This is a genomic window from Saccharicrinis sp. GN24d3, from assembly GCF_052400645.1.
In the GTDB taxonomy this organism is placed as follows: domain Bacteria; phylum Bacteroidota; class Bacteroidia; order Bacteroidales; family Marinilabiliaceae; genus Saccharicrinis.
Window position 1 is genome coordinate 57,672 of the sequence record NZ_JBQTGI010000011.1, and the last position, 57,671, is coordinate 115,342.

Here is a 57,671-nt window from a genome sequence, read left to right on the forward strand (position 1 = left end):
TCCATGAACAATTCATACGAATATTAGAAACAGTTGTTTCATTATTACGTATTTTATTTCAACAGGAATTCTAATGGAATATGTAATCTTTTGGCCCAACTTCTTTCGTCATGCGCATCTCCGGCAAACACTTTTGTTATCCAGTTGTCCGGGGTGAAGCCTTTTTTCATCATAACGGTATCTACCATCATCTGATAAGGTTTATAAAGGCTGTCCAGAGTTTCTGTCCCATAGTCGAAGTAAATTTTATGATTATCGGCCGAGGGTAGGTTATTTTCCAGATAATCCCTAAATGCAGCAGGAATCTCCATGTTGCTTTCGAATGTTCCCGGCCAATGTGTCGACAGGCAAGCCGCACCGCCAAATATTTCAGGATACTCGCAAATGGCATACATCGAAATTAAACCGCCCATACTTGAACCGGCAATAAAAGTATGCTGCATATCCCCATAGGTACTGTAGGTGTCATCGATATAGGGTTTTAGTTCCTGCGTGATAAACCTTAAATAATTATCTGATTCAGGTGACTTCTTTAATCGGTTCTTACCTAAATTATTTTTAATGTTATCCGATAGGAGTTGATATGCTTTGTTCGGAAAGTACTCTATGGTCCTGAGCTCATTAATATTCCATATGGCTACGACAATTGTAGGCCGTATTATTTTTTCTTTTATTAACCTGTCCATTGTTTCGCCAACCATCCATGCTTGTTTGTTCCAGCTGTTTGTGCTGTCAAAAAGCATTTGTCCATCATGCATGTATAATACATTGTATTTTGTATCTGCAGAATATGATGCCGGAATCCATATATCGATATTCCTGGCAGGTACATATTTTGAGGAGAACGATTCCACATGAATAATTTTAGTTTTTTTTCCGAATGGGGCACTGCATGCCCAAAGGCATATCATTATTAATAATAATATAGTATACTTCATGATTGTATGTGTGTTTAATTAACCAGTGAACCAAGTTTTACTACCTTTGCAATCCACCTGTCTCTTTGTTCGAGACAGGAAGCTCTGACCGTGGCGAACTCCACGATCTTGACGGGTTTTATTCCAAACATACTGTCTTTGTCCGGATGGCATTGGAAGATAAGTACATTTTTTATCTATTTAAAATTTTTGTCTATAGAAAATGTGTCAAACCAGGTAGGTGCCGGACAGGAACTTTCATGGATGTTTATAATTCCGAATCAAGTACGGGAATGCCTCCCGAAATTCTTGAGGACAGGTCGTTCGGCAGTATTGCGGAAGGCTATTCTCCCTTGCATACTTTATGATTTATAAAGTGGATGATCGTTTCATGGGTTTTAGTTATGATAAATCATATCCATAAAATTAAAGAATAAATGTTGAATTGGACTCATAAGAATCGGGATTTAAGAAGTTATTGAGAATAAATCCGGTGTGTTTCGATTGATCTGGCAACCCTTATCCCGAACAAGCCTTCTTCAAATTTATAGGTAATGCCATTGTTGCCTATTAACTTTTCTTTGAAAAAGAATGATCGGATGTTGGCAAATTCCATGTAGGCATTGTTTTCCAGTTCTATAGTTGTGTATAAAGGTGAAGAATTAAAATCCAGGCTGTACTCGTATGTTTCGATCCGCGGGTTGGAGGAAAAATAGAAATTAAGCACAAAAAACAAGCTTACTATACCGGGAGCAAAATCGAAGCGTACCAAATATTTATAGTACCAGCTTTTTATTATCCTGGCAATCGAAATTCCTAAAACTATCGCCACCCCATATATTATAAAGATCATATGGGTTTCAATGAGTGTGTTTAAAACTATCACATTAAAAACCATGATATTGACAAGGAATCCAAGGAAAATATTTCTTACCTTCGACCGGATGGTGGGTCTGGTCTTTACCAGCATATGCCGTACGTCCACACTGTTGACCCTGCGTACAATGAAACGAAACCATAGCGGGGATGAAGGCAACAGGATTAAGATACTCAATATAATCGCTTTAGTCCCGTACTCTCTAATGGTTAGGAAAGGCAGGACAATGACAAAAAGTATAATAACTCCGGTAATTAAAATATCAAATATCACATTAATGGCTTCTGTTGCTTTGTATACGTCCGATTTTAGGAAGGCCTCATATTTCATACGAGCCCTTTCCTGCGCACGTTCCCTGGCTTTCTCTCTTTCTTGTTGTTCCCACTGTTGTTGATAGGCGGCTTGTTTTTCTGCTTTCTCTTTGGCTCTTTTAATTCGGTTAACACTGTTGCCGGTAATATTAATAAGATATTCGTAGGCTTCGTTAATTAAAATGAAACGTTCGTTGGCATCACTGGCCTTATTGATATCCGGATGATATAATTTAGCCTTTGACCGGTAAGCTTTTTTTATCTGCTCCAACGTGGCATCTGGTGTAACCCCTAATATATGGTAGTAGTTGTTCATAGAGTTGGTTTTCTGCACGAATATCATCATCAGTCTGAATACTAAACTACAGAAATGTTTTTAAAGTATACGGAATAGGAAGCAATTAAGTTTTTGTATATCTTTGCATGGATTTTCAAGACAGTTCGTTTACGCCATCCTGTCTGTAAACAAAACCAGGGTATGATAAAGAATATTTTCTTTTGCACATTCCTGTGCGCATATCTTTCGTTTATATTTTAGATGGTTTGTCTTGGTATTAAGTCTTAATGACCGAAGGGAAATCCCGATGCCTTCAATTTTATAATCTTCGGGAATACTTATTTTAAGATGAACAAAGCTGTAGTATTATTATCGGGCGGAATGGATTCTGCTGTAGCATTATATTTGGCCAAGAGTATAGGTTATGACGAGGTTCATGCCCTTTCGTTTGATTATGGCCAACGTCACGAAACGGAATTGAACCATGCCAAGGCTATTGCCGAAAAGGCTGGTGTGGCGGCACATAAAATTGTGACTTTAAACTTGGGTGATTTTGGAGGTTCTTCGCTGACCGATAAAAATATAGAAGTGGAAGATGGGGATGTAACCCGTACAGATATTCCGGTGACCTACGTTCCTGCGCGAAATATGGTGTTCTTATCCATTGCAGCATCTTATGCGGAGAGCATTGATGCACAAAATATTTATATTGGTGTAAGCCAGGTAGATTATTCGGGTTATGTGGATTGCCGTCAGGAGTTTATCGATGCCATGGAAATAGCCATCAATAAAGGGACAGTGATGGGGGCCGAAGAAGGAAAGCCCATTACAATACATGCTCCTTTTGTCAATAAAACCAAGGCAGAAGAGATAAAGTTGGGGATGGAGCTGGGCGTGGACTTTGGCTTGACCTGGTCGTGTTACAGAGGCGGAGAAAAACCTTGCGGAACCTGCGATAGCTGTCTGTTAAGGGCAAAGGCGTTTGAGGAAGCAGGGTATGAAGATGCGGCACTAAGATAAGGTATACGGCAGACAGAGAAGAAAGAATTGAAAAATATTACAGAGGGAATAGCGATGATAGTACAAGAGAAAGTTAACAGAGGCATAGATGCAGATATAAATAATGCCAAACTGGTTTTGGTGGGAGAGGGTGTGTTTCCCATAACGAAAGACGCCGAAGGAAAGGCTGTTGATGAGTTGCCAAACACAGGTTTAGCTATCTCGGGTACGATCCAGGGAGAAGGAAAACTGGCCGGTACACCGTCTTTGTTTGTTCGTTTGGCCAGCTGTAACCTACGTTGTATCTGGCAAATGGAGGATGGTAGTTTTTGTAAGTGCGATACTTCGTACGCTTCGTTCCATCCTGACGATAAAAAAGCGTGGAGCATAGAAGCGGTGATTGAAACCATAAAGCAGAATATTGGTGAGATGAAACATGTGGTTATTACAGGTGGTGAACCCATGTTGCAAAAAAAAGGTGTAGCTGCACTTTGTCGAGTGATCAAGGAAAAACTGCACTTACACATCACCTTGGAAACCAATGGGACTATCTTTGATAAAGATGTGGCTAAATATGTTGATTTGTTCAGTATTTCTCCAAAATTAAGTAACTCGGTTCCATCTAAAGAAAAACTGCATTCGTACGGAGAAGAGGAGTCAGGAGCATCCAGATACCATCACGAGGTTCGTCTTAATGTAGATGTATTGCAAAGTTATATCTATTTTGCCAATTCAACCGAAAAGGATTTGCAGCTAAAGTTTGTAGTGGGTAGAAACGATGATGCAAAAGAAATTAAACGGGACTATCTGGATGAGTTGGTGGCATATAATCAAGAGGATATCATGTTGATGCCACTGGGCGCGAAGACAGAACAGATAGCTAAGTCCAACCCGATTGTTCTTCACCAGTGCATACAGAACGGCTGGAAATATACGCCTCGGATTCACATCGATATTTTTGGAAGTAAGATAGGAGTGTGATCAGTAGGCAGAACTGGTAAACAGTAATTGGTGATCGGTGATCAGAATTTGTTACAGGTACTAAAGCCACCGGTCATTTGTCACTGGTCATTCAAGTTAAAACCTGATAAAGGCCAAAGGTGAAAATCGTTTGCAACGCCCATCGAGGTTCGGAAATTAAATGTTTATTCGGAATTTTTAAAGGTTACTATTGACTAATCGCTATTGCCTATGACCAATAATATGGAAGGAAAAGTACTTGGCAAACAAATTAACCATCCCAGGGAATATGCCCCTGAAATATTGGTGGCGGTGCCTCGTAAACTAAATCGAGAACAATATCAAATTAGTGATAGCCACCTACCATTTGTAGGAGTAGATGCCTGGCATGCCTACGAATTGGGTTTTTTAACCGAAAAGGGGTTGCCGGTAACAGGTGTTCTTAAAATTGTTTATGCATGCGAGAGTGAATTTCTGGTTGAGAGCAAATCGCTCAAACTTTATCTGAACTCCTTCAATATGGGTAAATATGGCGGAAATAAGGAAGAGGGAATTGCGATGGTTCTGGAAACGGTTAAAAAAGACTTGTCTTCGCTTTTGAAAACGGAGGTAGAAGCCTCGTTTCATCATAGGTATAATGAAGGTATATCTGATTTTGGAGAGTTTAGCCTATTGGAAGAATTGCCTGGAGCGGATAATGCAACGTTTGACAGATTTAAGGAAGATGCAAGACTTTTGGTTTCTGCGCCAACAAGTGAAACACATGAATTAAAAGTATCCTCCAACCTCTTGCGAAGTAATTGTAAAATAACCCATCAGCCGGATTGGGGCAGTGCTTTTATCCACATTAAAAGCAAGCACCGTGTAGATTTAATGTCCTTGTTGAAATATTTGGTTTCCATAAGAGACGAGAATCATTTTCATGAAGAAATCTGTGAGATGCTTTATAAACGGTTGATGGACAAATTTGAGCCGGAAGCTCTTATGGTGTCTTGTCTTTATACACGCAGAGGGGGAATTGACATTTGTCCGGTACGTGCCAATAAAAAAGAATATTTACCCAAGAATATCATTCAATCAAATGTGTTAACTTCACCTGCATTTAGGCAATAAATCTCAGTCAATGGTCATTTGACATTAGTCAGTAGTTAATTCATTACTAATAGCCATAGACCAATGACTAATAAACCAATACAATGAACATAGCAATTATAGGTGCTGGCGGTGTGGGCGGATACTTTGGTGCCCGATTGGCCCAGGCCGGAAACAAGGTAACTTTTGTAGCCCGAGGGAAGCATGGCAAAACCATGGGCGGGAAAGGCCTTCAACTATTAAGTCCGAATGGCGATTATCTGGTTGAGCATGCACATGTAGTAGATACTCCATTAAAGTTACATACGCCAAAATTGGTTTTGATCGGCACAAAAGCGTGGCAGGTGAAAGAGGTGGCCGAACAGTTGAAAGAAGTTATCTCTGATGATACCGTGGTGATTCCTTTGCAGAATGGGGTGATGGCAGCCAAAGAATTATCTGAGTCGTTACCCACGCAAAATGTAATGGCCGGACTGTGTAATATTTTCAGTAAGATAAAAGAACCCGGTGTTATTGAGCATATGAGCGCCGAACCTTATTTGATTTTTGGAGAGCTGGACAATTCCTTGTCTGACAGGGCTCGGCTTATTAAAAAAGTATTTGATGCGGCCGGAATAAAAAACAAATTATCGGAATATATACAGGGAGATACCTGGAAAAAATTCTTATTGATCTGTTTGGGCGGACTTGGGGCATTGACAAGAGCCAATTATGGTGTTTTGTGCAATACGCCGGAACTCAAAGGGTTGATGGAGAATATGATAGATGAAATGTATGCTGTAGCGATTGCCGAGGGGATCAAACTGCCCGAAGAAGTCAAAGAAAAAACCTTAAAGGCTACCATGTCTTTTGCGCCCACGGCCAATTCATCGATGGCACGCGATATTTGGGCAGGTCGCCCTTCGGAATTGGATTATCAAAACGGAAGTGTAGTAAAACTGGCTCAAAAGCATGGAATTGACGTACCGGTGAATTACATGATTTATCACTGTCTATTACCACAGGAAAAAGAAGCACGTAATTGCTAGTCGGTTTTCGGCAATCAGTTTTCAGTAAAATATGGTTTAGGTTCTTCCCTTATACCTAAGGCTGGGGGAAGTGCTCCACGGGAGTTGGAGGGATGGGGGAAAAAAAGAACACAGACCATTTGGCGGACAGGGGCATAATATACACAAGGTTTTCTTGCAGAGGGAATGGCTTCAATAATAATATGTTAGCTGATATGTGATATGAATTATTTAGAATTACTGGTTGATTTTCACCTGAACAATTATAGACAAGGTCCCGGCAGCAAAGAGGCCACTTTGAAAGCTTTGTCGTTTATCCCCAAAAACGACAAAGAAAAGATTAAGATAGCCGATATTGGTTGTGGTTCAGGACAGCAGACCATTGACTTGGCAAAAAATACCAATTCCCAAATTGCAGCTGTTGATCTATTTCCCCGGTTTCTGGATAAACTAAATTATATATCCAAAGAACTTGGACTCTCAAATAGGATTAAGACCGTATGCGAGTCAATGGAGAACTTATCGTTTAAAAAGGAAAGTCTGGATATGATTTGGTCGGAAGGGGCCATTTATAATATGGGGTTTAAGAATGGACTGCAGCAGTGGCGTAAGTTTTTGAAAAAGGGTGGATTTATGGCAGTTTCCGAGATATGCTGGATCAGGCCCAATCGGCCAAAGAAACTATGCGATTTCTGGAATAAGGCCTATTCCGGGATGGATTCTTTCAGTAATAAAATTAAAGTGGTGGAAGAATGTGGCTTTGCTCCACTTGGCGCTTTTGTTCTTCCCCAAGAATGCTGGGTAAACAACTACTATGAGCCTTCGCTAAAACAGATTCCGGATTTTCTTCAACGTCACAACAATTCCGATGAGGCGAAAGCCACTGTAAAGGAGCATATGGAAGAGATGGAGATGTACGTTAAGTACAGGGATTATTACAGTTATGGTTTTTTTATCGGCACAAAAATATAATGGATTCAGGTTGGTACATAGGTATTGATGGTTGCAGGGGTGGCTGGCTTTTTTCTGTATTGGATGATAACAGGGAGCTGAATATTAAACTGTTCAGGAATCTTACCGATGGTATTGATTTGTTGCGGCAATCAGAGGCGGTTTCCATTGATATGCCGATGGGAATTGTTTCTGAAAAAGGCGAGGAGCGCGTTTGTGATGCCTTAGCCAGAAAAGAATTAGGTCACCCTTTTAGTTCTTCGGTTTTTAATGTGCCATGCCGCCAGGCAGTTTACGCAGGAAGCTATCCGGAAGCTAATGCTTTGAATAGAGAGATTCAGGGTAAAGGAATCTCCATTCAAGCCTGGAATATCGTGCCCAAAATAAAAGAGCTGGATATGTTTTTAGATGAACACCCAATATTAAAGGAAAAACTGCATGAAAGCCATCCCGAACTTTGTTTCAAAAATTTGAAAGGAGCAGCTTTAAGCTATAAAAAGAAAACAGTAGAAGGGGTACGGGAACGGTTAGTGCTATTAAAAACTTTATACCCGAATATTGAAAAGCACTTTCATGTTTTTAGAAATCAGTTCTTTAAAAAAGATGTCGTCGATGACGATGTGTTAGACAGTATGGTATTGGTTTTTAATGCTATGGAAATTGCAAAAGGCAACTATAACCAATTTCCAGATTGTGAACGAAAAAACAATTGTGGAATTCGGATGGTGGTGTTTATTGGTAATATGGATCTCACGATACGAAATAAGTAGCGGATTTAACCCCTGAAATTCGTGATAATAATCTCTGCTTCTGACGGCGAATAAGGTTTGCAACCAAATTTGCTAAACAAAAATAGACTCAACTTTGTCGGGATTCGCCTGCCACAAACCGTGGGTTTACACTCGAAGCTTTCGTGCAGGCGCTTAGCCGATGCAGGGAAACCGGTATTTGCATACATCTTTCTGAAAGTGATGAATAATCCGGGTTAAATGGTGCCGTATTCCTCGGCAATCAGTTATTTTTTTATATTCATAGGCAATTAATGGAAATGTTAGCTTATATTTGTGCGCATTTTCAGAAGACAGCCATTAATAAGGGAGTGTCTTTCTAGATGGTCTTTGCAAGAAAATACCAAATACTTCGCCTGCCTTACCGTAGGCAGGTTATTCTCATTTTTGAAACAGTCTTATTTACATCACGGACTTCTTAGCTCAAAAATCGAAAGCCTTGTCTTTGACACCTTCTTATTAAAGACAAAAAATAGCAAGCGTAAAGTTAAGTATTACAATTTGAGTACAATGGATTGATAATGTGGCTTATTCATTAGCACTGCCTTTCAATGGCGTGTGGGGTATGTTTTCTCCCTGTAATAAAGCACAGGGCTAATGGAATAATATAGTTGTCGATAAATTATTAGCCATAACTCATTCAACTTTTGAACCCGATTTTACGTCGATATTTTAACAGATACTAAATAATATATATGACATTTAAATCATTAGGATTAACTCCTGCTTTATTAAAGGCAGTTGAAAAGAAAAATTATACGGAACCTTCAGTAATTCAGGAAAAAGCCATTCCCCCTATTTTGGAAGGAAGAGATGTGCTGGCTTCCGCGCAGACAGGAACCGGGAAAACCGCCGGTTTTACCTTACCTATGTTGCAAATTTTATCACAAGAGCCTCCTTTAAGGCGAAGACCGATACGCGCTCTTGTATTAACTCCAACGAGAGAGTTGGCTGCCCAGGTATTCGAGAACGTAAAAGAATATAGCGAGTTTTTAAACTTAAGATCTGCCGTTGTATTCGGCGGGGTTAACATCAAACCGCAAATAGCCAAGCTCAGAAACGGGGTAGATATATTGGTGGCTACGCCCGGCAGATTGCTTGATTTGCAAACACAAAGGGTGATATCTTTAGCGAAAATTGAAATTTTTGTGTTGGATGAGGCCGACAGAATGTTGGATATGGGTTTTGCCCGCGATGTGAATAAAATACTTAGCCTAATGCCGGAGAGGAGACAAAACCTGTTGTTCTCGGCTACTTTTTCTAAAGAAATTCGAAAACTGGCCGACCGATTTTTAAGCCATCCGGTTACCGTAAAAGCTGCTCCTGAAAATACAACTGTAGAAAAGATTATTCAAAAAGCGTTTCATGTGGCTAAAGTGGATAAAACAGCGGTCCTGGTCAGGTTGATTCAAGATGGGGATTGGAAACAGGTACTAATTTTTACCAGGACAAAAAGTGGCGCCAACAGACTGGGTAAAAAGTTAAATAAAAGAGGGGTGTTGTCTGCAGAGATTCACGGCGATAAAAGCCAGAATGCCAGGGTTAAAGCCTTGGATGCCTTCAAAAAAGGAACGGTAAGAGCCTTGGTAGCCACCGATGTGGCCGCCAGAGGATTGGATATACCTTTGTTGCCCCATGTGGTTAATTTTGAATTGCCTAATGTCCCCGAAGATTATGTGCACAGAATAGGTCGTACGGGCAGGGCAGGGGCCAATGGTGAAGCGGTTTCGTTGGTAGGACATGAAGAGCTGGATTATTTAAAAAGCATCGAAAAATTGTTAGACCATTCTATCCCACTCGAAATCATCGAAGGTTTTGAACCGGGAGAACCACCGGTGGAAGAGGCAAAACCAGCCAAGAAACCGTTTAGGAGGAATAATCATTCATCCAACAGAAAAAACAAACGAAGAGTACCAATAAAGAATAGATCCAGTAATCAAGACTCCAATTAATAATATGTAAGTGTAGGGTAAACGTTACAATTTGCTATTTAGTTTGAGCAAATGGATTGGCATGAATGTTGATTGCTCAACAAAGAACAAATAGCAATGATTCAAAAATAATTTATAAGTGTTTATTTGAACTTAATTGTCATTTATTACAAATACAGCAATATTAATTATTAAATACCTATTTTATTATGAAGAAGATTTTATTGGTATGTGCATTTATTGGATTGGTAAGTGCGGCATCTGCGCAAGATAGAATTGCTGTCGGTTTAAAGACTGGCTTCAATAGTACGAAGATCAATTTGTCGAGCATTCCATCCGGGACTGAAATCAAGAATGAAGCTAAAAATGGTTTCTTATTTGGAGCTTACGGCCGTTTAAAACTTGTGGGAAAATTATCTTTTCAACCGGAACTTTATTATGCAAAAAAGCAAACGCAGTATAAGTTTACCGAGACCGGAAACACGGTTGTAGTCAATAACGATATTAAGTCATGGGATATTCCTTTGTTAGCAAATTTACAATTGCTTGATTTAAAAGTGGCCAGTATTTATGGCGTTGCCGGTCCTGTCGCATCATTCATTTCAAAAGATGACCTTAAAAGTATGAAAGATGCTAACTGGTCGTTCCAGGCAGGTTTGGGTGCCCAGGTTTGGAGAATTTCGGCCGACGTACGATATGAGTGGGGGATAAAAGACATCTCAAAATTAGAATTCGGTCAAAAGACAGATGTGCTAACTTTTACCATTGGCTATAAATTATTTGGCATTTAGGAATTAAAATTCCCCCAAAAATTGTCAAGGTCGGTTCTTTTTGAATCGGCCTTTTTTGTTTTTTATGGGTTGTTACTATAATCCGAGATCTGTCATTGCTGCGTATAAGTGAAATATATATTGTTCATCTAATGGGCGTTCAGTTGAGTTCTAAAGACAATTTTTGGAAAAAAGATGAACATTTTTACAGAGTTTGTTGGCGGTAACAGCATGTTTGGATAATCAATTGTTTGTGAGATTGGAAAAAATACACGTGTTTTTAAGCAAATCCACGCGTGATCTTTTAACGCCTCACTTGCACATACCACAACCAAGTCGGACTGGCTTGTTTAGGTTAATTGATGGCTGACAATTTAAACTTCTCCAGTACATTATATTCAACCCCATTTGGTGCAGAAACACTTTCATAGAGGATGACCTCGGAAACAGATTGTGTTGTGCTGATATTTGCCTGTTCGAGCAGCTGACGGTATTTGGTAAGTAGATCTTTGTTTTTTAACCGGGCGACCGTAATGTGCGGGGTATAAGCCATATGTTGTGGTTTCAACGAGGGCATCAACTGAAGTATGGTCCTGTTTATATCGTCCTTTAGTTTGTTTAAAGTTTCGGAATTTTCCACTCCTAACCAAAGTACCCCGCTGCTCCTTCTTTTCTGAAAAGTTCCCGCTCCTTTAATAATAAAGTTAAACGGCGCATGGCTTCGAACGATATTCTTCAAGGCAGCTGATATTTTTTTCAGATCTTGCTGTTGGGCCTGACCAATAAAAACCAGGGTTAAGTGAAAATTGTGCTCCTTTACCCATTTGTTGTGCTCCTCGGAAATATGTTGTCTTATTGTGGCAAGTTTTGTTGGAGCCTTGACTTTAATCCCGATAAATATTCGCATAACTTTGATAAATCAGTTTCCACATATTCACTATATCGGTATAATTGGGTTCCTGAGTTAATGAATTTTTTAATTTTCCTGTGCCGGATTTAACCCTTTCTTCTTATTTTTAAGGGATGTATCTGTCTCGGTTTTTTCCTGTGTACCTGATCCTCTTAATTTGATGAGCTTATTCAGCAAATCAAACCAAAATGGTGCGCCAACCGATAATGCGATAGCTGTCAGCAAACAACCCAAGATATAGGTAAACCAACTTGGGCTATCCATGTCGAGGCTGGGAAATTTAATATCTATGATTGAATCTACGGTCTTTGTTTCATTCAGTAATTCTTCTATTTGAGTTGTTAACGCATCAACCTTTTCGAGTCCTTTATCCGGTATTGAATCCAGGGAGCCATAGCTGGCAACATAACCACTTGCCGCTTCTACCATAGCAATCCGCGACTTTTCGTCTTTGCCCAATCTTTTTGCGATTTCAATGGTGTTTACATTCATGGAATAAGCGATGGCCAAACCAACAATAAATGTGGTTAGCTGTGCTTTCTTTTTGTACCAACCCGATACCCGTTCCATGGTTTCGCTGTACCATTCTTCGGCACCCGCTTTAAATTCTTCGGTTTTGTTTTCTGCACCTTCTATCAATCCTATCAGATACTGATGGGTGGGACTATTCGGGTTCAATTTACTTTTTACGACCGACAGATCCATCTGACTGTCGTAAACCTTGTCGAGCATGTTTAACAGGGTTTTCGCAAATGTCTTGGGCTTGAGGTACGAAGGCAGTTTGCTTTTACCTGTAAACATACTTTTTTTGCCCAGGTATTTAAACTCCGGTCTTTCCAGGAAAATGTTGCTTAATATTTCATCAGTATCACTTTTATTATCCTGATCGTCCAGCATTCGTTTTATACCGGTACGCAATACTTTCCCTCTCAGGTTCAGCCAGGAATTGATAAGCTCGGTTAAAGTGGTGGCTATGAGGCTGTACACGGCATAAATAAAAACAAGCCCGATGGCGATGTCGATAGCTGGATTGTTAAGCATCTGGTGGAATTTTACCGGTTATAAAAATAAGTAAAGGGGGTATTCAGATACAAATATCCAATAAGTATGATTCAAAGTCAATAAAAAAAGTACGTTTTCTTTAGTTATTTTACAATTCCTGGCTCAGCCTTTTAAACACCTCCTGCATTTCAGGGCTTAAACCATCCGCCGTATAAATTGAAACACCACTTGCCCCTTTTTCTTTAGCTAGCAAGATAGCTTTTTCCAATTCTTCGGGAGATTTAAAGGCTGGCATAAATAACCCCGCGTTAATTGGAAAATCGACATCTTTAACACCTTGTTCCGTTGCGAAGCCTATCCAATTGATATTTTCGCGGTAAAAGTTTTGGTATAACATGGGGTAAGCCGCATCCAGGTTCCAATCGTTCCAGGCTTGACGTACCATTTGACGCGACATTTCGGGGAAAGGGAAAACCGCCGCAGTCATTTTGTGTCCTTCTCCATGGGCTATTTCAACCAATTCGTTTACCAGGGTTGTGATAGCGTTGAGCCTGTATTGGCGCCATTCGGTGCTCAGCTCGGGATGTTCCAAATCCAACGGGTCTTTGTCGAATATTTTTTTAAATCCTTCGCGTGCTATAGGATGGTAACCAAAATCGTATTCCGGCATTTCATGATCCTGTACCAGGTCATATTTAGGTTGTAGGTCAGCACCTAAGATAACATCAACATATCTGACATAATCCAGGTGGATAGATGCCAATCCTTTTACCTTAGTCAGTTTACGTACATTGTTTTTGATATGTTCACGTGCCTCGGGGTGGTGCGGACTAAGCCATTGGTAATAATCAACGTAGGCTCTGTATTCCAGGGAGTTTTTTCCAAGTCGGTTAACGGCATACCATTCGGGATGTTTATTAGCAATAGTATCGCCAGGACGGTTTAAGGTCCACATCCAGCCATGTATTTTTAGTCCTCTTTCATCAGCCAAGGGAATGATTTGTTCCAGTACCTCAGGATTTCCATTTATTAATACTTCCGAAAGGCCAATGGACTTGTAATAGTCGAGCTTTTCTTCCCATTTGTCCTGCTTAAACTCTTTGCCGGCTGATACCCAGGTGGCAAACACAAATTTATCATCTCCCGCTTTTGTTTCAATCGTAGTTTTTTGTGTTACATTGTTGCAAGAACATAATACTACGATAGTAATAATGGCAATTAAACTTTTCATGGTGATCATTTGATATGTTTCTATTAATATTATTATTATTATTTGCTCATTTTTAGCCAACCATCCTGGTTAATCATAAATACCATGTTGGTTTTAGGATGATGGATGAAAAAACTAAATCCGTTTTTGGTTTTCTCGAAAACTGCTTTAGTGGTTATTTCGTCACTTAGAACTACGGTTAACTGTTCTTTATATTCGGTTTCCGCTTCCAATAAATATTTTAATGAACCAAAACGCGTCAGACGGAAAAGGGCGTATGCGGCCTGTTTAAATATCAGGTCTTTGTCCGCACGAAACGCAACATTTTCAATGCTGGGCTGCCCGGTAAATTGCAAAAAGCCCCATTTTTCGGGTTCGTGCATATTAATAACACCCTGCGGGCTCCATACCCAATTGTATTCGGGAAGATATTTCCCGTCCATTTTTTTTCGATCGTATCTTCCATTAATTATGTCAAAATCCCATTCCACCCTCGAAAAATTAATGCGCCATTGTTCTCCGTTGGCAGGTTTGTCCTTTAAAGAACCTTTTAATTTCATGATCGGCTTATGCGGAATAGCCATCTCAACTGCCCAGAAAGAATCTGTGTCATTGGGAAGGTTTAATGTACCCTCAAGGTGCACCGCACATTTAAGGTGGTCAAGGTTCCAGCTGTTATCGGGTTTCCCGCCAACGCGGTAGGGTTTGTCCAGTTTCAGATCCCAAATCGTATTTAAGGCGTTTACTTCTATCTCGCCATAATTGTAGGTGGTATTAGACGGATCCAGGAATATTTCAAAATCGTTGTTGTAAAAGATAACAGTATCTCTTTGTTTCAGGGTTCCCCATATATGTGGCTCTTCCAGCAAGGCATAAACGTACAAAAACGCATCGTCCCAAAGCATTTTTACTTGGGTATTGTACTTAGGTTGTTTTATGCCCTCAATATCCATGAATGATTTGGTAAAAGGAACCGTATGCCATTGCTCTTCGTCTGCCATTCCATCGATAATTATGGGTTCTGTAGTTTTGGGAACGATGTAGTGTAATGGAACAAAAATTTCGGACTTCAGGTCTATCTCTTTCTGTTTATTGGTTTGGGTATTGCTAACACAAGATAGGAATACCAAAGATAATACAATGTACGTTAGAAATCTCATATGAATTAATTTTACTTGTGTTGCCAAAGTTAAAATTATTGATCAATGGTTTCCTATTCGTATCGTAATACCGTAATCATTCACCAGAATGAGATAACAATCAGATGACAAATAAAAAAAAAGGTTGTCCATCTATCCGATCGACAACCTTTAATATTGATAACATTCTGATGTTGCTCGCCATGCCAATCAGCAGTTGGACCCCTGATTCACATTAGAAAATTTAATTTCTTGATATGCCATTGTGTTTTTTTACATAAACATTGGCGCTTGCCTTGTTTTGTTTATGTTGGATGATGGCCCTTTCTTTGTTGGTTACCACTCCATCTGCTTTTGCAACCTGCTTTGTCCTGTTAATATGTTTTTGTTGTTTTTCTAATTGTATTACTTCACCCTTGGTAAGCGCACCGTTTTTAACACCATGTACAATACGCTTTTGCTGATTAATTTGACGTTTGGTTGTAACAGGTGTTTTCTTTTGTGCTTCTGCATATCCTACTGCCGTCAATAAAATTAGTCCTAATATAAATATCGCCTTTTTCATGTTTTCTAATTTTAAAATTGTTGTTTTTAATTTCCCGGGTTTTTAATTGCTTTCGGTTCTTTGATGTTTGCGGACTAAAAAGGTTTAATAGAAAAAAAATAATTATTTGAATATTGTTGTAAGGGGAAGTAATTTAGATAGATATGGGTGTTTATTTATAAGCCGAAATGCATTTGTTTAAAACTTAAACTAATTCATATTGTTAGGTTCAGTAAGTAATAACTTAAGCTGGTATCCAAGAAAAATGGAATTAAACGCCTTATTCAAAAAACTATTTGAACCTAAACTTTTACAGGAAATAGGTGGACTTGGTAAAATTTCGATTCCTAAAAATACAATCATTCTGACCGAGAATATGTATATCAAAGAGATTCCTTTGGTATTGGACGGAGATATTAAGGTTAGAAAAACAGATGAAAATGGGAAGGAGCTTGTTTTATATCATATAGAGAAAGGAGAAAGCTGTGTTCTTTCGATCACTTCTTGCCTGAACAAGAAAAAAAGCACTGTAGAGGCTATTGCACAGAAAGATACCAGAATTGTAAAGATACCAGTTGAGAAAGTAGAACGTTGGATGGACGAGTATAAATCGTGGAAGCACTTTGTTTTTAAGATGTACTACGATCGTTTAGACAGTATTTTAACATTGGTGAATAGTATTATGTTTAAGCAAACCGACAACAGGTTGTACGATAAACTTCGTGAATTACAGGCTAAGAACGGTAATCTACTGCGCTTTACACACCAGGAATTAGCCAGTGAAATTGGAACAGCCAGAGAGGTTATATCCAGGCTTTTAAAACTAATGGAAAAGGATGGTTTGATAGAGTTGGATCGGGGGGAAATAAAATTATTACAGAGTCTGTAACCTAGGTCACATATTTTTTATACCAACGTGTCGTATATTTGTTTAGATTAAAATAAGTATTTGACTATGATAAAAAATATGGGTGCAGCGGATAAGACAATCCGCATTATTTTGGGTATTATAATTATTGGAGGTGGATTTTATTACAAGAGTTGGTGGGGATTGGTTGGTCTTATCCCTTTATTGACTGCTTTTATTAGCTGGTGTCCTTTATATGCGCCGTTTGGAATAAGTACTTGCCGTAAAAAATAGGTTTACCATAATGGTCCAAAATCTACCTTAGCCTCAATTCTATGGATACCAAGTATGGCATAGATATTCTATAAATCATTAAAATTGTTCATTATGGAAAAGTTAATATTCTTGAGTATGCTGTGTCTGGTGTTGGTTGCATGTTCCAACTCCGACGATGAGGAAGTAGATGTACCTGTATCAGTAGAAGAAACTGCAGAGTATAAAGCAGCAGAAGCATATTATAATTCTACCTTAAAATCTGTTATTACTGCTAGTTGCACTTCATGTCACGCAGGTTATCACAGAAATAGTAATACCAGCAATTATGGAACATTTACAAATGCCATGAACAGGGCCACAGGTATGTATAGCCAAGTCAACTCTGGAGGTATGCCAAAAGGAGGCGACAAATTGCCTCAGGACGATATTGACAAGTTCGAAGATTTCAAGGATTTAGTGGGTTTAATACCAAGTGAATAATTTTGATTTATTAGAATCAGAAGTAGTAAATGGCCATTTTTTTACATTAAAAAGTTGTGCGTTGAATGGGGTATTGTTTCCTAAATTTCCCCATTAAAAAGGGTATCATCATCCGGATCTTTATCATGAGGTCCCACGCCAGGCGGGTTGAACAGCCCCCAGCGATCGATGATGTAATTCCATTTATCGAAACTTGCTACCCAGTCAATAAAAAGCAATCGGTATTCTTCGATCAACTCGCGCACCATCTCAAAATATTCAACATCTTCGAAGCCAAACATAATGAGAGAATGCTTCTGCACCATCAAATCTTTGGCCGCTTTTCGAATAATAGATGCAGCTTCCATTTTCAAGTCGTAAAGCGTAGAAGCCTCTGCACCAGCTACTTTTGTTGTTAGTAATGAGGCGTCGGACAGCATTATTTCTTTGATACTCTGTAAGTGATCTTCATCTTCCGGAATTAATTCTGAAATTTGATGGACTACTTCAAAAGTCTCTTCGCCTTTTTTGAAGATGGGTAGTCTTCTATAGTCAACAAAATCATTATCACCTTCTTCCAACATAGATTAGTCTGATTTTAGGGTTAAATTATACGATATTTAAATAAGATAATATTATAAATTTAATCAAGAATAAACAAACCGATTTAACATTATTGCCGATTACCCAGCGGAATGTACAGGTATTCCGGCTATTCTTAACGAGAAAGAGTGTTTTGTCAAAGTCGGGGTCTTAAAAACAGGAGATTACATCATTGATGGGTAGGTTGTTATAGAACGAAATACCAAAGATGATTTTGTTGTTTCCTGGTTGCAGGGCCGACTGTATAAGCAATGCTATGAACTTAGAAAAAGTACATATATTCCCACTCTGATCATTGAGGGAAATTCTTTTAATACCAGGCACGACATTTCGCGGGAAGCCATAAGGGGAGCCCTACTTTCTATCTCAATAGCCTGGCAAATTCCTGTTAACTAAACATCCAGTTCCAAATATACCGTGCAAATGCTGTTGATGATAGCACAGCCAAAATTAAAGGAGCAGCAGGTTGTCTTTAGGCAAACCTATAAACCAAAAACATTATGTAAGCAACTCAGTAAAGCGCCTCGTTTTGAAGTGGTTGAATTGCGTAACAGGATTTATATTATTATGGTGGGTATATGCAAGGCCTGCCAATGGCCGGGGCAGACTGGGAGAAGAACTATGACAGCACGTTGGCCGTTTTCAGCAGGTATTGTTAGCTGATGAAAAGTTCCTGTTGAAAGTTCAGGAGATTGGTAAGGAGCGGGTTAGGTGGATTAAAAAGTTTGTGGAGAGTGGCATAAAAGGCGCAGGTTAAAATTGCGTAACAAACGAAATAGGTCAATCCTCCAGCAAAGTATAGGTAAACTTTGAGCCCCATTGCCTTGATGCCTTGGTACAAACGTCCATGAACTCCTGAAAATCTTTTGGCGCTGCAATAACCTGGCAACCTGCTGACCATTTGAATACTTTAACACTGGGTTGGTATGCAGAAGCCCTGTGGATATTGATGCCAAACATTCCGGTACTTTCTTGCACATCATGATCCAACATGTTATCTCGGTTTGGATCGCGATAAACCGTTACAGGGGCAGCTTGTCTTAATGCTCTATATTTACCCGCATGCAGTCCAATGGTGTATGCCTGTCGGTATTGACCGGCTTTGAGGATCGCAGTACCTGCCAGCATCATGGGCTTGTCAAGCCAATATTGTCCAGGGTCGGTAGTTGCTGGATATAGTTTAAAAGTCCATTTACCGCGGAAATGGTAGAAGTAACCCACAAAATCATCAAAAGCATTGGCGATTCTGCTTGTCGTTCTTATGCCTATCAGATTCAAATTATATGGTTTACGATCGTTTTTAAAAACACTGTAATTGTTGTTTTCCATCCTTTTGATGATGTCGTTTAACTGATAACCGTGGCTTGATACCTCCATAATTAAATGTATTAATGAATATTGTTTTAACGTATGTTACATAAATAGATCGTTACTTTAGCAACTAGGAAAATTAGATATTAATATCCGATTTAATTCTCTCTTTGTCAATATGTTTTTAAATAAAAATATGAACTCTATTAAAAAGGTATTATATCCTTATGGGTGTAAAGGTCATATCTGACATCATTCTAATTGTTTACGTTATGGTTTACGCAAGTGGAGCAGGAAGTTATTTGTTCATCTTTGATATCTTAACAGGAAAATAAAAGACGGGCTTACTTGGGAATGAAACAAAGCATCTGGAGCAAATTTTAAGGCAATAGACTTCCCCAATTCTGGGTAATGGGTACTACAGGAAGCACCTTGTGTTATTAAAAATGATGTTGATTAGTAATTTTATTAAGTAAATAAATGGATATCCTCTATATACCGCAAATAGCATGAAGTTTTTGAATCCGTGTAGACTTCAAAATTAGTTTTTTTTGTTAATCTTTTTACCTAATTTTTTATTGACAAGAGCTGGTGTTCTTTGTAACTTTATGCATGTTTTTACAATGAATGGAGGTATTAATTTAGAGGAAGTTGCTATGAAAAGGGAAGAAATTATCAAGTTTGCCAATGAGAACAAAATCTGTTTCATGGCAATAAATGAAAAGGGAATGGCTCATGTAAGAATTATGAAGCTATGGTTTGCTGACAAATCAGGGTTTTATTTTGAAACTCTTTCTCCTTTGGATATTAGCAGACAGATTCATTCAAATCCCAAAGTAGAAGTTTGCTTTTATAATAACCCAAAAGATTTAAAGGAAGGACGTGAATTGCGTATTGCCGGCGATATTGAATTTGTAACTGATGCGGCTATTTTAAACAAAGCTCGAAAAGAACGTCAATATTTAGGTGATTTAGGAGAGCAGCCAGTTGAATCTTATATCGAAGTTTTTAAATTATCTCATGGTGAAGCTCATTTTTGGCGTTTTAAAGCCAATGTTCTTGAGGAAAGCGTGCTTGATCACATGATGTTTTAGAAACATGGTGGGAAAAAGCTTATAGGGTAAAAAAGAGCTCAACAAATATTGTTGAGCTCTTTTTTTTAGGTATGCCGTGCATGGTAAATAACTAGATGCTGAAAGTTCATTATGGGGGTTTGTAGTAGCCAACCATTAGCTGACGGCAAGGGTGCTTACTGCGAGGTATAATCCGAAGGAAGCCGGCGGCAAATTTCCGACTCGAGGTACACGAACATCAACTCAACCGCTGGGTTCTGTTTGCTAAACACAACAAAAATGACTTATCAATGATCTTATTTTTTGTTGGCCTTATTGATCAAATATAGTTGACATGTAGCCGTACTTTGTTGTAACTTACAGTTATTTCGGATAAAAAAGTATTTTATTCCTTTGGTAGATCACACAAATTTTAAATAGTTATGTATACTCATGCAGAAAATTTGCCGGAGAGCACAAGTCGGGTTGTTAATGACAGTCAGTCTGGGCAGTTTAAAACAAACGAATCTTCTTTTACATTTGCTGATAACAGGCAAGAATCTGTTATGCAAGGGAAACTTAATAGAATGTTTAATAATAGCCAACAAACCCAACGAGCCCTTCAATTAAGGGATGTCTTAAACAATAACTCCCAATACCCAATACAAAAAGAAGAAAGATTAGAAGAGGAAGAACTAATGCAACCCAAAGAGATACAACGAGCGGGAAAACTAGAGGAAGAGAAACTATTACAATCAAAAGCTATTCAGCGACAGCCAGAACCTGAGGAGGAGGAATTACTACAGGGCAAATTCAACACTATCCCCAAAGTAGAAGAAGAGGAAGCATTGCACGAAAGAGCCATGCCCATACAGAAAAGAGAGAACAACACCGGCTTGCCCGATACTTTAAAAGCTGGAATCGAAAATCTTTCGGGTTATTCAATGGAAAATGTTAAAGTACATTACAATTCCGCTAAACCGGCAATTATTCAAGCCCATGCCTATGCACAAGGTACTGATATCCACCTGGCGTCAGGACAAGAAAAACACCTTCCTCACGAAGCCTGGCATGTGGTTCAGCAAAAACAGGGTAGGGTGAAGCCGACCATGCAGATGAAGGGAAACATACAGGTAAATGATGATAAAGAATTGGAGAAAGAGGCGGATGTAATGGGAAGTAAAGCACTGAATATTACAATGCCTATCGTTCAAAGAAAACAAGCAAGTCATCATGTTTCATCTTCAACAATTCAAAGTCAGGATATCGATATTATAAAAGATGACGTCTTTTATACACCCGAAATTTTGATGCAACGGGTTAGGATTGCAGGCGTACGTTATAAAACAGTTGGTGTTATTCCAGGCTCAAATTACCGCTTGGTGCGACTGCCCAACACTACCCAAAGGTTAATTAATAATATGGGTGCGGGAACAGTATTGGCAGGAGGCTTGAGTGTGGCCGATGCTGATCAGTTGATACGGGTTATGCGTAATTTCAGTACCAGTGGTGTAATTAACATAAATGCACTTGTAAACCATGTGAGTGGTGCTGTAAACGGCGGTGCGGCAATGGCCATAACCTTAGCTGGAATAATGGTAACCGGTAATTTAGGGTGTGTACATGCCAATGTAATTCCGCACACACGTTTTAGCGTATATCATGCGTTAGGTAGCGCTAACTATTATATGTATGATCCTCGGGGACGCAAACTATTGGGTACGACAATGAATTTGGCCGAGGCGGGTCAGTTGACAACCGTTTTTGCCGATTTGCATACCCAGGGTGTAAGTGGATTGGATTCCCTGGTTAAATCTGTTGACAAAGCACGTGAGCTGACCATCCCAATCAATGTCACGCTTGAGCGTATGCGGATGATTCACGATAATATTCGCGATGTAATTCGGGTGCGCATTGCTGCTGATCATGCTACAATTTGCGGCATGCCCGGAGGAGGAGCGCTAGATCCCGTTTTTGCCAATGCCTTTGTTAGTATCGAAATTCCCGGGAGTGATCCGCACAAACATGGACAGGTAGTAGCTTTTATTAATTACCGAACCATGGCGGGAGGTACACATAGGGTGGTCTACAAACCAGGTGACCTATCCATGGATCAGGTGCTGTTCAACGACCAAAATTCAGTTGCCTCGACCTTGGGTCACGGGGTTGAATCGTACCGGATAGAAAATATGCCTGCAGACGCCCTGGCTGGTGCCCAACCTCATTTGGCCCACTATGGCTATATGGAATTTGTACAAACAGGTGCGCCAAGAACCGCGGCACAATTAAGGTCTGTTTTTAAAAGTCTAGGCGCAAACCTGGCCGTGGCTTATGTGTTCGGGCTGCGTGATGTTCACGGGGAGAATTTCGTGTTGAAGAACGATTCTATCCAGCTCATTGATATGGAGGCTTCAACAAACACCTTTGACGATTTTGGTGCCATGGAGTTGACGACAGCGGCCAAACAGTTGCCCGATGAACTCTACAAGCGCATTGCAAAGGGCATGAGGGATTTGACAGCGGTTCAAGTTGCAGGTCTGGTTCCCGATCAAGCCACCCTAATACAACAGGTTCGTGTGGGTTTTAAAAATAGATTGCGCTCCATGAGCCCGAACAGACACAGGGATGCGGCATTGACCGGATTGATCAATCAATCTACAAATACTGAAACACGGTTTGTTCCTATTCCCACCGAGATCTTACAGCAACTGTCAGGATTATTTTATGGACAACTTGCGGTTGTTGGTGGGCCAAGTGAAGCATTGTTCCAGGCTGCAACAAATGATCGGGCGAATCAAGTGGCACATACATCGGGCAATCCTCCCGGACTTGCAGATGAGTTTCGAACCATGTTGCGGGCTAATGGAGCAAGAACGGCACTACACAGAGGTGATGTGCCTTTTTGGACACGGCAGGGGAACGATATTTACGGTGAAGATGGCGCATTAGAGGTATCTCCATCAGTACATCCAAGGTTGAATACTTCTGGCCAGAACGAGATAGATGCCAACAACCGCCGAGCAAGTGGAAACAGACACACGGCTTATGATGAACTCGATAATGATTTGATTCCGCTACTGGGTGACCCTACAGCTGCCATTATTGCTGCGCATGCAGCGTTATAAATTATTTTGATGAGTGGTCAGGGTGTAGAATACATATTATACGACAGTAAAACAAGGATGTATCAGGTTACTGTTCAATAGCAGTGGGCGTTTTGCCAATAGGTATCAGTGGAACTTCAATATATGGAGTATGAGTTTAATTTCAAGTTTCAATTCATAAAAATAATGAGAATGACTCGGAAAGTTTTTATCACATTTTTCTTTTTACCTATTGCCATTTTTGCATCTTCGACCAATAGAAAGATGACGCCTCCACCAGGAAATTTACCTTTAAAAGTGGATGTAAATCTGCGTATTAATAAAGTATATAACATTAATACGGTTGATGAGACCTATCAAATTGATGGTTACCTTGTATATTTATGGAAAGATGAAAGGTGGAAACGATCGGATGGCCATAATAACATTAGGATTTATGAAAACGACAGAGCAAATGAAGTTTTAGATACAGGGCTCTGGATGCCGATTCTTGAGTTTATTAATATTCAGGGAGAAAAGGAATGCCCCAACAGGAGAATTGTTATACAGACCGATGGTGAAATTAAATATAAGGAAAGGTTCTTTGGGACCTTTAGCTCAAATATGAATTTTATAAACTTTCCTTTTGATTCGCAGACTTTTCAGATACAGATTGAAGCTTTTTCGTATGATAAAGAGCAGCTTGTGTTTAATTTCATTAAGTTGTTGAAACCCCAAAATATGAATGATTTTTTGGGTGAGAAATGGACCTATAAAGATAATACCGCATACATCGAGGATATAATATATGATGAAATTTCGAGTTCAACCATTTATTCGAGAGCCGTTTTTAAAGTGGATACAACAAGAAAACCAGGATATTATATGTGGCAGGTATTGCTGCCTTTGTCAATCATCATAATGGCTTCGTTCGTCATATTCTGGATTAAGGATTTTGGTACCCAAATGGGAGTCGGTTTCACGCTTATGCTGACCGTGGTGGCATTTAATTTTTATTCTGCCTCCATACTGCCCAAATTACCCTATAATACGTTTTTGGAGACGATTATCATTGTTGGGTATGTATTTATATTTGTTGGGATTATTCTAGCGATAGTGAATTATCGCATATACGGTCATAAACCAGAGTCTGATACAAACAAGTGGATAAGATTATTCAGAATTGGCTTGCCCATGACCTTTTTTACAACCATATTGATCTTGTTCCTTAAGTTTAATGTAATTTAATACAATGATATGGTCAGGATTTTTTATGTTTAAAATACCGATAGGTAATAAATACCCCCGTAGCAATTCCAATGAATAAGGTATAAAGCATTAATAATGTATCACTATCCTTTGCACTACCTGCTCCATATCCAGTAAGGAACGGATCGAAATACAACCAAAGGGCTAAAAAAATTATGGTGAAAATAGTTAAAACGGAAGGTAAATTTCTAATGATTTTTCTGGTTTTAATACTGCCAAGTTTATATCTATCCGAATTATTGGACAAGAAAAATATACCTATGGTTAGTATGGCGAAGATTATGGCGAAGTATTTAAGAAAAAGCGCATAAATTTTCCACCTGGCATACAGCGAATAACAATTGGATTTATGTTCGAGTAGTCCCAGATATAACGTTGCCGAATCTTCCTTAAATATGGTTGTATCGTTCCAGATGCTGCTATCTGTGATCATATAATCTCGGATTGTGTCTTTAATTTCGGTATTGATTATTTTGAGAATCTTATCTATGGAATCATTCGAAAGACTGTCTTTAACTGATTCATATTTAAAGACACAAGTGCTATCGCCGGATTTATATCTTAGATAGCTTTCGCGAGCCCATCTCGCATCTTTACTGAGGGTAGTAAAATGGAATCCTGAGCTTGTGTTTTTGATGATGGTTATTAGTTTTTTTAGACCTTTGATACTGGGTTCATTGGGATTTTTAACATAAGTTGTGTCGATCTTGATTAAGGAAGCTGCCAAAGCGTTCCACAATTCGGGATAAATACAGTTGTCGTCGTGGCTAAGGTCACTTATGGCCACTCCTCCCAGTTCTTGGCCCGATGCCCAATTGTACTTCAGGTACAGACTTCTGAAATCATCGTACCATAATTGATTATTCGTTTTTATATTCTTTCCAATTATATTTAAATACGATCCAACCTGTATGGGGTCAAACCCTTGGATGATGGAGCTGTTGTTGCTGTATAAATATACGTTAAGAATGTCGGAATAACTTAGGGTTCTGTATTTGGCCTTATTCACCAAGCTGCCGGAAAAATTTTTGACCCGCCATAGTGTGCCACTGTAACTAACAGTCATTATAAGTTTGGAGCTTGCAATGCCCTGTGCGAGGTAGAAATCCATCGTTCTTTTAATGGAGGGAAACCCTGGTTCCTTATCTTTGAAAAGGGGACTTGATGGTTGTGCAATAGTAGCGTTGGATGGTATCAAATCGTCCGTTAATATCATATAGTAATCCACCATCGAATCCAGTTTTGCCAAATCGTATTTGCGTATTTGATTTAAACTGTCTTGATCTTTCCAAGCGGGAACAGAAATGCCGAGTTGTATTTTCGGGTTTATAGATTTTAGCTTTTTATATAGATTTCCGATAAATTGAACAAATAATTGTGAATCGGAGATCTGGGTAAAATAGATATTGATACCATTTAAATCATTGTCTCTGATAATTTGACTTACCTCATTAAAAAACGTCTCTTGTGCATCAGCACTTTTTAAAAAAGCATTTATATCTGCTACGCTTTTATCGTAAACGGTTAGCACAACGTTGCAACCATTATTGTGGGCATATTTTATAACACCATTCTCTTTTTTAAATTCGTCAATGTCATTGGGTTTGCTGTTTTTACCGGTTTCCGTCAATTCGTATCCAAATAAATTAATGGCCGATAAATAGTTATATTTATAATAATTCCTAAATTTAAATTCATCCTCTTGCTGTGAGCTGGTGCTGTGCCACCCAATAATTTTCATTTTAGGGATCAGGCTTCTTTTAAAATAACGAAGCGTATCATTTATTTTTGCACTTTCAACTTTTGCCAGATTAGAGGCCTTAGAATACTTCACTTTCTGGATTTCTTTCATAGTGGTATCTATCTTGGCCGAAATCGCTTGCCCTTCCATGTTATTGATATTGGCATTTTCTTGCAGGATGGCTGACATTAATATATTTAAAGAGTCGATTGCCGAAGTGTATGCAACTTTGTTGGTATCCATTTTTAGATACGCATCTTCGATTGTTTTTTTTAATGATTGACTGGTGGAATCATTGCTTTTAATGGCACTATCAAGCTGTATATGGTTAGAATTGGTGAAGGATTCAATAATGGCTAGCTGTTCTGTGATCTGTTCAACCGTTTTCGGGTTTATTTTAAGTTTTTTATTGTCAATTAAGCTTTTGACATATTCATGAAATTCCTTGTTCAATTTTTTTTCTCTATTCTCCTTAAATTTAAGAGGCTGTAGGATTTTTTTTAAACCTTTAGTGGATGAGGTATCCTGATAACGGTCTATATGGATAGTGGACGGTTTTATGGTTACCGCCGTATCGTGCTGTGCAATGGCTGTATTTGTCGTTTGTGCAAACATTTCATTTTGAAAAAATAAAGCAACAAAAAGCAACATAGCAACCAACAATTTTGTCAGATATAGTTTACATATTTTTGTCAGATTACCCATTTCCATTTTTTTAATGATTAATTATTTGCGGTATTAGTTCCAATCCACATATATTGGTTTCTTCATCCATGAGAGCTTGATTAAAGAAATGTTCCAGGGTATTGAATCCATTAACACATCAACCCCTTTTTTTTCAACCTTAAGCGTTATTTTGTCTTCATGAAATTTTATAATTCCATCCCGTTGTATAAATGTTTCTTGTATTCCTTCCGGAGTTGAGTTTTTAACTTTCTCCCAATTATGTATTAAACCGCCTAACAGGCTTTTGGTACTTTCCTGTTCTTCTTCGGTCAGCGAATCAACCGGTACCAAATGTTCTTGTGATGGTATTCCAGCCAGTAACTTGTTTAGAACCAGGGTGTATTCAGGGAAGTTAACTTGGTTGCAGGACAGGTGTTGAAGAATATAGACGGCCCTGTTCTTGCATTCCCAATTGATGAAAGCACCATTTTTCACTAAGGCAAGCATTTCGAAAAGTCGGGTTAAAAAGGGCCAGAATAAAATTAGTCCTGCATTGTGTACTAGCACCTCAATGCCTGGTTCGTCATCATTGATCATTGTGTCCATGTTTCGGTTAAAATTATGTTCCCGCTCAATAGGCAGCAATTGTCTCAGCGCCTCGGGGAAAGGTGTTGAATCTGCTTTTTCCGCATGAATAAGTCGGTCTACATTGGTCAATGTATCCATCCAGTTAACATGGGAAAATTCTTGTTTTAGATGTCTCAAAAAATCACGATGAAACTGCCTGTTAATTTTTGTGGCGTGCGGACCGTAATATCCGGTCGAAAATTCATACACCATCTTTCGCCATTGCGGCGGGTTTAACTGGTGGAGATAGAAATAAGGCGCAAGCATCAAATACGCCTGTATCTGATTGGTAATCTCCTCATTTGGTTTCCATCGCTTGTCTAGGATCTCCTTGTCATCGGAAAAATAAATTTCCCTTTCAATATCATTGGTCTTGCTGTTAGTATCAATATTCAATGTTCTTTTTTTGGCTCGTTCCCAATTTTCCCGCCATCTTGCAGACACAGAAAATGCTTGATCAAATTCTTTTACTATAGTTTCCGGGATTTTGCCTATCAACATTTCCAAGGTGTTTTCGTCGTTACCCAACCGCTGAAATAGGGTTTCAAATACATCGTTATTGCTTTCGTAAGATTTGTTCAATCCCGAAATAATTTCAGAAAAAGATATGCTATTGGCCCACCAGGGGAAGAATCCGTGATGTGCATAAAATAGGAGTGATGAATAGTATCCGTCAATAATGTTTTGCGGGTTCGTTGGATGGATGGCAGGTTTTAAATCGAAACCCGCGCTGTTTTCGATAGGTCCATTCCACCATTTTTCCAGTTCATCGCGAAGTATGTTTTTGGGGGTTGGATTCGTTTCGGACGGGATCATTTCCCTTAATTCGTGATCCCATAAGTCCTGCCATGTCTCAACGGAAATTTCAAAGGTGTTATCAGCTTCGGTTTTTAATCTGCCAATTACCGAAAAGATAAAATCCTTGGGTAATGCTCCCCCCTTGGTTGCAGCCAGTGCGGTAATCAATATGGGGATGCGAAATTCGGGAGTATCTAATTTTTGATGCTTTTCCGGCTCAAGGTTCTGTGCCCATACGGTGCGTATCTTGTTGAAGATTTGACATTCTTTTTGAAAGAAGCGATTTAAATACTCCTCTAAATTAGCAATGGTTTGTTCGGAAATTAATTTATCCAATCGGGCTTTCAGATTTTCGGGATCATGGTGGTTGCGCAATAAACCTGCTAAGAAACCGTCTTTCTGCTGAAGTAAACTATTAAATAATATCAGAACATCTTGCCTGCTTAGGTCAAGATGTTTATCCGGCAACATACCATGGTTCAGATAATAGGTTATGATCTTTCGCTTTGAGATGGCCACAAACTCCTGTAACGGATAAATGTCTTCGTATGGATCGTTTGATGGCGTTGATAATCGGTTATCTGAAAATACCTTTTGAATGTTTGCTATGGCCGGATATTCGGATTCGTCTTTAATAAAAGAAAGCATCGAAGAATAGGACATACGATGATCCGAATCAATAAAATCGCGGAACATATTTGATTTCATTATGGCCGACTTGTCAACACCGGCGCTATAAACCATGAATAGAACAAACTCTTCCAGGGTAAGTTTAGCCATATCATTTTGACACAGGTAGTGTATCGAATTTACGATAACATGAATGTATGCAGACTGGCTTCCCTTAAAAAAAGGATCATCCTTTGCCTGGAGTACGTTGTCGGTAAACGATTTTAATAAATTTAATAGTGTGTGCCCGGTTTCCGGGTAAAACATATTTAAAAGAAAATCGGCTCCTGCCTTATTCAAGCCATGTATCATCAACTTCCTTTGTTTTCTATCGTTGATGATTCTCAGAACATTTTCCTTGATCCAATGCTGCGCAGCGATTTTAGTATTTTTACCACTGCTATTTAACATGGTAATGATTTGATCAAGTGTGAATGCTTGATCCTTATTTTCAGGCTGAATCCGCAGTTTTTCTTTTCGGGATTCCGGAGCTTTTTCTTTTATGAAGGCGGAAATGGTTTCCTTTAAAGCACATTTTTCTGCAATTGCTATAAATTTCTGCCAGTGTGCCCCCAGGTAGGGTTTCATATTTCCAAGTATAAAATCTGAGAAACTCTTGCGCAAAAAACTTTGCCCGGTATCATTTAACACATATTTTAAAATAAAAAAGTGAAGGGTTCGTACAAACAAATTGTCGTTCAATTGATGGATGTTACCCTGCTTTTTTGCCCTTACAATGCATTCCCTATATTCAAAAATCCATGGGTGGTTTTCGAAGGCAAGCGTCCGTAAAATCAAATCATAGGTCTCGGTTTTTAAATGGTAAGCAATTCGCTTTAATACCGTATCATAGTTGCTATACTTTTTGAGGATATCCCGAAACCTCTTTTCCTGAAACGTTTTTGTGACCAAATCATCGATTGTAACTTTTTTGTCCAATCCGAATGGGAGATACCCTTTCAGAAGGAATGTCTCAAGATATTCAATTAGATATAGTTGCGATTTAACCGGTAACTCTTCCGAAGTATTTCCCTTGTTTGTTTTTAGTCTGATTGCCAGGGCTTCCTCCAGTGATTTCCCTATCCTTTCACCAAGGTTGCCGGGTATTTCGTTTTCCGCGATTTTGCCAATGTCTATTTCCAGTTTGGCAAATTCAATTATCATCTCTTCGGGAACGATTCGGGTAACGGATTTCTGGATTTCAGTTATAATATGTGTTTCGAAAATGTCTTCAATCAAATTATTACACTTGTCGGCAGACCATGTGGACCCATATTCAAAGTTGAACAAGGCTTTATGAATCATATTTTGACCAGCTGCCATATCAATTAATTTCGAGGTTTATAATGGTTTCATACAACCTCAAGGATGCCGAATAAATCTTTTTGGAAGACTTTTCGGTATTTTGAGATGCCAACCTGAGGTTTTGCCAGTTATGGTATTTCCCTTCGAATACCTCCATCTGATGTTTATCCAACCAATAAATCTGATTACTGATATGTGTGGGGATACGTTCAAGTAAAAGATCGCTGAAGTACGATTTAAATTGGTCGTCTTGAAATCTTGCGGGCCAGTCGGGCAACATAACGGAAATTTTCATGTTAAAAAAATCCTCGTCAATAATTTTACCGTTCGGTAGCTTTCTTTGGAAAACCAGGCGTCTCTGACCGGATTTCTTATTTGTATTTTGTGGGTAGCTTGCCAGGCGTATCTTCTCCATCTCCTTATAGCGCAATCTGCCATTTTCATTTTCCGGCGTGTTGAACAGCTGAACGATGCTTCTGTTGGCATGGTATACTTTTTCAAACAGGGCATTCAGAATATTCAGATTGTTTCTGTTTTGATCATCAGGAATGCGAACCCCACTTTCCAGTTCCCATTTTCCATCCTTAAATTTATAGGCCCAATTTTTTAGGATTCCGGTAATAGATATCAAATCTTCCTGATCTATTTTCTGGGAGGCAAGTACCCTATCTTGATATTTAATAATCCACCTACTACCGCTAAACGAATAAAACGACCTGTCTCTTGCCAGACATATTTGAGAAGTATATTTTTTCGTGCTATTATAGATTTCTTCCAACGCCTTATTCAGGGATTCTAAATGCTTCACTTTCCTGACCTCCCTCGGGGTTCTTGCGTCTTCGTATTTGATAAACCAACTTCCATTTATATAGGAATAACGAGATCCGCTTTCGAGCTCATCTTCAAGCTGAATTAATTTGGGATGGTTTTTTAAAACCGGGTAAAATGTCCAGTCTTTGGTTTTAATAGACCATGTCTTATTTTCGTAACAATAATTTTCTAATGTAAAGTTGTGATGGATAAATACTTCATTTCTTTCGTCTTCTGTACGATACCAGGATTCTTCCTCTACTGTTTGAAATAATTGTTGGCCCTCTTCATCTATAAACTTAAATCCAAATTTGCTATCCTTTAAAATATTGTTCAGCAAGATATGGTCTACCAGATAGATTCCTTCCGACTTTTTGTTGAGAGAAATAAAATAGCTTATAATCTCATTGATGAGCTGAATGGCGGATTGCCTGGTTGGCGCAGTAAACACACTTACCCATTTGTCTTTCTCTGGTTGAAATAAAACGTTAACACTTTCTTTGTCGGATTGATGGTTTGATATTAGAAAATTCTCAAAATTAACGGTTCGTTTATATAAATCGTTTAAGGGTAGTTTCTTGAAAAAATACGCAGGGATGGAGTCAGGTCCTGTAATAAGGTCAGTAATATTGAGTTGCGATTTGGTTAAAGGTCCAAAGTCATTTTTTAAATCAGATGTATTGAGAATGGTGTTGAATTCCGGGAGCTGACTGGCTGATTGAGTTAACTTTTTTAATTCCGGAACTAAAGTAGTATTGCCTCTGTATGGAATACCCGTCTTGGCCATCAGAATATCCTCAAGACCTGAATGTTTCCAGGTGTAAGTATCATTTTCCTCCCGGTTAAAAAACTCTCCTCTTGTTCTGAAATAGGAGAGGGATTTCAGGTTTTTTAAATAAAACGACTTTTTATCAAGTAGTGTTTCGTTGAATATATCATCATTAGGTAGCATATTTAAAAGACTTGCAACTTTCCAGGGGATATCGTTGAATTCTTCCCCGAATCGGGCCAGAAGGTGATTGTAAATTCGGTTTTTTCGGTCGTAAAATGTTTCCTTGGCCTCCAAGTTCAGTTTTTGTTCTGTTACATCTCCACGATACAGTCCCTTATCCTGTATTTGTGGGACAGAATGAAGCCATTGTGTAAAATATGTAATTTGCTGATTTTTATTGAAATTAATGTTAAAGAACGTATTCAGGTTTCCAAGTTGTGATAGATGATTGGCCAAATGCTGTTCAAACAACATGAGGTAGGTTTTTAACTGTAAGGCTTTAGCTTTTCTATCTTCGGTTTCGTTTTTTGATAGTCCTTCATTTCCAATACCATAAATTGTAGGAAAGTGATTTTGAATGGAGTGGTACTGCGTTGGGTTTTGGAATTGCCCCCTTAATTTCTTTAAAAACAACGTTTTTATCGATTTGCCAATGGGATATCCCCGATATTGTTTGGCCCACTTACCCATGAAGGAATTGTTTATTTTTTGTTTGTTTAAAACATGGAGCTTCTTGTTGTTTACATAAACCGTCATGTTTTTATAAATGTTATTGAACCTGTGGTCAAATCCATCATCGCTATTATCTTTGATAAGCACATGAAAGTATTTTCCCTTATCAACCTCCATCTTAAGTCCGTCCGTTCCATCTGCTTTAAAAGGTTCAACCTCGCATTTTTGAATGCCATCTGCCTTGGCAAATATTTTTTGGATCTCATCAATATGTATAATCTTTAACCTGTCCGTTAATGTACCTGGCTTAATGAATCCTCTGGAGGGTACCGGTCCGGAGAAAGCCTCTTCTAAACCAAAACCTGCTTCCGTTATTTCATGTAAGCTGTTAAAGCGCACCGGACTATAAATAAACTCAAGCATTCTGAGAAACAGGTTGGCAATCGTTGTTTCCACCTCTACCTGAGCGTTCAGATATACACTAAATTCGATATCGATAAGATGAGGTTCAAGCAGTATGGCTTGTTCGTATTTTTCACCTAAATTTCTGTTTTCGCACAGGAAACGATTAACATCCGATAAAAATGCTTCTTTTTCTTTTGGATTTGAGTTGATTAGCTCTTGGAAGGAAAGTGTTGGCATCATTTCAATTTGATTAATACCTATGACCTGTTCTTCGTATCCAACATTTTTTTTGCAGTCAAACCAAACGTTTCTAATTTCTTCGAAACGATTGATAATCATTTTTCGGGTATCCTCAATGGTTACGGGATAAGAACTTAGAATTGAAGAGGGGCTGTAGAAAGCATTTTTTTGAAGATCAATTTTTACATCTTCACCTTCTAGTTCATCATCACATGCAGCTGCATCGTATTCCACTTTTTCATGGTCACTAATGGTTAAAAGGTCTTTTATAGGTAAGGAGGTGCGAAAAGCTAAATCTGTTATGGCATAGCATAACTGTTCCAAAATCGTCACACCTGGATCATGCGAATTATAATCTGTCCAAATGTCACCACTCAGTTTCTGAATATATTCCAGGCCTTCTTCACGTAGTTTAGAAAAATCCAAACTTATATGATCCATTTCCTTACCTGTAAAGCTTGCCGATTTTTTCATGTGTCTCCATTATTATAAAAGCTGAAAAGTCTCTTTATTTTGTCTAAGGCCGGTATTCTGGCAGGCAGTTTGCCTTAATGATTTGCCATGGGCATACCTTTTTCACCGACTATTTAATGATCATTTATAAAATTGGAATTCCACAGCACCGATACTCTGAAATGTAATTTTTTGTTTTGCCCGTAATTGCTTCTTGTCTTTATTTGAAGGTTATATTTATCCTTGTTTCGTTGCTCTAAAAAGCCCCATAAATATTTCCACCATTTTGCAATATCCAATAGTTTTTTGGTGTCATCCGCTTTTTTCTCTTCTATCCTGGATGGTCGTGATTCCCATCGAATGTCGATCTTATTCCACCATTTACCGTAATAGGCTGCTGTCTTGGTAATCTTGGGTCTGGAATTTCCCCGGGTACATACCGCGATGGCGTGAATTAGGGATTCGGTTTCGGAATCGCCTTTGGCATAAGCTGTAATTTCGAAGGCGTGACAGCCGTTTAATCCTTTTTCCGTATCGAAAACATTGTGCCACTCACCATCGGCTTCCACCCAATTTTCCATATGGGTACCCATTCTCCCTTCGGAGGCAATTATTCCGTTTACATCAAGTTGTTGACGTGGCAATTTTTTGCCAATTCCAACTTTCCCATCATTTTTTTGGATAAAAATAGCCGGGGAGCCTGTGTTTTCTTTAATCTGGGTATCATCTTTTTCATCTTCCTCCCGGGATGGCGTTATTTGCTGGATGGACATACCGCCGTTTTTATCCTTAGTAATAGAAAGAACCCAGGTGGCCTCATTGTTATCGCTATCTTCAAAAAAACTTAAAAGCTTTCTCTCACCTTTTTTCATGACGTTTTCGGAAGGATAGATCATCAGACCGTCTTCATTAATATCCAGCTTATCATCTGCAATGTTAAAAGTAGAATCTATTAGTTTTTCAAAAGATTTCTCTCCGGGAAGATTGCCTTTTTTGAAAAATGTCTTGAGCTGTTTTCTATCCGTAATGTTCTTTTGGTTTCTCATAACTCTTTGTTAGTTATATTTTCCGTCGCTGTCACTAATCACAAAATCAGTTTCAATTGAAAGATCGCCAACCCCCGACACTGTTGGAGGTATAGGTATATCATCCTCGATAATATCAATCTGATGGGTCGGGGCAGAGGTTAAAATGGAATATGCCGAGATGGCCCTGAGATTTTCTGTATTCCGACCGTTACTGACTGCCGTATCAATCAGTTTATATGTCCCTTGTACTTCAATAAGTTGAATGATGGATAGTTGTGTTACGAAACTTACGTACGGTCTGCTTTCAATAAAATTTAGCAATTCCGTTTTTGAGATATACTCATCAAATCCTTTTTCCACGAAGGCGTCATCCAGGTCAGGAGACAGGTATTTGATCAATTCATTGTTGAGTAAGTTTCGCAAAGCGCCTCTTTTTTGGTAATCGTTGAACTTTACGCTGCACTTTACTTTCAGTTGTTCAAATACCGGGTTGGAAACTTCTACCTTTTGATAAGGCGAAACCATTTTCGAGATATATTCTTTGACCTCCCTCAATGTCTGATAATCCACTTTAACATTCCTTTTTTGATGGTGACCGTTTAACCTGTTTTTAGGTATTAAAACAATTTGCATGGTGCTACCTTTAACCAATTCTTTGGGGTGGCTGTTTCTGCCGTAAACCCTGACTTTTTCGATGTTTTTAAATTTGTCCAGGATAATCCGTTCCACATCCCAGTTCGAAACCGCTCTGTTTTTATGTCTTAATTGTTCACTAACCCGGTCGTAAAAAGATGCTTCGTTCTCGAATTGATTATTTAATTCCAATGCATAAGGCCCGTTAATTTTCTCGACTCCTTTTACTTCAGGTAAACTGATTTTCTCAATTTTCAGGTTGGAGGTAATATTCCGGTTTTGGTTGAAATGAGATTGATCCGCGATTAAGGGAACGGCCTGGGTGAAAATTTTTATAATTCTCGAATTTATATCTTCGTCTCCGTTGTACGCCGCTCGTATCCAGAATTTACCAGTCGGCATCAAGGTGTTATCGAACTGGATAGAGAGGGGTATTTCAAGTTTTACGATACCCGACTTAATCAGGCCGGCTGTGGTATCTTCCAGTAAAAGACCTTCAAAAGAAATCCAATCGTTGTTAGAAAGATATTCCCAATGAATCCTAGGCGGTTTAATGGTGGTATGGGCATAAACGCCATGAATCAGCTCGAAACCAAGGCTTACGATTTCGCCCGGATTAATTTGGGTTAGCCCAATAAAAAGATTGCCTTTATAAGCTATCTGGGGCAACAAATAGCTTTGTGTTTTCACCGGGCCTGGAAATACTTGATTATGACCGAATGGATAAAGATGAATCAACTTCATATCGCTGGTTTCTTCATCTTTTTTTCTCATCATTATTTCCTTCGACGAATTGGAATAGTTTAAGGTTAGCCGTTCAATTACCGGTGTAAAAGGTTGATTTGGAAGCGGTCTTTGGATATTTTTTGATTTGCTGTTCAATAACGCACTTTGCGCATATATATTCGCAAAAACTTGATGGCCGAACGCAATTTCAGGATCTTTTAATATCATGAAAAGTTGATTTGGAGATTTTTCGGTACCGAAGGATTTCCTAAAACTTAGATAATCCATGTTCAGCGGTATTATTTTTTTATTGCTCAAGTAATGGTTGCTTGTCTCAAAAAGTTCTGGGATCAGTTGCTTTTTGGAAGTGTCGGCCTTGTTCTTGTCATCAGTGATTACGACTTTAAAGGAGTTGTTTTCTATTTTGTGCGGATAGGCCTTATAATAATCGTTAAATCCATGTCTGGATCCCGGTAATCCTGCCCAGTGGATCGTAATTTCAAGATGCGTCAGGTTATTTTGAAAGATGAATGGATTTTGAATTTTAAGATAATTACCGACCACAGGGGCAGGGCCAAAAGGCATAAACGGAATTGTGTGGTCGAGGTCACCCAGGGAATTAGATAAATTAAACTTGCCTACCTCTGAAACATGGGCCTCAACGGTCACATAATCCAGAATGATATGTCTTAGAATTTTATAAGGGTGGTATTGGGTGTTGTTGTTTACATGAATTTTAATACACGGCCATTCCGATTCGAAATCTCCCCCGTGGATCGATTTATCCATGGAAACAAGCATGTCGGCATGTTCATCTAATGCCATCGCAATGATCAAGGAGGTATCTGAAAAATTAAATTTCGTATTCACCAGTTTAATTTTCTTCCAACCCTCCAAGCCCGTTATACTTATAATAAAAGCATCTTTAAAGAAATTGCTTATCACCCTGTTTTTTAGTTTATCATAGTCGGTAGAAACGCTTCCTTTTTTATATTTCTCCTGTTCTAGTATTTCCTGATTGATCAAACCCCCGAACATGATTTCAGTTTTTTTGAAAGAAGCAGGGGTGATTTTAAAGGTCAAACGAATGTTCTGTTTCCCTTTTTCGAGAATTAAAGCAGGTGAACTGACAATAATTCCAATGTGGCTCCATCGTTGTGTTGTCCAGGCCAGGTCATTTTGAACTTGTGCTTGCCCAAGCGTAGCCGGATATTCCGTGCGTTTTACTATGTTTGCGTTTACTGGGTTGCCGGCGTCGGTTAAAATATCCTCTTCAAATAAATTATTGAGCGAGAAGTTTTCATGTTCGGAACTGTTGCTAAAAGGGTAATAATCACTTTTGTACAGTGTTCGTAATTCGGCAATTTTTGCTTTGTTGATTTGCATTTCGGTGGAGGTGACAAAGTTGTGTTTTTGATCCTCTCCAAATAAAAACTCACAATTTTCACCGGTATTAATAGTCACTTGTTGAACACCATCAATAAGCTGCAATTCAATTATTGCAGTACCGGTATTTAGCTTTCTTTTCTGTTGATGGAGTAGGTCGAGATAATAAAAATCCAGATGTTTTTGGGTGAGTTGGTTAATGTCGTTTTGAAGGTGTTTGAATAATTTAAAAAAGGAAATCAGTAATGCAATATGAGGGTGATGGTTCTGATAATTGGATAGTTCTTCTTCATAGCTCTTGGTGGCTAATTCTTTAATGAGCACGATAGCGCCAAAAATGTTGTTGTAGAACTCTCTCCATCCTTCCAGGTCATTTTTATGATTTAAAATTTTAATCTTCTCATCCACGTACTTTTTTTGCTCCTCTATTTCCTCCAGCAATAATCCTTCATAATTTGATTGCTTTAATTGATCAATCCAATTAGAAATGAAACCTATGATCATACTTGCTTTGTCAATTACCAGGCTAACCATATCCTTGCTTAAGTCCTCTTTTTCTTTATCAATTTTGATCTTATTTAAGTCCGTCCCCGCAATATTGGCAATGACGAACGCCGAATCTTTTAATAAAAACGATTCCCAATTATCGATAGCCTTGCTTTGGAGATTGTAAAAGTTGACATTTCTTGCAAAAGAAAGGGTGTGCTGAACCAAATCCAACATGGATCTTTCATCCGGAGCTATATAATTAGCGCTAAGGGCTTTATTTTTCCTGGTTTCCTGGCTGCTACCTTTATTCATGGTTCAATACAATATTTGATGTTGTTATAGATTGGTTCCCTCCTTGGAAAAGAACGGATATACTATATTGTTTCTGGTATTTGTGATAATGACTGTATAAAAGATATGAATGAGTATTACACCATTTTCCCCGTTATCTTCCCGGATTTCAATTTTCTCCACCTTTACTCTGGGTTCGTTATAGAGTATGGCATCATAAATGGCATCTTTCATTATGCTAAGATGGGTTGGGTCGTTGGATTCGAAAACATGGTTTCTGATGTCGCACCCAAAAGTTGGAAACATAATACGCTCGCCGGGGATGGTGCCGATAATAATTCTTAAGCTCTGCTCAATATCTTCATCATCCTCTACGGTTTCCAACGTACCCATTTCATAATTGAAAGCAGGCGGGAAAGCCCAGCCTCTTCCTAAAAACGAATCGTTTTTCTCATTCATCATTTAACCTCCTATCATTACGGTTGGGCATCCCAATACAATGCTTCCTCCATGTGCGGTGGTATCACCCATTCTGGCCGCAGGTTTGCCCCCAATCATAACGGTAGCAGATCCTTTTACGATAGAATCAGGTGGCCCCACACATACAAGGCTGTCTCCCAATACGGCAGCGGGCATTTTCCCAATTAAAACGGTAGGTACGCCAGGTCCTACTATTGGCCCTCCCACATGCGGAATTGGCGGCAGTCCCGGTGTTTGCATCGGACAAGTGTGCATATCTGTTAATCTGGCTGCTAAAGGCATATTCTTTTGTTTTAGTTAATCATTACCATAGAACCCTTTACGGTTGTTTGTCCCGAAGCGGAAAGCTCTGCCGAGGCATTACCCTTGGCTGTAACACCTACTTTTGCGGTCAGTTCAACATTGGAGCCGTCCACCTTAATATCAGCATTTCCTTTTATTTTTACCCCTCCGGTTGCCGAAATATCAATATCCCCTTTTGCACTTAGCTTAATGTCTTTGGGACTATCCAGTACGATACCCGAATCATCCATTATTAATGAGTTACTGTTCATGTCCTTGATACGAATGCTTTTTTCTTTGTCACTCAATGTAAACGTATTGCCTTCCGGGGTTTCCACAACAAGAATTTTATCCTCGTCATCGAAGGTGATGTTAATACCGGATTTAGAGTAAATGGACTTAAACTGGTTTTTTTCATCAGGGGTTGTCTTGGGTTTGTTTTTGGCGTTGTATAACGATCCCGTTATCACGGGGTATCTGGGATCGTTGTTGATGAAGGTTAACAACACTTCGTCATCTATTTCAGGGAAGAAAAAGAATCCCGCATCGGCAGTGGCATAAGGAAACACCAACCTTGCCCAGATACCGTCTTCCTGTCCTGTTCCCGAAAAAGCCGGCAGATTGACCAGTACGCGGTAATTTCCATCCGGGTCCTCATGAATTTTTTTCACCTTAGCAATTTGCGTACCCTTTGCAGACGGAATTAACCCGGAAGCAGATGCCTCTTCAACATCGGGCAACGCAGCGTGCCAATGTGTTGGCCTTCCCACTTGTAATATGGTTATCCAGCTTCCGTCTTCCACAATATGGTTTGTTTTTGATACATATGCCTTACCGTTAAATCGGGCGCTAAATCCGGACAGTTCAATCATATCGCCTGCCATAATATCAGCGTTACCCTGTATTATAATTTTTCCCTGGACTTTACTTAATACGGCCTTGTTTGCAAGTGATTCGCCCCATGTTTTTAATTCATATTCAGTTAGTTTGGCCGAGGAATAATGATTGGACTCTTTGTAATCTATTGCTTTTGCCAATTTGGTCGCGTTCAGGTTTCCCTGTCCAAGACTATCCGATATGGTAACGGATTCCGATATTTCTTTTTGTTCCTTATCGTCCCAGGCGGTGAGCTGGTATTTATCCGGGATGTTTTCGCAATCCAAATTTAGGTCAATTTCAATAACAATTTGTGAGGCGTTAATCTCAAATTTTGGTGAAGTTTTGAAATCATTCTTTTTAATGATCAGTTTCCCTTTATCTGTCAAAACTGACATATTATTCATTTCGGCGCGGACAACCATAAAATCCCAATCACTGCAATTATATTGCATGGATACAGGTAATGGTGCTTTGGTCGCATCAATATCGGTTTGAAGCCCATACCTGGCAGCAATACTTGATAGGGCATCAGAATCTTTTTTGTTTTGGAAAGTAGCGTTAAATCGGCCTTTGGTCATCTTAACTGCTAAATCTTTGCAAGTAACTATTAAATGGGACCTGCTTTTTTTCACCGAGAGGTTTTGAGAAACAATTATCCCCTTAAACACCTTATTTTTTTTGTTATCATATCCCAAGGAGATCTCTATCTCATTTCCGGGGATAAAGTCGTTCCCTTCACTGTTCGTAAAGGGAGCATTGTCGACACCAATAGCGCCACCATCTTCCATGATTATGGTAGCCACAGCTATTCTGTTGACCTCCATCTGAACCGTGATTTCATTGATCTCGACAGTATCTTTGATTTTTTTGCCTTTGACGAGAATATCAAAGCTTATAACACCATCCGATTGTTGCAATGTTTTTGCCATATTTTATTATATAACTGGAGGAAAAGAGATTTTAATACCCGGTTTTAAAGCCCTGAAGTTGGTCAGGTTGTTATGTTGGGCTACTTTAATATAATAGCTGCTGTCGCCATAAATTCTATGACACATTAAGGGCAGATTGTCACCGTCTAACACCGTTCTTACATGGGTAAGATCAGAAGAACTTTTTCTTTCTTCAATCGCCTTTTTTTTGGCGCTTACCGACGCAACCAATGTGGCAGTTGCTTCTGCTCTCAAGGGGGATCCGTCCATATCGAGCATGGTGTAATTAACCTTCCAGGATTTTAATCTTCCCTGAAACAAGGATTGCGTTCCCCAATAAACCCTTAAGTAATTGGGCTCGTGGATGTCTCCGTTGTACTGATAAATTAATTCTTTTACTTCTTTAATTTGATCATCCACCTTATCTTTGGATATCATTCCCGTTCCATCAAAGAACATTAAGATTTCGAACAACCCCGACCCGCTGCCTTTAAATTTGGCCGATTGAGCACTGGATCCAATGGTAGTGTCCGCGTTGGAGTATTGTTGCTCATTTGTCACCTTATACGTTTCGGGATTTACGAGCAAGTCATATTCCCCCACCCGGCTCGAATAATCAGGATCTTTAAAAGCCACTATCTTCATTTTAGTCAATTCGCCCATATCGCAATTACCTGATTGTTTTGGATACTATTTTTTGTTCTATTTTTTCGATACACTCCATTTCAATTTCTTTTTTCATTTGTTCCAGATATTCAGTGAGTTGCTCTTCTGTAATGATAGAATCGCCTGTTGTGGAATTTTCGTTTGTCACGATTCCTTTTACTACCAGTTCTTTTATTATCAATGTCATAGCTAATCCTTTCTGAAAAGTTGATATTTCAACGTCAGCGATTCAATCGCCAATTGGTTGCTGGTACTGTTTAAAGCTGATAGTTCCCACGAAATGGGAAAGGCCTTAACAATAGTCCACGAGGCTAATATTCCGCCGTTTGCACCCAAAAGTGCCAGTTTAATATCCATCGGATCAAACTTAAAATCTTCAATGGCGTCCCTGCACCATTGTTCCAATCTTGAGTTTTTCAACAAGCACCGCTTTAGTACCAGGTTATCGTATTTAGCGTGGGTAGGGAGGTGGTGCACAAAATTGTTGTCGCCACCTTCCTTTTTTTCCACTGTGTTAACCGTTACTTTTAAACCGGATACCTCCTGAAAACTGCTGTCCATATCATCAAATCCGGCAAATTTTACCGAAAAGTAGAATGCGACCGGCGGAGTATAATTGGATTTAAAAAAACTATCGTTCCCCATCATTATTAACCGTTGGCAATTGTTAAGCCTTCATGCATAATCTCGATGCTCTCAATGGCTACTTCATTGGCTTCCGACTTAAGATCGGTTGAGCTTATTTTGGTGGGCCATGCATTATTCAATGTCCAGGTCATGGTGGGATTGGCCTCTTCGTCCAGAAGCTTGATAACAACGTTTTGTCGTTCGATAACATTCATTTTTATTTGTTCGTACCATTCCCAAAAACTATTGTCATTTACAAATACCCCTTTTTTCATAGTGACCTTGTTGTTTTTCACCATTCCGGGCATATTGATTTTTGAAAAAACCTTGCTGTTGCCATGTCTGTATTCCAGTGGCTCAGCTTCTATTTCTAATCCGCTTACTTCCTGAAAAGGAATGTTTGTGGCACTTCCCCAATCTACTACAAAAAAGAATTTTGGTAGTGGCCAGTTACTGTCTTGTGCTTCACCTGCCATAATATTTAATTTTAAAATTTATACGAATGAATGGTTGATTTTATGATTTTTGCATTTGTTGTTCAAATGTGACCACAATGAACTCAGCTGGTCTTACAATCGCTAATTTAACGGTTACCAGCATTTTGCCTTCCAGGATATCCAAGCTTGTCATAGTAGTGCCAAGTCCCACTTCCACATTAAAGGCATCGTCCGGCGAAGATCCTGCTAATGCGCCCTGTTTCCACTTTTCGGTCAGGAAGTTAACAATCATGCTTTTGACCGTTACCCAGGTATTTGCATCGTTAGGTTCAAAAACGTATGAACGAAGGGCCATTTTTATGGATTGCTCCAGCATAATCATGGTGCGCCTGACGTTAATATATCTCCAGTCCAAACTGTTTCCGTCCAGTGTTCTTGCACCCCATATTAAGGTACCTACTCCCGGGAAAGTTCTGATAGCATTGATGGATTTACCCGATGTGGCATCCACATTTAAATTCTCCTGATCATCGTGTGTAATATTTAAGGTTGGCTTAATCACACTGTTCATTCCAACATTGGCAGGTGCTTTCCATACGCCCCGGTTATTATCAACCATAGTATAAATGCCTGCAATAGCTGCTGATGGTGGTAGAATATTCATGACACCTCTGATTTCGTCTAAGAGGTTGGCATACGTTGGGCTTGTTGCCATCAAGCCTAAATGAAAATTACGTTTTTTATTGTCTTTGTAATTCGAGAGTAATTTTCTGGTTTCTTTTAGCCTCTCATTCTTTAACGCATCACTCAGTTTACTAATGATTTCGTTTTTTTTGTTGTCAAACTTCTTAAATTCAGCATCATATGCTTTTTTCTGGTCGTCAAAAGCTTTTTTGGCCTTTTTGTATTCCTCTAATTTCGTTTTGTATTCCTCTTTTTGTTCCGGCGTTGCAGCATCATTCAGATTTTCAAGAGGTTCTGGTTCGTTGGGAACACTTGAATCATCTGGTTTCTTCAATTCTGCCGGGTAATCCTGGATGAGTGCATCCTCCAATTCCGCAGGTTTATCTTCTATTAGCTTTTTGATAATTTCATCTTCATCTGATGTGAAATGATCAATTAAAGTATGCGCTTCTTCTTCAGATTCAGGAAGTAACTCCCCAAGGTTAGTTGTAAGATTATCAAATGTAATTTCCCCTTTTTGTACAATGTTGGTATTTAACCATGGGTAATAAGCGGCTGCATAGTTGAGAAATTCGGTGCCAATTTTTTCCCTGAACTTCTTAACCACATCTACATTATCGTTATTGATTCTCTGTCCATCACCATCGTGGATGTCAAGTATGGCGATCCTGCTCTGCATTTTGGCGCAATGGGCCAGCACTTGTTTATAGACCTCATAAGCATCGTCGCCTAAAGCCACGGCATCCGGAATGACAATCATAGTAGGTTCCTGCTCCTTAAGCAGTGTTTTCAGACCGCCTTCGATTATCTTTCCCTCCTTGTTTTTACTCGTACCTAACAATTCATCTTTTTTAATTTCCTTTTTCCCATCTTCTCCAAATGTGCCTACAGATACAATGTAGCATGTGCCTCCACCGTTAGAAAAGAAAAACTTGATACTGTTAAATAAAAACAATTGATTATGGTCTTCGTACTCAATAGCTCTTTCTACGTTGTTAATTGAAATTACATGTTTGTTTTTTGAATCCTCACCTACCGCAACCAGCTTAAACATTGGGCTTATTGATCCACCAAATAGTTCAAGATAATCGGCAAACGAAGTAATTCTTGTTGGAATATTTACCAGGGATTTGCCATTTCTCGTCGCCTTTTCGGTATATCCAATAAAAGCGGGAATTGCTGTTGCTACTTCCACAACAGATCCCGGGAAAGCATTGACTTCTTCAATGTAAACGCCAGGAGTCATTAATTTTTGTGCCATAACTATTTTTTATTAATTATTAAATATATATGTGAGAGAAGTAGGTCGTTTCCGGATTTTCTGTATCCTGAAATATTAGATCAGGAGAAGCATTGGGCAATTTTTTTAGTACCAACTTGCCAGGCTTCTGAGGCGATACGTAATTATCTACCAATTGATAATAACCGTTGGTGATTTCGGAGATGGGTATTTTGTTTTTTGATTCGAAAACCAAGGCCTCTAAATTATCGTGGACCCGTTGCTTTTTAGGTATGTTAAATACTTGTTCTTTCTCTTTGTTTAAGATGGTTAGGTTGCCAAATTTTTCATAAACAGAATTGACAAGGAAATATTTCCATATGGTTTGTCTGTTCTTGAAGTGAATCGAATAATCAACTTTCCCATACTGTAGGTGCTGATTGAAAAGTCTTCCGGTATAAATTTCTAAAATGCCCATCGGTTTTTTCCATACCGCATTCGGACGATAATAAATGCGACTTATTTCGCTGTTACCCTCTTTTATTTTTATCAAGTTCCCGGTCATGCCTGTTAATGAATATTCTCCTGATTCATTGATGGAATGGATAGATTGAGGTGGGATTTCCATATCCGCGGCATCCGTAAAATGATATTTTTTGGTGTGGTCGAATAAAGGGACCTGGAATTTGCCAGCACATAATTGGATCATCTCATTTTGGCCAACTGTTTCATCTTCATGCAATAAAAATGTATGACTGCCTACGACGCTATTGTTGCCTAGGTTGTTAAAGTATAGTAGGTGGTCGCTTGGACTAAAATCCGGCAAATCCGTAAAGTTCACGAATAGATTCTCTTTACTGTGGAGCAGTAATCGTATCGGGTTATCATCGTTCGTGGTCATCAACAGTTCCGGATTTGCCGCCAGCAGATGAATACCTCCCGGGAAGGATTTGATAATAATATCCAAATCGCGCAATAATTTGGGGGTACCGTCGTCAAATGAAGTATCCAGTGATTTAAACATGTTATCTTGATAATATCCATGTTTAAATAATACTGTTAACAGGTGTTTGAATCCTTGCTTCATAGTGAAATATTAGGTTTTGCTAAGAGGTTCGTTTACCGTTGGGATTATCTCTTTCATTGGCACATCATCAAATACCAGCATGCCTACTTTGTATTGCACAAAGGGAACGAGCTTGCCACCAATGGCAGACCATAGATGACTTAGTTGCGCATGATCTAACTTGCACAATTCAAAATTCAAGTGGTTTGCGTTATGGCTTGAATTATTTCTGTGGCTTATTTCTATTTTTCTGTGGATCTGAAAAAAACGTATGAGTGATGACAGGTAACTTAATCCTTCAATATATACCGAGCTATCGAAATTTGCACAAAACACCAGTTGCATATTCAGGTGTAAAGTCGGAACCTTTTGCACATAAGAGCCATCGCTTTGGCTGGCGCTTTTATTACGGTTGTTTTTTAATGTAGATTCTTCATCTAAACTGATCAGAAAGAAGACAATTTTACCGTCAACCTTTTCAGCCATTGCCCCATCCGCTTTCACCAAATTGGATAAAACGGCCTTATTCTCTGAGATAGAAAATTCATTTTTAAAATGCTCGTTGAGTATGTCTTGGATATAAGTTAAAGCAACATCAATCATAATAAGAAATTCGTATATGTCAGATTTTCAATTGAAAGTTATTTAATGTACAAAAAATAAACGATATAAAGACCATTATATCCTAAACAATACTTTTCCCTTCTTTTATTTTCTCAATTCTTAGACCGGCTTGAATGTCTTTATACCTGATCGTTCGCTCATTTATACTCAGGCATTTGAGGACGCAGTAATGCAAAATATTTATTATTGAAGCCGCACTTAACTCATATTCGTCCGAGAGATTCTGCAGATCAATCTCCTTATCGTATTCAAATTCATCGGTTTTGGATTTTCTCCATAGGGTAAGGCGATGTTCTGCATCTGGTATTTCAAAGTCTAATATGAGTTGGAATCTCCTGAAAAACGCCTGGTCGATATTCTTCTTAAAATTGGAGGACAGAATAACCAAGCCATCAAAATCTTCTATTCGCTGCAAAAGGAAGGACACTTCCTGGTTGGCATATCGATCGTGAGAATCTTTGGCATGGCTTCTTTTTCCAAATAACGCATCGGCTTCATCAAAAAATAGTATCCAGTCTTTGGATTCAGCCATATCAAATACCCGAGAGAGGTTTTTTTCTGTTTCACCAATATATTTAGATACTACCATGGATAAATCAATTCTATATACATCCATTTGGCAGTGTTGTCCGAGTAGGCTGGCGGTCAGTGTTTTTCCGGTGCCCGGAGGTCCAGTGAACAATACTTTAAATCCCGGTTTTATTTTTTTTCCAAATTGATAATTGTTTTTGAGTGTTTTACCGTGGGCTATGTAATTTCTGATTTCTTCCAATCCCTGTATGATGTGGTTGGGAACCACCAAATCGTCCCATACTTGTGATGTATATAATCGTTTTGCAGGGAAAAGCTGGCTATAATCGGGTTTAAATACTTTACCGGTAGTACATAAGGACAAGTGTTCCTGGGAGATGGAAAGAAGCCCATATAATAGAGGTTCGTTTAAGGATGATGGTTTCAGGGTCAGAATGCCGTCTCGATGGAAAAAATGATCTTTATTAAACAAGCGCAATAATTCAAATCTGTTTTTAAGGTTGTTTCCGGCTAAAATAAAAATGGCAGTTTCCCCCGTGGGTAAATACCCTTTATGTTTATCATATCTGATACCTCCAAATTCCGTGAAGGGAATGTCGTACAATTCGTTTTTCATATGTAACAAATCCAATAGGGAAGGTTTAACATGGGGGATTAATGCCAGAATCAACACAAGTCGCTCTTCAAAACCCATTGCGTATTTGTTAATTAAAAGCGCATAGGGTGAGTTATGGTTTTTGATAGAGGGTATTTCCAGGTTTGAAATTTCTTTTTCGGACAGCGATTGTTCAAAAGTTATTTTTCCTCTCAGTAAGATAAGCTTCTGAAACCAATCCAGTTCCTGTTCTATCGTAATGGCATTGGATGAAATACTCCCCATATTCGAATATTTAAATATTAAACAACCCGTGATTGTGATAATAAATGATGTCTGCAATGAGCAGGTATGCTTCAACGATTTTATCGTTTATAAGCATACTTACTCGATGGGATGCAAAGGCTATTTGTTGAATGATATAATTTACATCAATACTGGTGGGATGTCAATAGTTAATATCAGGGGAAAAAATGAAGAAGTATACTACTCCATATCGATAAGCCGGGATCTGTCATTAGGGATTAGAAAAAAATGAAGGAAGGGATAATTTGTTGGATAAAAATTTGTGAGTTTATTTTTGTTTTAAGCACAACAAACTTTAACTTGAATATTATTAAGGATTATATCCATCAAATTACGCTTTCGTTAACCAAACTTCAATGATATTTACATCTGTTTGGATTTAGGTTGATAATCGGTTTACTTTTTTTAAAATACATTATTATGACAAATGATGCGATAAGTAACCCCGGATTGGTGCTTGTTAGTGAGGTATATCCTGATAACCTAATGGTATTACCTTTGGATAAAAGGCCGGTTTTTCCCGGATTGGCGTTGCCCTTGTTTTTTAACTCAAAAGATCTGGTGGAAAAAGTTGAGTACGCCATTGAAAAAGGAAAGGGATTTATTGGTGTTTCGCTCATCAGGGAACTTAACAGGCCAGATGTTGAAGAACTGGAACTGTTTAAGACAGGAACGCTACTTAAAGTTTTAAGAGTGCTTAATAAAAGTGAGGATACCATAAATGTTTTTGTGCAGGCTGTAACCAGGTTTCATTACGTAAAGGAAGCTGTGAAGGGAGGGTTCCCTCATTGGCAGGTTACCTACGAGTACGAACAAAAGCAGGCGGTTACAGACGAAATAAAGGCGTTTACAATGGCTATCATCAATTCGGTTAAAGAATTGATAAAGATAAATCCGATGTTCCATGAACAAATGCGACTGGCAATACAACAGGTAGGGCTTGAAAAACCTGGATTGTTAATGGATTTGGTCGCTTCCTTTTTATCCTCAGAAGGAAAAAAACAACAGGAAATACTTGAAGCGGTTGACCTGTTTGACCGAAGCGAAAAGATTTTGATTTTATTGAAGGAGGAGTTGGAATTAAGCAAGCTGCAACAAGACATTCAAAAACAAATTGAAGAAAAGATAACACAAAACCAACGTGAGTTCTTCTTGCGTGAACAACTCAAAGTAATTAAAAAAGAACTTGGTCTTGAAAAGGATGATAAAACCACTGAATTGGAAGGTTTTGAGAGTAAGATAAAAGCATTAAAACTAACCGGGGAAGCAGCAAATGTGGTGGACGAAGAGTTGGATAAACTGAAAACCCTTGAATCGGGTTCGTCCGAGTTCAATGTAACACGAACCTATTTGAACTGGCTAACCGATTTGCCCTGGGGCATTTTTTCCGATGACAATAAAAACCTGAAAACAGCCCGGAAAATACTGGATGAACAGCATTATGGCCTCGATGACGTGAAACAACGCATTCTCGAATTTATCAGTACCATAATTAAGCGGGGTAAGGTTTCCGGTTCTATCATCTGTTTGGTTGGCCCGCCCGGGGTTGGGAAAACCTCCGTTGGTAAATCTATTGCCGAGGCCATGGGGCGCGAGTTTTATCGTTTTTCGGTTGGTGGCATGCGCGATGAGGCCGAAATTAAAGGACACAGACGCACTTACATCGGGGCTATGCCGGGTAAAATTATTCAAAGCCTGAAAAGGGCCCGGGTGGCAAATCCTGTGATTATGCTCGATGAGATTGATAAAATAGGTGCAAGCTACCAGGGCGACCCTGCAGCCGCCTTGCTGGAAGTGTTGGATCCGGAGCAAAATTCAGAATTCCTCGACCATTATCTGGATGTACGCTTCGACTTGTCAAACATACTTTTTGTTACCACAGCAAACCAACTCGATACCATTCCCCGACCCTTGCTCGACCGGATGGAAATCATAAAATTGTCTGGGTACATACTCGAAGAAAAAGTGCAAATTGCAAAGCGCTACCTTATACCGAAACAACGCAATGAGCATGGTTTAAAGGCCAGTGAAGTGGGCATTTCCGAAACGGCTCTTAAAAAAATGATTGATGGCTATGCCCGCGAAGCCGGTATTAGAGGGTTGGAAAACCAAATCAAGAAAATAATGCGAAAAGCTACGCTTCGCCTAGCCGAAGATGGAAACGGTAAGACAAATGTTACGCATAAGAATTTAACAGAATATATTGGCCAGCCTGTGTTTACAACCGAGGAACTGTATGAAAAGTCGATTCCGGGAGTTAGCCTTGGCCTGGCATGGACAGCGATGGGTGGCGCAACGTTATATATCGAAGCAACTGCAATAAGCGCAAAGAATGCAGGGCTTAAACAAACGGGACAATTGGGTAATGTTATGCAGGAATCATCAGAAATTGCCTACTCGTATGTTCGTTCCTTATTTACGGAGGATAATAAGTTTCAAAATTATTTTAACCAGCATTTTGTGCACTTGCATGTTCCGGCTGGGGCAACCCCCAAAGATGGCCCATCAGCAGGTATCACTATGGCTTTAGCTCTTTATTCACTGGTGATTGGAAAAGCCGTGAAAAAGGGATTGGCTATGACCGGGGAGCTTACGTTAACCGGAAAGGTGTTGCCCATTGGCGGAGTGCGCGAAAAGACGATTGCTGCCCGGAGGGTTAAAGTGTTTGAGTTGATATTCCCTGCCGACAATAAAAAGGATTTCGATGAATTGCCCGACTATATCAAGGAAGGGGTTACTGCCCACTTCGTTAGCTATTTTGCCGATGTGTTGAATGTCGTCTGGCCGAAATAATATTATCAACAACAAAAAGCGCTTGAACGCTAAAAGGGATGCGTTTTCTTTTGTTGTGTTTTGTGCTTTTTGTTGTTTGCCATGGTATCGTCGTAGTTATCGTTTGCCCAGGGGAATCATAAGCCAAGGTACTTAAGGAAACTTTGCTGAATCTGATATGCATCGTTATGGGTTTCGTCGAAGCTCAGTATTATTAAACCGCAGGCAAGTTCCGACAATTTCCAATCACCTGTAAGTCCGCTAACACCTGACCTGTATATCCGTCTGAAATGCTGATTGGCAGGCAGTCCTGTAAGTCTCATAATGGCAATTGCCCTTCGTATCGAGCTTTCGATATTATTGTGATGAGCGTGTAAATACGATTGCAACAATTCGCTGGCATAATATCTATACCGCAAATCGTTCATTCTGCTAAGAAAAATTTCAATAGCAGGATTTAAGTGGTTATATTGGCTATATCGTGCTATCATATGGGTAATCTTTAATTTCTGCTATACATGTGTTTTGTTTCGCAACCGTTTTAACTTTCTGAAAAGGTCAAGTTCTTCCTCAGAAAGGTTTCGGGGAATGCTGATAATAAGCTGAACATATAAATCACCTGACCTGCCCGGTTTGTTATACACGGGCATACCTTTACCTTTTAACCGGAGTTTGCTTCCCGGCTGTGACCCTTTAGGTACTTTCAAACTTAATTTCCCGGCAAGGGTATTTACTTCTATCTTACCGCCCAGAATGGCTGTATAAAAGTCTATGTTTGCCTTGTATATCAAATCGTTTCCTTGTAATTCGTAGTTGTTGTCAGGAATAATTTTCAGTTTAATGTATATGTCACCGGGTGTTCCGCTGTTGTAAGCATGTCCGCCTTTCCCCTTAATCCTTAGCTCCTGCCCGTTATAAGCGCCCGGTTTAATCGTCGTTCGCAGTTTTTGTCCGTTCACCGTTATTATCCGTGTTGTACCGGAATAAGCTTCGGCAAGGGATATTTCCATTTCGGCCTGGTAATCGGTTCCTTTTTTTGATGCGGCACGGCCGTTAAAACCGTTAATATCACTTGACATGCTGCTTCCGCCCATACCACCCATGCCTCCAAAAAAAGCATTGAAGAAGTCGGAAAAGTTATTTCCGGCACCTCCAAACATATCGCTAATATCCCCTTGGTAATAGAACGAACCTCCACCGGGCATGCCTCCGCCGAACTGTGAGTAATTGAAACCACCTGTCCCGGCACCGGCATTTTGGTACTGTTTCCAGTTTGCACCTAATTGGTCGTACTTTTGTCTTTTTTCGGGGTCTTTAAGTACCTCATAGGCCTCGCCAATTTCCTTAAAGCGTTCTTCTGCCTGCTTCTCACCTTTGTTTTTATCGGGGTGATACTTCACAGCCAGTTTCCTGTAAGCTTTTTTTATTTCATCTTGGCTGGCACTTTTCGATACACCTAATATTTTATAATAATCCTTGTAATCCATGTCTTAACCAATATTTAAGTCAATGCAACTACTTCATTATTAAACCCGCCATTTGGCGGCATTTGAAACACCATTGTTCAAAGAAACAGAATGTCTTAATTTCTAATCCGGCAAGGCCTTTTTCAATTTCCTGTTTTGCTTTTTTGCATACGATGCCCCGTTCAGTTTTCTTTTCGGTGTGTTTTTTATTACTTAGGTTTTATCCCACGGACAATCAGCCGGTTCTGACAAAACCACTATGGGCTTTTTGTTTTTCTTGTTATTTTTCCAGTGAAAAGAGGTTTCATTTCCGGCGGGGAAAGAAAGGGGGCTACAGGCACTTATTGAAATCCCTGCAAGAAACAAAATAAAGTAAGCAGCGTATGTCAATTCCTTTTTCAACATAAACTAAGCAGTTTATTGTGTTCCGCTTGTACACCTATGGTGTTTTTCTATATCCAAAAATTAGTCGTACAAATTACAATCCAATTTACATCCCAATCGCTTATCTGTCAAAATGGCCCATTGGGTGTGAAAAAAATGCCATGTTCAACTGTCGTTTTGACCTATCTATTAATAAGCACCTTATCTCTATTGTCAAAGCCTTTATCTTTTGTTTTCCTGAATATTTACAGCAATATACTTTTAAAATTTTTTACGTTTCTTCGTCAATGGACAAAATTCCGGAGTACCAGGCAAGTTATTTTTTATCCGATGTTGAATAGAGTTTTCTGATGGACCAGGATACGGTAAGTTAGGATTAACCATTCCCTTCGTATCTTAAAGCAAAGACGATGTGAATTAAAGGATTATTATTGGGTTTGTTTGTCATGCGAAGGGGTGTTGTTTTTTTAAGAGGCTACACAACATGTAGAAGACCAATAAGTTTAATCGGGGATAAAAATTTGAAATAAAAATCTTAAAATTAACAACCTATCCTGTGTAAATCCCGTAAATGCTCCAAAATAAAAAGTTATGGAAGATGCATTGTTTTGGAAAGACGGATATTCGATAGGAATTGAGCAGATTGATATGGAGCATAAAATATTTTTGGATCTGATCAGAAATTTAAAAAATGAAATAGATGACGGTATTGATGACGACAGGTTATTAGATTTAATACTGGAGATTGAGAAGTATGCTGAATTTCATTTTATTAGCGAAGAAAACTTTATGAAAAAAATCAAATTTCCTCAATTTGAATATCATCGGGATTTGCATTATAACCTGTTGGAAAAACTAAATGTAGTGAAACATAGAAAAGTCAATCCAGGCGATTTTTTAAAGTTTGTAATCGAGTGGTTTATAACCCATACCTCCAAGGAGGATAAAGCATTGGAAATTTTTTGCACTAATAATAACATTAAGGCCGATTTTAAATTTGAATTGTTAAAGAATGGATAAAATATTGATCATTGACGATATAGAAGAGAACTTAGTAGTTGTCAATGAAATTCTTACAGAGCAAGGTTACCACACACAAGCAACAACCAGCGGTAGGGAAGGCATAGCATACAGCAATACTAATGATTTTGACTTGTTTTTAATAGATGTGAGAATGCCGGAGCTGGATGGTTTTGAGGTATGCCGTTTAATAAAACAAAAAGAAAGTAATGCCAACACTCCGGTTTTGTTCTTTGTGGCAAAAACTGATTATGAAAATATCCCTAGAGTATTTGAGCATGGTGGGGTTGACATTATTTCAAAACCTTTTCAGAAAAACGAATTATTGGCCAGGGTAAACACCCATTTCGAAATCCATAAACAAAAAAAGAAATTACATGAACTGAACGCAACAAAGGATAAATTCTTTTCGATCATTGCGCACGATTTGAGGAGTCCTTTTAATATGTTGCTTGGTTTTAATGAATTACTGATTAAAAATGTGCAAGCGTATTCACCTGAAACAATCAAGTCAATTGCACAAAATATGTTTGATGCATCAAAACAAACCTTTAACCTGTTGGAAAATTTGCTGGAGTGGTCACGCCTGCAAACCGGAAAGATAAATTCCGATCGTACTAAAATAAAACCGCTTGAATTAATCGATGAAGTAATATTACTGTGTGAGCCTATGGCCAAACAAAAAGGCATTGATTTAAATTGTCATGTTTATTGCGATGAATATATTTTTGCCGATCGTGAGATGATAAAAACAGTATTGAGAAATTTAGTTACCAATGCCTTGAAATTTACATATCCTTCTGGACATCTGCATATAGAAACTCGTAAAATAAAGGATAAAGTGCTTTTTGTAGTATCGGATTCTGGTATTGGGATTGAGCCTGAACATATCAACAAGCTTTTTAGCATTGATAGGAAATTTTCAAACAAAGGCACCGCTGAAGAAAATGGCACGGGTTTGGGACTAGTGCTGTGTAAAGAGTTTATGGAGATACATAAGGAAGATATCTGGGTAGAAAGTGAATTAGGAAAAGGGAGTGATTTTAAATTCACTTTACCATTATATAAAAATTTCAATGCCAATTAAGGGCTATGTGATATCGCTATTACGGTAAAACGGGCATTGGTAGGCCCGCAGAGCGGGATATACATAAATATCCATCGGTTTATGTCCTTATCGAATCGGTGTGGTACAATTTTGAAAATTAACCACTCGGATACCTAAAGCATCCCGGAAATCCATTATAGACTTCATCATGGGCTATTTCCTGGGGGGATGGTAAATCCTCCATTCTTAATGCTTGATAAAAGCAATCATTACTGACCTACTAAGTATTATTTCGTCTTATAATGTTGAACAGAATGGCAATAGATTTAAACGAGTAAGCATGCTGTCTGGGTCATTCATGCGCCTTGATACAAAAGCGTTAAAAAAAATCAGTAATCGAAGCGTTAAGAAATAATTTTTACGATAAGTGAGTGTATATGATGATTGCTTACATATTACCGAACGGAGCAAAAATCAATAAGAGTAAAAACGGTTTGAACCCGCCACTTGCATTAGAAATCCTGTTGCGCAATTCAACTACTTCACAACAAGGCGCTTCACTGAGCTGTATCAACTCACCAGAGCGGTGCTGTGTCTCGTTTCGGCAACTCCTTGTTTTATCGTATTTTAAATGCTCATTACACCTAGCTAAAATAGCCTGGATATTAAAAGGCCCAGTTGATGCATTGGATTTCAAAGTTTACATTTTTACTTTATTATTCTTCAAAAGGTTATCAAATGTATATGATGAAGAATACCAACAAGCACTTGAAGAGTCAGATGGCGATGCTGAATATGCATCTTGGCCTGAATTTCACCGCTTTGAAACACCGGAAGGGGCCATTGGAAAGATGTACGTGAAACACAATCAATGTTGTTTTAGCTATTGAACAAGCGTTACGTGGAATTGAACAAGCAAACCAGGAGCTGCTTTACGGTATTTTTGGAGATGCTCAATGGAGTAATAAAAATAAATTTTCTGGAGCCACACCATGTACAACAAATATACACTAGGTTCAATAAATACGAAGATGTAGAGAATCAGGTTAAGATAGCTAGTCTCGAAGACATCATAGAAAATGATTATAATTTGAATATTCCACTTTACGTAGAGAAAATAATTGAGGATAATCTTCCTTCGGGAGAAGACGCCATGACGGATTTGAAATCAGCATGGGATAAAAGTTTAAAAGCTGAAGAAAAGTTAAAAACATATTGAAAGATTCACTACAGATAGCGCAGATTAACACAGATAAGAATCTGAAAAAATCCGTGGTAAATAAAGCTATTGACAGTTTAATAATCAAAAGAATTCACCACAGATGACCAAATAAAAATCTGTGAGAATCTGTGGTGCAAAGTATAAACAATGACACAACAAGAACTTAAAAAATATCTCTGGGGAGCAGCAACAGCCTTACGTGGTACCATTGATGCCGGAGATTACAAGCAATATATTTTCCCTTTACTCTTCTTTAAACGCATATGCGATGTGTACGATGAAGAATTTGAAAAGGCTTTAGAAGAGAGCGATGGCGATATGGAATATGCAGCTTTTGCTGAAAACCATCATTTTGTAGTGCCCGAAGAGGGGCATTGGAATAAGGTGCGCGAAACCACTACCAATGTAGGAATGGCCTTGCAAAATGCCATGCGCGAAATTGAAAAAGCAAACCCTGATACTTTGAACGGTATTTTTGGCGATGCCAGTTGGAACAACAAGGACCTCGGGTATTATCGAAGAGACCAAGATCGGATATCGTTTTTCATATGATGAAGAATATCTGAATAAAAAAGTGAGATGGCCTATTAGCAAGACTTTGCCTATTTTTAAACATCCATACTCATCCAGCACCATGTTTCCATTTTTTGATGATCTAATTCAGGAAGGTTGGATGTAGATGTAGCCAATTGGAAATTGAAGCCTATTGACAGAATGGGTTAATATTTAGCTTGTTGTAAAGATTGTATTGGAGCAGTTTCTGTTCTGCCAATAAAAGAACCTTATTATATATAACAAACATTTATATTGTTACCAGTCATTAGGAGAAGAAGATAAAGACTTTCATTCAAAATGCTCAAAAAATATTTTTGGAACAAGAGAAGCTCCTGTATTGGATTGCTCTTTAGGTCAAATGAACGAATTGGCGAAAAAGATAGTTCGAAGTCATGTTACTGTTCCTGGTGTTCAAGCTAAATTATCTTTTCATTTTGAAAATCAAAGAGGGCAAGAGAATAGTTTGACTTTGGCCGGTGTTTGGGGTAATATGATATTTAAACCACCCACTCAACAAATCGATCATTTACCCGAGAATGAAGATTTTACAATGCATTTAGCCAAATTGTTTAAGATGAATGTTGTACCAAACTCTTTAATCAGGCTAAAACCAGGAGAGTTGGCTTAATATTACTAAAAGAATAGATCGGATTTGGGAGCAGAAACTAGCAACTGAAACAGTATTAAGCCAGGCAGAAGCTTCGGCGGAATTTGGAGTTGATTTATTTACAGAAAATAATAGAACCTATTTTGAGAAGATACGTTTGAAACCTTATCATATTGATTTCGCCATTTTTTTTTCATGGTAATAATCAATGGGACTATAAGGCATACGAGTGAAGGACATCACCATGTTTACCAAGGGATAAAGACCATAAATTCAAGAAAGATAACACCAAACAAATGTATATGGCAATGCCATTTCAATACAACATATTGTAAAAAAGAACATGTTAATGTTGGTGGACGTTTGAAAAATATTATTGATCCATTCTACTTCGGAATAATACGACTTTTAAATGCTACAGGTAATTATACGGTAGCAAATATTATTTTTCTGGTCTTTCTAATTCCTTTATTTATATACTATTTTATCATATGTTCCATAGATATGCAAATTCAAACTCGTAAACTTAAAAAACATGATTGAGGGATTAAAATTGTTTGAATTAATGTATCACTGTTGTACTGATTTTATTATAAGCTTGGCGAATTTATTCAGTTTATCTTATTATGAGATAAATGCTATACTCTTTTGTGTTTTATATCCTTTATTGTTTATAGGATTAATAGTTTTATTTATTATTCAGAATTACCGTTTGAAAAAGTTAAAGGAGGCACGTTAATCCGCATGCTCTAATTGAAGGTTAGAAATTGGGCTAAAAGTAGCATTGGATGAATTGTTTAGTACTTATATTGATACAAATTTTTGTAACCGATCGCTCTGCTGCATCTTGCCCCAGCAACTTTTGCTCCCTAGTTTTGGGGCAAAAAGCAATGCGGATTACATAAATAAAATTTGGAAAGCTATACCGGGAGCAAAAAGAATAGGGTTTGAGCGTTCATTACTTTTGTTTTAACCA

The 57,671-nt window shown here is 38.7% G+C and carries 50 protein-coding genes; 23 read left to right on the top strand and 27 right to left on the bottom strand.

Features of this window, described 5'->3' with window-relative positions:
- Positions 1-53: 53 nt before the first annotated feature.
- The gene (locus ACT29I_RS13930; protein WP_444793728.1) at positions 54-938 is read right to left on the bottom strand and encodes an alpha/beta hydrolase; all 885 of its coding nucleotides are present in this window, start codon (positions 936-938) and stop codon (positions 54-56) included.
- A gap of 454 nt (positions 939-1,392) precedes the next feature.
- Positions 1,393-2,421, bottom strand: coding sequence for a J domain-containing protein (locus ACT29I_RS13935; protein WP_430933051.1), 1,029 nt, complete (start codon positions 2,419-2,421; stop codon positions 1,393-1,395).
- A 309-nt stretch (positions 2,422-2,730) separates the two neighbouring features.
- Between ACT29I_RS13935 and queC the strand changes: the two genes are divergently transcribed.
- The 8 genes from queC (at position 2,731) to ACT29I_RS13975 (ending at position 10,901) form a co-directional block, all read left to right on the top strand.
- Entirely contained in the window at positions 2,731-3,402 is a 672-nt protein-coding gene (queC, locus tag ACT29I_RS13940; protein WP_430933052.1) for a 7-cyano-7-deazaguanine synthase QueC, read from the top strand.
- A 27-nt stretch (positions 3,403-3,429) separates the two neighbouring features.
- A complete protein-coding gene (locus ACT29I_RS13945) occupies positions 3,430-4,362 on the top strand; it encodes a 7-carboxy-7-deazaguanine synthase QueE (protein ID WP_444793729.1) in 933 nt (310 codons plus the stop codon).
- Positions 4,363-4,572: 210 nt separating this feature from the next.
- Positions 4,573-5,454: an NADPH-dependent 7-cyano-7-deazaguanine reductase QueF gene (locus tag ACT29I_RS13950; protein WP_430933054.1), complete on the top strand. Its 882-nt coding sequence runs from the start codon at positions 4,573-4,575 to the stop codon at positions 5,452-5,454.
- An 83-nt stretch (positions 5,455-5,537) separates the two neighbouring features.
- Complete coding sequence (locus ACT29I_RS13955; RefSeq protein ID WP_444793730.1) at positions 5,538-6,461, top strand: 2-dehydropantoate 2-reductase; 924 nt, start codon at positions 5,538-5,540, stop codon at positions 6,459-6,461.
- A gap of 201 nt (positions 6,462-6,662) precedes the next feature.
- Positions 6,663-7,412, top strand: coding sequence for a class I SAM-dependent methyltransferase (locus ACT29I_RS13960; RefSeq protein ID WP_444793731.1), 750 nt, complete (start codon positions 6,663-6,665; stop codon positions 7,410-7,412).
- The gene (locus tag ACT29I_RS13965) at positions 7,412-8,161 is read left to right on the top strand and encodes a DUF429 domain-containing protein (protein WP_430933057.1); all 750 of its coding nucleotides are present in this window, start codon (positions 7,412-7,414) and stop codon (positions 8,159-8,161) included. The genes ACT29I_RS13960 and ACT29I_RS13965 overlap by 1 nt, the downstream gene beginning before the upstream one ends.
- A 713-nt stretch (positions 8,162-8,874) precedes the next feature.
- On the top strand, positions 8,875-10,131 hold the full coding sequence (locus ACT29I_RS13970; protein ID WP_444793732.1) for a DEAD/DEAH box helicase: 1,257 nt from the start codon (positions 8,875-8,877) through the stop codon (positions 10,129-10,131).
- A gap of 188 nt (positions 10,132-10,319) precedes the next feature.
- The gene (locus tag ACT29I_RS13975) at positions 10,320-10,901 is read left to right on the top strand and encodes an outer membrane beta-barrel protein (protein ID WP_430933065.1); all 582 of its coding nucleotides are present in this window, start codon (positions 10,320-10,322) and stop codon (positions 10,899-10,901) included.
- A 334-nt stretch (positions 10,902-11,235) separates the two neighbouring features.
- On the opposite strand, the gene thpR is transcribed toward ACT29I_RS13975, so the two are convergent.
- The 5 genes from thpR to ACT29I_RS14000 form a co-directional block, all read right to left on the bottom strand.
- Positions 11,236-11,787 carry an RNA 2',3'-cyclic phosphodiesterase gene (gene thpR / locus ACT29I_RS13980; RefSeq protein WP_430933066.1) on the bottom strand — a complete coding sequence of 184 codons (552 nt, stop codon included), beginning with the start codon at positions 11,785-11,787 and terminating at the stop codon, positions 11,236-11,238.
- Between the two features lie 69 nt (positions 11,788-11,856).
- Complete coding sequence (locus ACT29I_RS13985; protein WP_430933067.1) at positions 11,857-12,831, bottom strand: hypothetical protein; 975 nt, start codon at positions 12,829-12,831, stop codon at positions 11,857-11,859.
- A 109-nt stretch (positions 12,832-12,940) separates the two neighbouring features.
- On the bottom strand, positions 12,941-14,023 hold the full coding sequence (locus tag ACT29I_RS13990; RefSeq protein WP_430933068.1) for a family 10 glycosylhydrolase: 1,083 nt from the start codon (positions 14,021-14,023) through the stop codon (positions 12,941-12,943).
- Between the two features lie 38 nt (positions 14,024-14,061).
- Positions 14,062-15,162: a carbohydrate-binding family 9-like protein gene (locus tag ACT29I_RS13995; protein ID WP_430933069.1), complete on the bottom strand. Its 1,101-nt coding sequence runs from the start codon at positions 15,160-15,162 to the stop codon at positions 14,062-14,064.
- A gap of 223 nt (positions 15,163-15,385) precedes the next feature.
- Entirely contained in the window at positions 15,386-15,706 is a 321-nt protein-coding gene (locus ACT29I_RS14000; RefSeq protein ID WP_444793733.1) for a hypothetical protein, read from the bottom strand.
- Between the two features lie 199 nt (positions 15,707-15,905).
- On the opposite strand from ACT29I_RS14000, the gene ACT29I_RS14005 reads away from it, so the two are divergent.
- From ACT29I_RS14005 to ACT29I_RS14015, 3 genes are all read left to right on the top strand, one after another.
- Complete coding sequence (locus ACT29I_RS14005) at positions 15,906-16,574, top strand: Crp/Fnr family transcriptional regulator (RefSeq protein WP_444793734.1); 669 nt, start codon at positions 15,906-15,908, stop codon at positions 16,572-16,574.
- Between the two features lie 66 nt (positions 16,575-16,640).
- Positions 16,641-16,826, top strand: coding sequence for a YgaP family membrane protein (locus ACT29I_RS14010; protein WP_444793735.1), 186 nt, complete (start codon positions 16,641-16,643; stop codon positions 16,824-16,826).
- Positions 16,827-16,919: 93 nt separating this feature from the next.
- A complete protein-coding gene (locus ACT29I_RS14015; protein ID WP_444793736.1) occupies positions 16,920-17,288 on the top strand; it encodes a hypothetical protein in 369 nt (122 codons plus the stop codon).
- A gap of 80 nt (positions 17,289-17,368) precedes the next feature.
- Here the strand turns inward: ACT29I_RS14015 and ACT29I_RS14020 are convergent, their stop codons facing one another.
- Positions 17,369-17,851, bottom strand: a complete 483-nt coding sequence (locus ACT29I_RS14020) for a hypothetical protein (protein WP_444793737.1) — start codon at positions 17,849-17,851, stop codon at positions 17,369-17,371.
- A 208-nt stretch (positions 17,852-18,059) separates the two neighbouring features.
- Here ACT29I_RS14020 and ACT29I_RS14025 point away from each other — a divergent pair, with 208 nt between their 5' ends.
- Positions 18,060-18,266 carry an ERCC4 domain-containing protein gene (locus tag ACT29I_RS14025; RefSeq protein ID WP_430933142.1) on the top strand — a complete coding sequence of 69 codons (207 nt, stop codon included), beginning with the start codon at positions 18,060-18,062 and terminating at the stop codon, positions 18,264-18,266.
- 384 nt (positions 18,267-18,650) lie between these two features.
- On the opposite strand, the gene ACT29I_RS14030 is transcribed toward ACT29I_RS14025, so the two are convergent.
- Entirely contained in the window at positions 18,651-19,247 is a 597-nt protein-coding gene (locus tag ACT29I_RS14030; RefSeq protein WP_430933074.1) for a hypothetical protein, read from the bottom strand.
- A gap of 485 nt (positions 19,248-19,732) precedes the next feature.
- Between ACT29I_RS14030 and ACT29I_RS14035 the strand changes: the two genes are divergently transcribed.
- The 3 genes from ACT29I_RS14035 to ACT29I_RS14045 all read left to right on the top strand — a co-directional run bounded on the left by ACT29I_RS14035 (position 19,733) and on the right by ACT29I_RS14045 (position 24,564).
- The gene (locus ACT29I_RS14035; RefSeq protein ID WP_430933075.1) at positions 19,733-20,275 is read left to right on the top strand and encodes a pyridoxamine 5'-phosphate oxidase family protein; all 543 of its coding nucleotides are present in this window, start codon (positions 19,733-19,735) and stop codon (positions 20,273-20,275) included.
- A gap of 401 nt (positions 20,276-20,676) precedes the next feature.
- Entirely contained in the window at positions 20,677-23,358 is a 2,682-nt protein-coding gene (locus ACT29I_RS14040; RefSeq protein WP_444793738.1) for a DUF4135 domain-containing protein, read from the top strand.
- A gap of 171 nt (positions 23,359-23,529) precedes the next feature.
- A complete protein-coding gene (locus ACT29I_RS14045) occupies positions 23,530-24,564 on the top strand; it encodes a hypothetical protein (RefSeq protein WP_444793739.1) in 1,035 nt (344 codons plus the stop codon).
- A 13-nt stretch (positions 24,565-24,577) separates the two neighbouring features.
- Here the strand turns inward: ACT29I_RS14045 and ACT29I_RS14050 are convergent, their stop codons facing one another.
- The 16 genes from ACT29I_RS14050 to ACT29I_RS14125 form a co-directional block, all read right to left on the bottom strand.
- Positions 24,578-27,031 (bottom strand): glycoside hydrolase family 18 protein, encoded by a 2,454-nt coding sequence (locus ACT29I_RS14050; protein ID WP_430933078.1) that lies wholly within the window; start codon positions 27,029-27,031, stop codon positions 24,578-24,580.
- A gap of 33 nt (positions 27,032-27,064) precedes the next feature.
- Complete coding sequence (locus tag ACT29I_RS14055) at positions 27,065-30,409, bottom strand: contractile injection system tape measure protein (protein ID WP_444793740.1); 3,345 nt, start codon at positions 30,407-30,409, stop codon at positions 27,065-27,067.
- 1 nt (position 30,410) lies between these two features.
- Positions 30,411-33,764, bottom strand: a complete 3,354-nt coding sequence (locus ACT29I_RS14060) for a hypothetical protein (RefSeq protein ID WP_444793741.1) — start codon at positions 33,762-33,764, stop codon at positions 30,411-30,413.
- A gap of 113 nt (positions 33,765-33,877) precedes the next feature.
- On the bottom strand, positions 33,878-34,789 hold the full coding sequence (locus ACT29I_RS14065; protein ID WP_430933081.1) for a hypothetical protein: 912 nt from the start codon (positions 34,787-34,789) through the stop codon (positions 33,878-33,880).
- 9 nt (positions 34,790-34,798) lie between these two features.
- The gene (locus tag ACT29I_RS14070) at positions 34,799-38,317 is read right to left on the bottom strand and encodes a hypothetical protein (RefSeq protein WP_444793742.1); all 3,519 of its coding nucleotides are present in this window, start codon (positions 38,315-38,317) and stop codon (positions 34,799-34,801) included.
- A gap of 24 nt (positions 38,318-38,341) precedes the next feature.
- Positions 38,342-38,758, bottom strand: coding sequence for a GPW/gp25 family protein (locus ACT29I_RS14075; RefSeq protein ID WP_430933083.1), 417 nt, complete (start codon positions 38,756-38,758; stop codon positions 38,342-38,344).
- Entirely contained in the window at positions 38,759-39,058 is a 300-nt protein-coding gene (locus ACT29I_RS14080) for a PAAR domain-containing protein (RefSeq protein ID WP_430933084.1), read from the bottom strand. It abuts the gene before it with no gap.
- An 11-nt stretch (positions 39,059-39,069) separates the two neighbouring features.
- On the bottom strand, positions 39,070-40,866 hold the full coding sequence (vgrG, locus tag ACT29I_RS14085; RefSeq protein WP_444793743.1) for a type VI secretion system tip protein VgrG: 1,797 nt from the start codon (positions 40,864-40,866) through the stop codon (positions 39,070-39,072).
- Positions 40,867-40,872: 6 nt separating this feature from the next.
- Positions 40,873-41,511 carry a CIS tube protein gene (locus tag ACT29I_RS14090; protein WP_444793744.1) on the bottom strand — a complete coding sequence of 213 codons (639 nt, stop codon included), beginning with the start codon at positions 41,509-41,511 and terminating at the stop codon, positions 40,873-40,875.
- A 25-nt stretch (positions 41,512-41,536) separates the two neighbouring features.
- A complete protein-coding gene (locus ACT29I_RS14095) occupies positions 41,537-41,719 on the bottom strand; it encodes a DUF5908 family protein (RefSeq protein ID WP_430933087.1) in 183 nt (60 codons plus the stop codon).
- Positions 41,720-41,721: 2 nt separating this feature from the next.
- Positions 41,722-42,180, bottom strand: coding sequence for a phage tail protein (locus tag ACT29I_RS14100; protein WP_430933088.1), 459 nt, complete (start codon positions 42,178-42,180; stop codon positions 41,722-41,724).
- A 2-nt stretch (positions 42,181-42,182) separates the two neighbouring features.
- Positions 42,183-42,635: a phage tail protein gene (locus tag ACT29I_RS14105; protein WP_430933089.1), complete on the bottom strand. Its 453-nt coding sequence runs from the start codon at positions 42,633-42,635 to the stop codon at positions 42,183-42,185.
- A gap of 40 nt (positions 42,636-42,675) precedes the next feature.
- Positions 42,676-44,541, bottom strand: coding sequence for a phage tail sheath C-terminal domain-containing protein (locus tag ACT29I_RS14110; protein WP_444793745.1), 1,866 nt, complete (start codon positions 44,539-44,541; stop codon positions 42,676-42,678).
- A gap of 19 nt (positions 44,542-44,560) precedes the next feature.
- Positions 44,561-45,586, bottom strand: a complete 1,026-nt coding sequence (locus ACT29I_RS14115) for a hypothetical protein (protein WP_444793746.1) — start codon at positions 45,584-45,586, stop codon at positions 44,561-44,563.
- 9 nt (positions 45,587-45,595) lie between these two features.
- On the bottom strand, positions 45,596-46,168 hold the full coding sequence (locus ACT29I_RS14120; protein WP_430933092.1) for a DUF4255 domain-containing protein: 573 nt from the start codon (positions 46,166-46,168) through the stop codon (positions 45,596-45,598).
- 82 nt (positions 46,169-46,250) lie between these two features.
- On the bottom strand, positions 46,251-47,600 hold the full coding sequence (locus tag ACT29I_RS14125) for an ATP-binding protein (RefSeq protein ID WP_444793747.1): 1,350 nt from the start codon (positions 47,598-47,600) through the stop codon (positions 46,251-46,253).
- A 441-nt stretch (positions 47,601-48,041) separates the two neighbouring features.
- On the opposite strand from ACT29I_RS14125, the gene lon reads away from it, so the two are divergent.
- Entirely contained in the window at positions 48,042-50,414 is a 2,373-nt protein-coding gene (gene lon / locus ACT29I_RS14130; RefSeq protein WP_430933094.1) for an endopeptidase La, read from the top strand.
- A 116-nt stretch (positions 50,415-50,530) separates the two neighbouring features.
- Here the strand turns inward: lon and ACT29I_RS14135 are convergent, their stop codons facing one another.
- Both ACT29I_RS14135 and ACT29I_RS14140 read right to left on the bottom strand, forming a co-directional pair.
- The gene (locus ACT29I_RS14135; protein ID WP_430933095.1) at positions 50,531-50,884 is read right to left on the bottom strand and encodes a hypothetical protein; all 354 of its coding nucleotides are present in this window, start codon (positions 50,882-50,884) and stop codon (positions 50,531-50,533) included.
- A gap of 21 nt (positions 50,885-50,905) precedes the next feature.
- Positions 50,906-51,880: a DnaJ C-terminal domain-containing protein gene (locus ACT29I_RS14140; protein ID WP_444793748.1), complete on the bottom strand. Its 975-nt coding sequence runs from the start codon at positions 51,878-51,880 to the stop codon at positions 50,906-50,908.
- Positions 51,881-52,834: 954 nt separating this feature from the next.
- On the opposite strand from ACT29I_RS14140, the gene ACT29I_RS14145 reads away from it, so the two are divergent.
- From ACT29I_RS14145 to ACT29I_RS14175, 7 genes are all read left to right on the top strand, one after another.
- A complete protein-coding gene (locus ACT29I_RS14145; RefSeq protein ID WP_430933099.1) occupies positions 52,835-53,263 on the top strand; it encodes a hemerythrin domain-containing protein in 429 nt (142 codons plus the stop codon).
- Positions 53,256-54,350 (top strand): hybrid sensor histidine kinase/response regulator, encoded by a 1,095-nt coding sequence (locus ACT29I_RS14150; protein WP_444793749.1) that lies wholly within the window; start codon positions 53,256-53,258, stop codon positions 54,348-54,350. Before ACT29I_RS14145 ends, ACT29I_RS14150 begins: the two co-directional genes overlap by 8 nt.
- A gap of 398 nt (positions 54,351-54,748) precedes the next feature.
- Positions 54,749-55,201 (top strand): type I restriction-modification system subunit M N-terminal domain-containing protein, encoded by a 453-nt coding sequence (locus ACT29I_RS14155; protein ID WP_430933101.1) that lies wholly within the window; start codon positions 54,749-54,751, stop codon positions 55,199-55,201.
- Positions 55,202-55,212: 11 nt separating this feature from the next.
- Complete coding sequence (locus tag ACT29I_RS14160; protein ID WP_430933102.1) at positions 55,213-55,530, top strand: N-6 DNA methylase; 318 nt, start codon at positions 55,213-55,215, stop codon at positions 55,528-55,530.
- A 150-nt stretch (positions 55,531-55,680) separates the two neighbouring features.
- On the top strand, positions 55,681-56,085 hold the full coding sequence (locus ACT29I_RS14165; RefSeq protein ID WP_444793750.1) for a type I restriction-modification system subunit M N-terminal domain-containing protein: 405 nt from the start codon (positions 55,681-55,683) through the stop codon (positions 56,083-56,085).
- Positions 56,015-56,212, top strand: a complete 198-nt coding sequence (locus tag ACT29I_RS14170; RefSeq protein ID WP_430933105.1) for a HipA N-terminal domain-containing protein — start codon at positions 56,015-56,017, stop codon at positions 56,210-56,212. Before ACT29I_RS14165 ends, ACT29I_RS14170 begins: the two co-directional genes overlap by 71 nt.
- 243 nt (positions 56,213-56,455) lie before the next feature.
- Positions 56,456-56,716 carry a hypothetical protein gene (locus ACT29I_RS14175; RefSeq protein WP_430933106.1) on the top strand — a complete coding sequence of 87 codons (261 nt, stop codon included), beginning with the start codon at positions 56,456-56,458 and terminating at the stop codon, positions 56,714-56,716.
- The last annotated feature ends 955 nt before the right edge of the window (positions 56,717-57,671 follow it).

What these genes read in the sequence shown, in the direction of transcription:
- ACT29I_RS13930 (WP_444793728.1), bottom strand. Translation starts at nt 938, where the DNA reads ATGAAGTATACTATATTATTATTAATAATGATATGCCTTTGGGCATGC.
- ACT29I_RS13935 (WP_430933051.1), bottom strand. Translation starts at nt 2,421, where the DNA reads ATGAACAACTACTACCATATATTAGGGGTTACACCAGATGCCACGTTG.
- queC (WP_430933052.1), top strand. Translation starts at nt 2,731, where the DNA reads ATGAACAAAGCTGTAGTATTATTATCGGGCGGAATGGATTCTGCTGTA.
- ACT29I_RS13950 (WP_430933054.1), top strand. Translation starts at nt 4,573, where the DNA reads ATGACCAATAATATGGAAGGAAAAGTACTTGGCAAACAAATTAACCAT.
- ACT29I_RS13955 (WP_444793730.1), top strand. Translation starts at nt 5,538, where the DNA reads ATGAACATAGCAATTATAGGTGCTGGCGGTGTGGGCGGATACTTTGGT.
- ACT29I_RS13960 (WP_444793731.1), top strand. Translation starts at nt 6,663, where the DNA reads ATGAATTATTTAGAATTACTGGTTGATTTTCACCTGAACAATTATAGA.
- ACT29I_RS13965 (WP_430933057.1), top strand. Translation starts at nt 7,412, where the DNA reads ATGGATTCAGGTTGGTACATAGGTATTGATGGTTGCAGGGGTGGCTGG.
- ACT29I_RS13970 (WP_444793732.1), top strand. Translation starts at nt 8,875, where the DNA reads ATGACATTTAAATCATTAGGATTAACTCCTGCTTTATTAAAGGCAGTT.
- ACT29I_RS13975 (WP_430933065.1), top strand. Translation starts at nt 10,320, where the DNA reads ATGAAGAAGATTTTATTGGTATGTGCATTTATTGGATTGGTAAGTGCG.
- thpR (WP_430933066.1), bottom strand. Translation starts at nt 11,787, where the DNA reads ATGCGAATATTTATCGGGATTAAAGTCAAGGCTCCAACAAAACTTGCC.
- ACT29I_RS13985 (WP_430933067.1), bottom strand. Translation starts at nt 12,831, where the DNA reads ATGCTTAACAATCCAGCTATCGACATCGCCATCGGGCTTGTTTTTATT.
- ACT29I_RS13990 (WP_430933068.1), bottom strand. Translation starts at nt 14,023, where the DNA reads ATGAAAAGTTTAATTGCCATTATTACTATCGTAGTATTATGTTCTTGC.
- ACT29I_RS13995 (WP_430933069.1), bottom strand. Translation starts at nt 15,162, where the DNA reads ATGAGATTTCTAACGTACATTGTATTATCTTTGGTATTCCTATCTTGT.
- ACT29I_RS14000 (WP_444793733.1), bottom strand. Translation starts at nt 15,706, where the DNA reads ATGAAAAAGGCGATATTTATATTAGGACTAATTTTATTGACGGCAGTA.
- ACT29I_RS14010 (WP_444793735.1), top strand. Translation starts at nt 16,641, where the DNA reads ATGATAAAAAATATGGGTGCAGCGGATAAGACAATCCGCATTATTTTG.
- ACT29I_RS14015 (WP_444793736.1), top strand. Translation starts at nt 16,920, where the DNA reads ATGGAAAAGTTAATATTCTTGAGTATGCTGTGTCTGGTGTTGGTTGCA.
- ACT29I_RS14020 (WP_444793737.1), bottom strand. Translation starts at nt 17,851, where the DNA reads ATGTTGGAAGAAGGTGATAATGATTTTGTTGACTATAGAAGACTACCC.
- ACT29I_RS14030 (WP_430933074.1), bottom strand. Translation starts at nt 19,247, where the DNA reads ATGGAGGTATCAAGCCACGGTTATCAGTTAAACGACATCATCAAAAGG.
- ACT29I_RS14040 (WP_444793738.1), top strand. Translation starts at nt 20,677, where the DNA reads ATGTATACTCATGCAGAAAATTTGCCGGAGAGCACAAGTCGGGTTGTT.
- ACT29I_RS14045 (WP_444793739.1), top strand. Translation starts at nt 23,530, where the DNA reads ATGACTCGGAAAGTTTTTATCACATTTTTCTTTTTACCTATTGCCATT.
- ACT29I_RS14050 (WP_430933078.1), bottom strand. Translation starts at nt 27,031, where the DNA reads ATGGGTAATCTGACAAAAATATGTAAACTATATCTGACAAAATTGTTG.
- ACT29I_RS14055 (WP_444793740.1), bottom strand. Translation starts at nt 30,409, where the DNA reads ATGGCAGCTGGTCAAAATATGATTCATAAAGCCTTGTTCAACTTTGAA.
- ACT29I_RS14060 (WP_444793741.1), bottom strand. Translation starts at nt 33,764, where the DNA reads ATGAAAAAATCGGCAAGCTTTACAGGTAAGGAAATGGATCATATAAGT.
- ACT29I_RS14065 (WP_430933081.1), bottom strand. Translation starts at nt 34,789, where the DNA reads ATGAGAAACCAAAAGAACATTACGGATAGAAAACAGCTCAAGACATTT.
- ACT29I_RS14070 (WP_444793742.1), bottom strand. Translation starts at nt 38,317, where the DNA reads ATGAATAAAGGTAGCAGCCAGGAAACCAGGAAAAATAAAGCCCTTAGC.
- ACT29I_RS14075 (WP_430933083.1), bottom strand. Translation starts at nt 38,758, where the DNA reads ATGATGAATGAGAAAAACGATTCGTTTTTAGGAAGAGGCTGGGCTTTC.
- ACT29I_RS14080 (WP_430933084.1), bottom strand. Translation starts at nt 39,058, where the DNA reads ATGCCTTTAGCAGCCAGATTAACAGATATGCACACTTGTCCGATGCAA.
- vgrG (WP_444793743.1), bottom strand. Translation starts at nt 40,866, where the DNA reads ATGGCAAAAACATTGCAACAATCGGATGGTGTTATAAGCTTTGATATT.
- ACT29I_RS14090 (WP_444793744.1), bottom strand. Translation starts at nt 41,511, where the DNA reads ATGAAGATAGTGGCTTTTAAAGATCCTGATTATTCGAGCCGGGTGGGG.
- ACT29I_RS14095 (WP_430933087.1), bottom strand. Translation starts at nt 41,719, where the DNA reads ATGACATTGATAATAAAAGAACTGGTAGTAAAAGGAATCGTGACAAAC.
- ACT29I_RS14100 (WP_430933088.1), bottom strand. Translation starts at nt 42,180, where the DNA reads ATGATGGGGAACGATAGTTTTTTTAAATCCAATTATACTCCGCCGGTC.
- ACT29I_RS14105 (WP_430933089.1), bottom strand. Translation starts at nt 42,635, where the DNA reads ATGGCAGGTGAAGCACAAGACAGTAACTGGCCACTACCAAAATTCTTT.
- ACT29I_RS14110 (WP_444793745.1), bottom strand. Translation starts at nt 44,541, where the DNA reads ATGGCACAAAAATTAATGACTCCTGGCGTTTACATTGAAGAAGTCAAT.
- ACT29I_RS14115 (WP_444793746.1), bottom strand. Translation starts at nt 45,586, where the DNA reads ATGAAGCAAGGATTCAAACACCTGTTAACAGTATTATTTAAACATGGA.
- ACT29I_RS14120 (WP_430933092.1), bottom strand. Translation starts at nt 46,168, where the DNA reads ATGATTGATGTTGCTTTAACTTATATCCAAGACATACTCAACGAGCAT.
- ACT29I_RS14125 (WP_444793747.1), bottom strand. Translation starts at nt 47,600, where the DNA reads ATGGGGAGTATTTCATCCAATGCCATTACGATAGAACAGGAACTGGAT.
- lon (WP_430933094.1), top strand. Translation starts at nt 48,042, where the DNA reads ATGACAAATGATGCGATAAGTAACCCCGGATTGGTGCTTGTTAGTGAG.
- ACT29I_RS14135 (WP_430933095.1), bottom strand. Translation starts at nt 50,884, where the DNA reads ATGATAGCACGATATAGCCAATATAACCACTTAAATCCTGCTATTGAA.
- ACT29I_RS14140 (WP_444793748.1), bottom strand. Translation starts at nt 51,880, where the DNA reads ATGGATTACAAGGATTATTATAAAATATTAGGTGTATCGAAAAGTGCC.
- ACT29I_RS14145 (WP_430933099.1), top strand. Translation starts at nt 52,835, where the DNA reads ATGGAAGATGCATTGTTTTGGAAAGACGGATATTCGATAGGAATTGAG.
- ACT29I_RS14150 (WP_444793749.1), top strand. Translation starts at nt 53,256, where the DNA reads ATGGATAAAATATTGATCATTGACGATATAGAAGAGAACTTAGTAGTT.
- ACT29I_RS14155 (WP_430933101.1), top strand. Translation starts at nt 54,749, where the DNA reads ATGATGATTGCTTACATATTACCGAACGGAGCAAAAATCAATAAGAGT.
- ACT29I_RS14165 (WP_444793750.1), top strand. Translation starts at nt 55,681, where the DNA reads ATGACACAACAAGAACTTAAAAAATATCTCTGGGGAGCAGCAACAGCC.
- ACT29I_RS14170 (WP_430933105.1), top strand. Translation starts at nt 56,015, where the DNA reads ATGCCAGTTGGAACAACAAGGACCTCGGGTATTATCGAAGAGACCAAG.